The sequence below is a fragment of the Streptomyces sp. AC555_RSS877 genome, assembly GCF_019049245.1.
Classification (GTDB): domain Bacteria; phylum Actinomycetota; class Actinomycetes; order Streptomycetales; family Streptomycetaceae; genus Streptomyces.
The window spans coordinates 1-42,296 of the sequence record NZ_JAGMUK010000061.1 but is presented as its reverse complement, the minus strand read 5'-3'; the positions used below and the strand labels follow the sequence as shown (position 1 = coordinate 42,296).

Annotated in this window: 29 protein-coding genes, 1 tRNA gene and 1 pseudogene; 10 read left to right on the top strand and 21 right to left on the bottom strand. The window is 67.7% G+C overall.

What is annotated here, in order from left to right; translation table 11 throughout:
* Nucleotides 1–846: 846 nt before the first annotated feature.
* From KUM49_RS28380 to KUM49_RS28365, 4 genes are all read right to left on the bottom strand, one after another.
* Nucleotides 847–1,740, bottom strand: a complete 894-nt coding sequence (locus tag KUM49_RS28380; protein ID WP_217239807.1) for a glycosyltransferase family 2 protein — start codon at nt 1,738–1,740, stop codon at nt 847–849.
* 183 nt (nt 1,741–1,923) lie between these two features.
* Nucleotides 1,924–2,991: an HTTM domain-containing protein gene (locus KUM49_RS28375; RefSeq protein ID WP_217239806.1), complete on the bottom strand. Its 1,068-nt coding sequence runs from the start codon at nt 2,989–2,991 to the stop codon at nt 1,924–1,926.
* Complete coding sequence (locus tag KUM49_RS28370; protein WP_374200206.1) at nt 2,981–3,757, bottom strand: DUF5819 family protein; 777 nt, start codon at nt 3,755–3,757, stop codon at nt 2,981–2,983. Before KUM49_RS28370 ends, KUM49_RS28375 begins: the two co-directional genes overlap by 11 nt.
* A gap of 43 nt (nt 3,758–3,800) precedes the next feature.
* Nucleotides 3,801–5,015, bottom strand: a complete 1,215-nt coding sequence (locus KUM49_RS28365) for an ice-binding family protein (protein ID WP_254401912.1) — start codon at nt 5,013–5,015, stop codon at nt 3,801–3,803.
* Between the two features lie 445 nt (nt 5,016–5,460).
* On the opposite strand from KUM49_RS28365, the gene KUM49_RS28360 reads away from it, so the two are divergent.
* Nucleotides 5,461–7,455 (top strand): GDSL-type esterase/lipase family protein, encoded by a 1,995-nt coding sequence (locus KUM49_RS28360; RefSeq protein WP_217239804.1) that lies wholly within the window; start codon nt 5,461–5,463, stop codon nt 7,453–7,455.
* 134 nt (nt 7,456–7,589) lie between these two features.
* Here KUM49_RS28360 and KUM49_RS28355 read toward each other — a convergent pair whose 3' ends face one another.
* From KUM49_RS28355 to bldG, 13 genes are all read right to left on the bottom strand, one after another.
* Nucleotides 7,590–8,711, bottom strand: a complete 1,122-nt coding sequence (locus tag KUM49_RS28355; RefSeq protein WP_308406773.1) for a hypothetical protein — start codon at nt 8,709–8,711, stop codon at nt 7,590–7,592.
* Nucleotides 8,712–8,738: 27 nt separating this feature from the next.
* Nucleotides 8,739–8,812 (bottom strand) — tRNA-Thr (locus tag KUM49_RS28350).
* A 108-nt stretch (nt 8,813–8,920) separates the two neighbouring features.
* Nucleotides 8,921–10,552: an alpha/beta hydrolase gene (locus KUM49_RS28345; protein ID WP_217239803.1), complete on the bottom strand. Its 1,632-nt coding sequence runs from the start codon at nt 10,550–10,552 to the stop codon at nt 8,921–8,923.
* A gap of 168 nt (nt 10,553–10,720) precedes the next feature.
* On the bottom strand, nt 10,721–11,926 hold the full coding sequence (locus KUM49_RS28340; protein WP_217239802.1) for a DNA polymerase III subunit delta': 1,206 nt from the start codon (nt 11,924–11,926) through the stop codon (nt 10,721–10,723).
* A 220-nt stretch (nt 11,927–12,146) separates the two neighbouring features.
* A complete protein-coding gene (tmk, locus tag KUM49_RS28335; RefSeq protein ID WP_217239801.1) occupies nt 12,147–15,437 on the bottom strand; it encodes a dTMP kinase in 3,291 nt (1,096 codons plus the stop codon).
* A gap of 135 nt (nt 15,438–15,572) precedes the next feature.
* Nucleotides 15,573–18,395 (bottom strand): type I DNA topoisomerase, encoded by a 2,823-nt coding sequence (gene topA / locus KUM49_RS28330; protein ID WP_217239800.1) that lies wholly within the window; start codon nt 18,393–18,395, stop codon nt 15,573–15,575.
* Between the two features lie 248 nt (nt 18,396–18,643).
* Nucleotides 18,644–18,841, bottom strand: coding sequence for a hypothetical protein (locus KUM49_RS28325; RefSeq protein ID WP_217239799.1), 198 nt, complete (start codon nt 18,839–18,841; stop codon nt 18,644–18,646).
* 139 nt (nt 18,842–18,980) lie between these two features.
* Nucleotides 18,981–21,674 carry a serine/threonine-protein kinase gene (locus tag KUM49_RS28320; protein ID WP_217239798.1) on the bottom strand — a complete coding sequence of 898 codons (2,694 nt, stop codon included), beginning with the start codon at nt 21,672–21,674 and terminating at the stop codon, nt 18,981–18,983.
* 179 nt (nt 21,675–21,853) lie between these two features.
* A complete protein-coding gene (locus KUM49_RS28315) occupies nt 21,854–23,386 on the bottom strand; it encodes a class I SAM-dependent methyltransferase (RefSeq protein WP_217239797.1) in 1,533 nt (510 codons plus the stop codon).
* A gap of 58 nt (nt 23,387–23,444) precedes the next feature.
* Nucleotides 23,445–24,035 carry a small secreted protein gene (locus KUM49_RS28310; protein WP_217239796.1) on the bottom strand — a complete coding sequence of 197 codons (591 nt, stop codon included), beginning with the start codon at nt 24,033–24,035 and terminating at the stop codon, nt 23,445–23,447.
* A 195-nt stretch (nt 24,036–24,230) separates the two neighbouring features.
* Nucleotides 24,231–26,636: a sodium-translocating pyrophosphatase gene (locus KUM49_RS28305; protein WP_217239795.1), complete on the bottom strand. Its 2,406-nt coding sequence runs from the start codon at nt 26,634–26,636 to the stop codon at nt 24,231–24,233.
* Between the two features lie 257 nt (nt 26,637–26,893).
* Nucleotides 26,894–27,331: an ATP-binding protein gene (locus KUM49_RS28300; RefSeq protein ID WP_217239794.1), complete on the bottom strand. Its 438-nt coding sequence runs from the start codon at nt 27,329–27,331 to the stop codon at nt 26,894–26,896.
* A 116-nt stretch (nt 27,332–27,447) separates the two neighbouring features.
* On the bottom strand, nt 27,448–27,789 hold the full coding sequence (bldG, locus tag KUM49_RS28295) for an anti-sigma factor antagonist BldG (RefSeq protein ID WP_024885807.1): 342 nt from the start codon (nt 27,787–27,789) through the stop codon (nt 27,448–27,450).
* A gap of 82 nt (nt 27,790–27,871) precedes the next feature.
* Between bldG and KUM49_RS28290 the strand changes: the two genes are divergently transcribed.
* The gene (locus KUM49_RS28290; protein WP_254401911.1) at nt 27,872–30,463 is read left to right on the top strand and encodes a DEAD/DEAH box helicase; all 2,592 of its coding nucleotides are present in this window, start codon (nt 27,872–27,874) and stop codon (nt 30,461–30,463) included.
* A gap of 40 nt (nt 30,464–30,503) precedes the next feature.
* On the opposite strand, the pseudogene KUM49_RS48650 reads toward KUM49_RS28290, so the two are convergent.
* The 3 genes and pseudogenes from KUM49_RS48650 to KUM49_RS28275 all read right to left on the bottom strand — a co-directional run.
* Nucleotides 30,504–30,722, bottom strand: a pseudogene (locus KUM49_RS48650) (Rv3654c family TadE-like protein); the annotation flags it as partial.
* 188 nt (nt 30,723–30,910) lie between these two features.
* The gene (locus KUM49_RS28280; RefSeq protein WP_217239792.1) at nt 30,911–31,276 is read right to left on the bottom strand and encodes a TadE family type IV pilus minor pilin; all 366 of its coding nucleotides are present in this window, start codon (nt 31,274–31,276) and stop codon (nt 30,911–30,913) included.
* On the bottom strand, nt 31,263–31,409 hold the full coding sequence (locus KUM49_RS28275) for a DUF4244 domain-containing protein (RefSeq protein WP_217239791.1): 147 nt from the start codon (nt 31,407–31,409) through the stop codon (nt 31,263–31,265). Before KUM49_RS28275 ends, KUM49_RS28280 begins: the two co-directional genes overlap by 14 nt.
* Before the next feature lie 30 nt (nt 31,410–31,439).
* Between KUM49_RS28275 and KUM49_RS28270 the strand changes: the two genes are divergently transcribed.
* The 8 genes from KUM49_RS28270 (at nt 31,440) to KUM49_RS28235 (ending at nt 40,496) form a co-directional block, all read left to right on the top strand.
* Nucleotides 31,440–33,098, top strand: a complete 1,659-nt coding sequence (locus tag KUM49_RS28270) for a recombinase family protein (protein WP_217239790.1) — start codon at nt 31,440–31,442, stop codon at nt 33,096–33,098.
* A 276-nt stretch (nt 33,099–33,374) separates the two neighbouring features.
* Nucleotides 33,375–33,698 carry a hypothetical protein gene (locus KUM49_RS28265; RefSeq protein ID WP_217239789.1) on the top strand — a complete coding sequence of 108 codons (324 nt, stop codon included), beginning with the start codon at nt 33,375–33,377 and terminating at the stop codon, nt 33,696–33,698.
* A gap of 408 nt (nt 33,699–34,106) precedes the next feature.
* Nucleotides 34,107–35,003 (top strand): hypothetical protein, encoded by an 897-nt coding sequence (locus KUM49_RS28260; RefSeq protein ID WP_217239788.1) that lies wholly within the window; start codon nt 34,107–34,109, stop codon nt 35,001–35,003.
* An 82-nt stretch (nt 35,004–35,085) separates the two neighbouring features.
* On the top strand, nt 35,086–35,301 hold the full coding sequence (locus KUM49_RS28255; RefSeq protein ID WP_217239787.1) for a hypothetical protein: 216 nt from the start codon (nt 35,086–35,088) through the stop codon (nt 35,299–35,301).
* Nucleotides 35,302–35,808: 507 nt separating this feature from the next.
* A complete protein-coding gene (locus KUM49_RS28250; RefSeq protein WP_217239786.1) occupies nt 35,809–37,827 on the top strand; it encodes a type IV secretory system conjugative DNA transfer family protein in 2,019 nt (672 codons plus the stop codon).
* 118 nt (nt 37,828–37,945) lie between these two features.
* Nucleotides 37,946–38,758 carry a replication-relaxation family protein gene (locus KUM49_RS28245; RefSeq protein WP_217239785.1) on the top strand — a complete coding sequence of 271 codons (813 nt, stop codon included), beginning with the start codon at nt 37,946–37,948 and terminating at the stop codon, nt 38,756–38,758.
* A gap of 79 nt (nt 38,759–38,837) precedes the next feature.
* A complete protein-coding gene (locus KUM49_RS28240; RefSeq protein ID WP_217239784.1) occupies nt 38,838–39,059 on the top strand; it encodes a helix-turn-helix domain-containing protein in 222 nt (73 codons plus the stop codon).
* A complete protein-coding gene (locus KUM49_RS28235) occupies nt 39,060–40,496 on the top strand; it encodes a site-specific integrase (RefSeq protein ID WP_217239783.1) in 1,437 nt (478 codons plus the stop codon).
* Between the two features lie 5 nt (nt 40,497–40,501).
* On the opposite strand, the gene KUM49_RS28230 is transcribed toward KUM49_RS28235, so the two are convergent.
* On the bottom strand, nt 40,502–42,136 hold the full coding sequence (locus KUM49_RS28230) for a hypothetical protein (protein ID WP_217239782.1): 1,635 nt from the start codon (nt 42,134–42,136) through the stop codon (nt 40,502–40,504).
* Nucleotides 42,137–42,296: the final 160 nt, after the last annotated feature.

Below are 42,296 nucleotides of genomic sequence, written 5' to 3'. Positions count from 1 at the left end.
GTAGGGGCGGGGCCTGGCGGTAGGGGCGGGGCCTGGCGGTAGGGGCTCCGGCGGTAGGGGCGGGGCCTGGCGGTAGGGGCTCCGGCGGTCGCGGGTTTCGCTGGCCACGGGCCTTGCTATTGGTGATGACGGGCCCCGGCGACCGTGGGTCTCGGTGGGGGGCGGGCCTTGGTGGTGACGGGCCCCGGCGGTCGCCGGTCTCGGTGAACGCGGGACCCCGGCGGTGACGGGCCTGGACAGTGGCGGGGTTTCAGCGGTCGCGCTCGGCGATCGCGGGCTCAGGGCGGAGACGGGCCTGGACGGTGGCGATGCCTCAGCGGTCGCGGCGCTCGGCGAGCGCGGCGCTCGACAGCGGCGAGCTCAGGCGGAGACGGCCCTTGGCGGTCGCTGGTCTCGGTGGAGGCGGGCCCGGGCGGTGACAGGCCCCGGCGGTGACAGGCCCCGGCGGTGACGGGCCCTCGCGTTTTGCGGGTCTCGGTCGAGGCGGGCCAGAGGGCGACAGGCCTCGACGGCGACGGGCTCCGGCGAAGACGGGCCCCGCCGAAAACCGGCCCCGATGGTCGCGGCGCTCAGCGATCGCGGGCCCAGGCGGCGCCGGGCCTCGGCGGTGACGGGCCCAGGGCGGAGACGCGCCTAGATCGTGGCGGGGCCTCAGCGAGCTCGGCGCTCAACAGTCGCGGGCTCAGGCGGAGACGGGCCAGGCGGTCGCGGCGCTCGACGTTCGCGCGCCCAAGCGGTCGCGGCGCTCGGCGACCGCGGGGCCTGGGCGGTGACGGGCCGGGGCGGTAACGGGCCAGGGTCGGCGTCGGGTGTCGCACCTCGGACCGCAACGCCGTCCCGTCGGTGTCAGATGACCGGCGGCCGTCCCAGTCGGCTGAGCTTCCAGACCGTGCGCCAGCGCATGGGCCGTCGTTCGCCGGCGGGTTCCCGTACGCCTTCCACGAAGCCGCCGAACCAGGCGCGCAGTCCGGCCACGGACCGCACCCGCAGCAGCGTGAGCAGCGTCCACACGCCCAGGTGGACGGGGATCAGCGCGAGTGGCAGCCGGCGGCGGACCAGCCACACGCGGTTGCGGGCGTTCACCCGGTAGTAGATGGCGTGCCGGGCGGGCGAGGTCTTCGGGTGCTGGAGCAGCAACTCGGGGGCGTACAGGATCCGCCAGCCGCCGTCGGCGGCCCGCCAGGCCAGGTCCGTCTCCTCGTGGGCGAAGAAGAACTCGGCGGGCCAGTCGCCGATCTCCGCGAGCATCTCCATGCGGAAGGCGTGTCCGCCGCCGAGGAACCCGGTGACGTATCCGCCGCGCATCGGATCGGCGGAGCCGACGCGGGGGACGTGCCGCTGTTGGGTCTCCCCGTTCTCGTCGGCGATGCGGAAGCCGACGATGCCGAGGCGCGGGTCGGCGGCGAACAGTTCCGCCAAGCGGCGCAGCACGTCGGCGTCGACGAGGAGTCCGTCGTCGTCGAGTTCCACGACGACGTCGACGTCCGCGAACTCCCGCAGCCGCGCCAGCGCCACGTTCCGTCCGCCGGGGCAGCCGAGGTTCTCCTCGACGTCGATGGTGGTGACCTCGCCGGGCAGGGACAGCCGTGCGGCGAACTCGGGCAGCCGACAGCCGTTGCCGACGATCACGATGCGTGCCGGTGCGAGATCCTGCTTGGCCACGGACTCCAGCAGCGCGTCCACTTCGGCGGGCCGGTTGCCCATGGTCACCACGGCGACACCGATCCTCGGTTCCCGCACGCCCTCACCCCATCCCGCCACGCCCATCGCGATCGCGGTCGCGATGCTAGCCGTTCACTGTAGGGACCTTTTAAGTACGCGCGCGGCACCGGGTCCATTCACGACGACGACTCCGGCGCTGAGGCGCCGGAGTCGACCTTCCGGGCGGCTCTGTGGCGCGTCAACGTCCGGTGACGCGCCACGTCAACGCGGTGCGGGCGCGACCTGCGATGGCACGAGTGCCGGTCCTCCGCGGGTCGGACCGTTCACCTTCCCGACGTCCGCCCGCCCGATCGTGTGCCGCCACAGCCGTCCCAGCGACCGGTAGAAGCGGTCCGGCAGGAACACGGCGTCCGCGATGATCATCGCGCCGGAGAAGAGGGGCAGGCCCATGAGGACGGCGATTCCCACGTGCATACCCAACAGCGTGGTCAGGACCGGGTACTTGAGCCGGCCGAACAGGACGAACGGGAAGGCGACCTGCAACAGCACGGTCAGGTAGCAGGCGATGCTGATCAGTACGTCGTGCTCGTCCACCATGAGGGAGAGCTCGGGCCAGGGCCGGAACAGGTCGAGGTTCAGGACGTAGTGGAGCGCGGTCCCGTTGCCCCAGGAGCCGCCCTGCACCTTGTAGAGACCCGCGGCCCCGTAGAGGAAGCAGACCTGGGCCGCGATGACGAACATGGCGCAGTTGTGGAGTACCGCCGTCAACGTCCGGCGGGACCGGTCGAGTTCGTTCGCCCCCTGAACCGGCGGCGTGCATGACGGGGTGCCCGCGGAGGCTCGGAGGCGGGTTCTGCGCGCGTCCAGCGACCAGTGCCTGCCGCACGCGGTGAAGACGAGGTACAGGGCCATGAGGAGGATGAGGTTGTCTCCTCCGTCGGTCATGAAGATCGCCCTGGCGTGGAACGAGGCCACCACGACGGCGAAGAGCACGGACACCGCTCTGGTCCGCCAGCCCAGCATGAACAGCGCGGACGTGACGAGGGCCAGCACGTAACAGGCCTCGAAGTACACCCGGCTCTCGGACAGGGTCAGGATGCTGGCCCACCCCGTCTGGTCGAACAACTGCCGGGCCAGTTCGGGCGTCCACGGTGACCCGGGGCCCCAGATCTCGTCGCGGTGCGGGAACTCGCGCAACAGGAAGAGGAGGTAGAGAAGCCCGTATCCGATGCGCAGGACCGCCGCGGCGTAGAGGGAGACCGGCCGCTCCGTCAGGACGGTGAGAAGCTCACCGATCCGGTGTGATGCGCGCGTCTGCTCAGTTTCCATGGGAGGTCACCTTCCACCAGGGCAGATACCGCGTTTCGGCAGGCTTGGGCGCGGCGGCCGGGCCTGCCCCGCCGGGCGCGGCCGGCCCGGCAGGCGCGGCGATGGGCACCGTGATCACCCGCAGCTGGACGGACTCGAAGGTCCCTCCCCGGTGGGCGGCGATGCGATCTGTCGCGATGTTGGTCAGGTACTTCTGGATCATCAACGCCCGCTCCGAGCGAGGCCGGTCGTCGGCACCGTGGGTTTCGAGGTACGAACTCCACGCCCGCCGCAGCGTGTTCTGTGCCGTGTGGCTCGGGAAGGCATGGTGTTCCACCGCCGAGTTGTCGACGGCGCTCAGATCGAACCAGCCGCTCACCCGCACCCTGCCGTCCGGGGTGGTGTGCAAGGTCCTCGCCGACACCTGCCGGTTGACCGACTCGGGATCCGGCGCGAAGAGCCGCCAGTTCTGCTCGAAGAGGGGGAAGACCCACGCATTGACCTGCCGACTGTATTGCTGCGAAAGGGGATTGGGCGGCGCCACGTGCAGAAACACGAGGAGAACATGGACAAGGGTCATCGCCAGGCACAGGATCACGGCGGCACTCGTTCCGGCCTTCAGGAGAATGCCCGCCTTCAGGAGAAGGGGAGAAGGTTTTTCAGGCAGCCCTTGATACGCAGGGGTTTCCTCTCCCCGGCCTCTTTGTTCTGTCGGCTCAGCGCTGACCCTGGTTTCTCTCATCGCTTCTCCCGAGGTTTCACCAACGGCGCGCGACGGAATCGACATCAATCGATCCGCCGCGCGCCGCGTTCTGCTCACTCAAATGGAGCTAGGCAGACTTCCTGTAGTGCTCTTCCTCATCACTGCTGTAGCCCTCGGGCTTGCCCGGCTTCCCGTCGTGAGCGTCGGGCTTCCCACCCTGGTCGTGGCCGTCGGGCTTCCCACCATGATCGTGGCCGCCGGGCTTCCCACCATGATCGTGGCCGCCGGGCTTCCCACCATGATCGTGGCCGCCGGGCTTCCCGCCATGGCCATGGCCGCCGGGCTTTCCGTCGTGATCGTGGTCGTCGGGCTTTCCGCCGTGGTCCTTGCCACCGGTCGCACCGCCCGAGGTGGCGCCCGCGATCTGGCCGCCGATGACACCCTCCGTGGTTCCCCCCGTGGTGGCACCTGCGATCGCACCACCCAGGACGCCACCCGTCGGCACGCCGCCGATGACACCACCTGTGGTGCCCTCCGTGGCACCGGCGATGACACCACCCGTGGTGCCACCCGTGGTGCCCTCCGTGGTGGCACCGGCGATCACACCACCCGTGGTGCCACCCGTGGTGCCCTCCGTGGTGGCACCGGCGATCACACCACCCGTGATCACGCCACCGGTGGTGCCACCAGTGCCCCCGGCCGCACACGGTCCGAGGAAGATCCTGTTCGTGTCCAGCGTCACGGCGCCGTTACCGGTACCGCCCGCGTCGGCCAGCAGGCGGCCGTTGATGATCGCCCCCGTGGTGGCGCTGATCGAGGTGTTGGCCAGGATGGTGCCCACGAACGAGGTGTCGGTACCGAGCGTGGCCGAACTGCCCACCTGCCAGAACACATTGCACGGCGAGGCGCCGTTGACGAGACTCACCGTGCTGAAGTCGGCTGCCGTCGTCAGAGTCGAACCGATCTGGAACACCCAGACGGCATTGGGGTTGCCCTGGGCGTCCAGGGTGAGTGTGCCGGTGATCTGTGCGCTGCTGGTCGCCCTGTAGAGACCCGGCGTCAGCACCTGGCCGCCGAACTCGTGGGGAGCGTCGCCGTACACCACGGGGTCCAGAGACTGTCCGGCGGCCTGGTTGTACGCCGTGGTCAGCTCGATCTTGGCCTGGCCCGCGTGGGCATCGGCAGCGTGCAGAGTCCCGGGCGGGGTCACGATGCCGGGCGGGAACCCGGTGATGGCTGTACCGGGGCTCACACCGACGTTGAGACCTTCGACCACCGTGGGGCCGGTGTTGGTGACCGTCGCACCACCCAGTACTCCGTAAGTGGCCAGCGTCGTGCCCATGGGCACGGGGGTGGCAATGGCATTTGCGCGTGTCGGCGTCAGAACGAGGACAACGGCAGCGATCACCACAGCCGCTACCGCCGTGATCCACACCGACATGGTGCGCCGAATCGGCGCATCAGGAATGTTCAGCGTCATCGAGGGGCCAACTCCTGTGAGGGGATGGTGCCTATTGGGCGGTTCTCGGTCGCACGGAATCGCCTGTTTCTGCCGTCGACACATTACGCAAGCGTGAAATCAATTTACGGTTCATTCGAGTAATATCACTGAAATCGACGAACGAATCGAGAAAGGCATAGGAATGCCTAATGGACCGAATGGCGGCAGTCGCGACCCTCGGCCCTTCACGAAACGGAACCTGCGCGACATCTTGACGTGTACTTGGCAAAGTGCCTCAATGGGAGCGCTCCCACATCGATGCGAGAGGAACCCAGAAGGGATCCCCATGCAGACCTCCCCCCACCCGGTCGCACTTCGCACGGCCGGACGAGGACTGGCGGCCGCCCTCACAGCCGTGCTCGCCGCCTGCCTGCTGTCCCTGACCGGCGTCACCCGAGCCCACGCCGCGCCCGGCGACGGATCGGTGTCCGACCCCCACATCGCCTACGTCGGACGCTGGGACACCAGCTCAGGCACGACGGCCGTGGCCAACTGGACCGGCGCCTACGTGCAGACGTCCTTCACCGGCACCACCGTGAAGGTGAAGGCCAGAGACGCGGTCAACTTCTACGCGAGCATCGACGGCAAGCCCGACGTCTTCCACGCGGGCGTGCGCGGCACGGTGAACCTGACCCCCCAGCCCCTCCCCTCCGGGACCCACACCCTGCGGATCTCGTACCGCTCCGGAGACACCGCCTTCCAAGGTCTGGTCCTGGACCCCGGCGCCCGCACGGTCGCCCCGGCCGCGTCGGCCGGGCTGATCGAGTTCGTCGGCGACTCCATCACCGCCGGCGCCCTCACCGACCGGCTGGCGCTCGACTCGTACGCCTGGAAGACCGGCGAGCAACTGGGGATGCGGCACACGCAGGTCGCACGCTCCGGCTACTGCCTCGTCGCCCAGTCCGGGTGCACCGGTCTGAGCAGCCAGTTCTTCAGGCTGGCCAGCACGGGCGGAACGAACTGGGACTTCTCCCGCTACCAGGCGAGCGCGGTCGTCATCAACCTCGGCACCAACGACATCGGGCACGGCGTGACCGGCGCCGCGTTCCAGTCGGCGTACACAACGTTCCTGCGGGACATCCGCGCCAAGTACCCGAACGCGACCCTCTTCGCGGTGCAGACCCTCAAGAAGCGCTACGTCACCGAGACCAAGGCAGCCGTCAGCGCCCGCACCGCCGCCGGTGACACCAAGGTGCGCTACGTGGACACGACGGGCTGGCTCACCGACGGCACCGACTACGAGGACGGCAACGGGCACCCCAACGAGGCGGGCCACACCAAGTTCGCGGGCCGTCTGGCCCCCGTCATCAGCGCCGCCACGACCCTGTCCACCCGGGCGGCGGCTCCCGGCCAGCCCGGCGACCCGAACATCAAGTTCGTCGGACGCTGGGACACCACCAGCTCCACCACCGCCTACACGCCGTACTGGGCGGGCGCGTACTACCGCGTCGGCTTCACCGGCACGACCGTCAAGCTCAAGCAGCGCAACACGATCGATCTCTGGGCGCGGATCGACGACGGGCCCGTGAAGTTCTACGACGACGTCAAGGGCACGGTGAACCTGACCCCGGCGGCCCTGCCGGCCGGCCGGCACACGCTCCAGGTCAACTACCAGGTGGTCGCCGGGTCCTACCGCGGTGACGCCGTCTTCCAAGGGCTCGCCCTCGACAGCGGCGCGACGACCTTCGCGCCGCCCGCCCCGGGCAAGCTGGTCGAGTTCGTCGGCGACTCGATCACCGTGGGCACGACGACCTCGCAGAACGCCCGTACCGCCTACGGCTGGCTGATCGGGGAACGGCTGGGCACCGAGCACACCCAGATCGCCCAGGGCGGCGCCTGCCTCGTCGCCGCGGCGGACGGGTGCGTGGGCCTGGAGCAGCGGTTCACCAAGCTCAACCCGAACGCGTCGACACCCGACTGGAACTTCTCCCGCTACCGGGCCGACGCGGTCGTCATCAACCTCGGCACCAATGACGTCGGGCACTCAGTGAGCTCGACACAGTTCCAGGCCGCCTACAGCAGCTTGCTGCGCAAGGTCCGCGCCGCCTACCCGCAGGCCTGGATCTTCGCGTTGGAGACCTTCCGCGGACGGTACGTCCCGCAGACCGAGGCCGCCGTCGGCGCGGCGGTCCAGGGCGGCGACTCCCGGGTCTCCTTCGTCGACACCACGGGCTGGCTGGGCTCGGATCACCTCACGGACTCGGTGCACCCCAACGACCAGGGCCACCGGGTCATCGCCGACCGTCTCGCACCCGTCATCGCCGCCAGGATCGGCGCCTGACGGGGCTTTGCGGCGGCCCGACGGGCTTTGAGGCGACTGTGAAGCGGCCTGGTAGACGGCGGCGGTCCCTCTGCTCAACGCCTTGACGCCTTCGTGGGCCGGATGACTCCGCGGCCGCCGGAACGTCCCTTCGGTCAGCGTGCCGGGCTGCGCCAGATCACCTTCCCCTTGTCGTCCGCGTCGAGCGAGGCCATGCCGTCGGGCCCGGTCACGGCGACCCGGACGACAAGGGCGCCGGTGAGGTGGTCGACGGTGACCTGCCAGGACTGCGGGGAGCGGACACCAAGAGTGGTCCTGGCCTCCTCGACCAGGGCGGGGATGCGCTCGTACGGCACCGCGGCCAGGTCGAACCGGGGGACCGGGGTGCCGGTGGGGGCGAAGACCACCGACAGCAGGCTTTCCTGGACGACGACGGAGAGCACCGGGCGCGTGTCCTTGCCCTGGGTCAGGGCGTCGACGGACCGGCGCAGTTCACCTTTGTCGAGCAGCGACTGGCCCGGGCCGAGGGCGACCGTGGCCAGCCCGGCAGACGCCGTGACCGTGGTGGGCGACGTCGACGAGGTCGACGAGACGGAGGGCTTCGCGGTGTCGGGCGGCTGCGCGGCGGACCCCGAGCTGAACAGCTCCGCGCGGAACAGCAGGGTCACGGCGGCCGCGCCGAGCACGAGTCCGACGAGGACGACGGCGCCGAACGCGCGGCCCTCCGGCGGCGATTGGACCGAGGCCGACTCGGGCGCGGAGTCGAGGCGGGCCTCTGCCGCCCGGCGTTCCCATTGCGGTGCCGGCCGCTCGACGATCCGTACCTGCCACGGCCGGTCCGGCGGGTACTCGACCACCAGGATGCCGCGCGGCCGGTATGCGGGGACGTCGACCAGGTTGATGCCCTGGGTGATGTCGACGCGGTACACCGGCGCGCCGTCCGGTGCGACCGTGAGGTCGAACCGGATCGGTATGTCGGCCGACAGTTCGGCGTCGGTGGCGTGCAGGCTCTCGATCATCGCGAGAGCCGTGCGGGGCACGACGGCCGCCTCACGGGCCCGCCGCGGCACACCGGCCACGAAGAAGAGCACTCCGTAGACCACGGGCAGACCCAGGCCCGCGAGGAGCAGCGGCACGTTCTCCATGACGATGCCGGCCACCAATGCGGCCATGGACACCCCGCTCACGCCACCGGTCAGGAACCCGCGCGCGAGGGCGACCGGGCCGCCGTGGGTGGGCCGCGGGCTCTCGATCCAAAAGCAAAAGCCCCAGGTCACGGCGAGTGAGTCCTGAGGCTTCCACAGAGCCGCCTTCGGGATTCGAACCCGAGACCTACGCATTACGAGTGCGTTGCTCTGGCCATCTGAGCTAAGGCGGCACGCCGTCCGCACCATGGTGCGATCAGCAACGTGGGAAAGTCTACACAGTTTCCGAGGGTGCTCCGAACCGGCCCCGGAGCCAGGGTCCTCGGGGCCGGGCGCAAGGGTTACGAGCAGCGTTTCCCGTCCGTCGGAGGGGTTCCGCGGAGCAGGTACGCGTTGATCGTGGAGTCGATGCAGGTGCTGCCGCGGCCGTAGGCGGTGTGGCCGTCGCCCTCGTAGGTGAGGAGGCGGGCGGAGGAGAGCTGGGCGGACAGGGCTCGGGCCCAGCGGTAGGGCGTGGCCGGGTCGCGGGTGGTGCCGACCACGACGATCGGGGCCGCGCCCTTCGCCTCGATGCGGTGCGGCTCACCCGTGGCACCGACCGGCCAGTACGCGCAGTTCAGGGACGCCCACGCGAGGCCCTCGCCGAAGACAGGGGAGGCCTTCTCGAAGGCGGGGAGGTCGTTGCGCACCTCGTCCGGGGTGTCGAAGGCGGGCGGAAGGTCGAGGCAGTTCACGGCCGCGTTGGCGAACATCAGGTTCTCGTAGCGGCCGTCGGCGTCCCGCTCGTAGTAGCCGTCGGACAGGGCCAGCAGGGCCGCGCCGTCGTTCTCCCTCATCGCCGAGGTCAGGGCCTCCCGCAACTGCGCCCAGGCACCCTCGTCGTACATGGCCGCGATCACGCCGGTGGTGGCGAGGGATTCGACGAGCTCACGGCCGTCCTCGTCGCCGGTGGGGACCGGGCGGGCGTCCAGCTTCTCGAAGAAGGCCTTCAGGTTCCGGCTGACCTGGGCGGGCGTCGTGCCCTTGCCGCCCAGCGGGCAGTCCGGCTGCTGCACGCAGTCCTTCGCGAAGGACTGGAACGCCGTCTCGAAGCCCGCCGTCTGGTCGAGGTTCATCCGCCGCGCGGGCAGCGAGGGGTCCATCGCGCCGTCCAGGACGAGGCGGCCGGCCCGCTCCGGGAAGAGGCCCGCATACGTCGCCCCGAGGAACGTCCCGTACGACGCCCCCACGTAGTTCAGCTTCGGGTCGCCCAGCGCCGCCCGCAAGATGTCCATGTCCCGGGCCGCCTCGACCGTGGACACGTGGCGCAGCAGACGGGGGGAGCGGGCGCCGCAGCCCTCCGCGAACTCCTTGTACGCGTCGACGAGTTCGGTGGTCTCCCGGTCGTCGTCGGGCGTCGCGTCCGTCTGCGTGTACGCGTCCATGTCGCGCCCGCTGAGGCATTCGACGGGTTCGCTGCGGGCGACGCCGCGCGGGTCGACCGCCACCATGTCGTATCGGGCGCGGACCTCTGCCGGGTAGCCGATCCCGGCGTACGCCTGCAGGTAGCCGATCGCCGAGCCGCCCGGCCCGCCCGGGTTGACCAGCAGCGACCCGAGTCGCTTGCCCGGCCCCGTGGCCTTCTTGCGGGCGACGGCGAGCCGGACATCACCGTCGTCCGGCTTCGCGTAGTCGAGCGGCGCCTTCAGCGTGGCGCACTCGAAGCCGGGGACTGCGCAGGCCCGCCAGCTCACCTTCTGTCCGTAGTACGGCGCGAGGGCCGGCGGCGTGGCCTGCGGCAGCGCGGCGAGCGCCGCATGTGCCGCCGCGCTGCCGGACCCCGTCGCGCCGCCGGAGGAGCAGGCGGAGACGAACAGCGCGGCGGCGGCGAGGAGCACGCCGCCAGTACGGACTCTGCGCGCCGGGGAGTGCCGAACGGGCGGATCGGTCGGGCCTGCCGGGGTGAGGGGGCGGAAGCTGCGCCTGATGTACATCAGCCGAGCGTAACTCTGCGCAGCCATCCGAACGCCCTCCGTGCATGCCATGGCTCGTACGAGTGACATGGTCAACTTCCTGCGGTGAAGCCTGTCAGGCGTGGGCGGTGGAAGCTTGTCGGGGAGGCAGAGGCACCAGGCACCGGGATGCCCGGCCGCCCCGTCGTCTCAGCCCGCTCTCAGCGCCATCGTCATCGCCTCCACCGCGAGCAGCGGAGCCACGTTGCGGTCGAGGGCGTCGCGGCACGCGGCGATCGCCTCGATGCGGCGGAGCGTGGACTCCGGGGAGCCGGCACGCGCGAGCCGCTCCAGGGCGTCCTCCGCGTCGGCGTTGGAGATCGCCACGCGGGAGCCGAGCTGAAGGGCGAGGACATCGCGGTAGAAGCCGGTGAGGTCGGTCAGGGCGAGATCGAGGCTGTCGCGCTGCGTACGCGTCCGGCGTCGCTTCTGCCGGTCCTCCAGGTCCTTCATCACGCCCGCGGTGCCACGCGGCATCCGCCCTCCCTGGCCGCCTCCCATGGCGTTCCTGAGCTCCTCGGTCTCCTTGCCGTCCATCTCCTCGGCGAGCTGCTTGGCGTCGTCCGAGGCCGCGTCGACGAGTTCCTGGGCGGCCTTGAGGCAGCCACCGACGTCCTCGACCCGCAGCGGAAGCTTCAGCACCGCGGCCCGGCGCGCGCGGGCGGCCGGGTCGGTGGCGAGGCGGCGGGCATGATCGACGTGCCCCTGCGTGGCACGCGCGGCGGCCATGGCGGCGGCCGGTTCGACGCCTTCCCTGCGTACGAGCATGTCGGCGACGGCGTCGACCGACGGCGTCGACAGGTTCAGGTGACGGCAGCGGGAGCGGATGGTGGGCAGGACGTCCTCGATGGAGGGGGCGCAGAGCAACCAGACCGTGCGCGGTGCCGGCTCCTCCACCGCCTTCAGGACGGCGTTGGCCGACTTCTCGTTCAGCCGCTCGGCGTCTTCCACGAGGATGACCTGCCAACGGCCGTTCGCCGGCGAGGTGAACGACTTGCGGACGGTGTCCCGCATGTCGTCGACGAGGATCTGCGCCCCGACGGCGGCGATGGTGGAGACGTCGGCGTGGGTGCCGATCAGAGCCGTATGGCAGCCGTCGCAGAAGCCGCAGCCGGGAATTCCACCGAGAGCCCGGTCCGGGCTGACGCACTGCAGGGCGGCGGCGAAGGCCCTCGCCGCCTGGTTCCGCCCCGCGCCGGGCGGCCCCGTGAAGAGCCAGGCGTGCGTCATCTTCGACGCCTCGGGCGGCGGCACGTCGGCGGCGGCAGCGGTGACCAGGGCGTCGGCATCCCGGGCAGCGGCACCAAGCTGCTCGCTCACCCTCTCCTGGCCGACCAGGTCGTCCCAGACGCTCATCCCTCACCCCGCCCCTTCGTCACGTTTCTCGTTACGGGTCCCATTGTGAGGGGCGGCACTGACAACGGGCGGCCGACAGCCGACGAAGCACCCATGCACCCACAGCCACGCCTGCACGCCCCCGGCCGGCCGCCGGAACAGCCAGACGACCGGGCAGCCGGACAGCCGGACAGCCGGGCGACGACCTGGCAACCAACCAACCGGTCTCGCCCAACCGGCCTCAGCCGCGTCGACCGCGCCCGCGCCGCCCCCGACCCTCGTCGGACTCCTCGTCCCCGCGCGGCCCCAGCAGCTCGTCCGCCAAGGTCGGCAGATCGTCCAGGGGCGTCTCCTCGGCCCAGTCCGACCGCGCCCGTCGCCGCGGCGCCCCGGACTCGTCGACCTGTGGCATCTCACGCGTCCGGTCCTCGGTCCCGTCCGGCTGCGCCCCGGACCTTGCCGAAGGCCCAGGCCCCCGTCCGGTCCCGCTCCCGGCCTGGTCCTCCCGGAAGTACCCCGGCGGAATCCGATCCCCAGGATTCTCGTCCCGCACGGGAGGCAGTACGGCCGTCTCGTCCGCCGCGCCGGCCGGCGGCACCGGCGGCAGCACCGCCGTCTCGTCCGCCGCCCCCGGCGGAACCGGCGGAACCGGCGGCTGCGGCAGCTCGGCGGTCACCTCGGCATCGGACCCGCTGGAGGCCTCCCCGGAAGTCCGCCCCTCGGCCTGCTCGTCCCGTACGGGACGCAGCACCGTGGTCTCGTCGTCCGCGGCCCTCGGCGGCACCGCCGGCAGTACGGCCGTCTCGTCCACCGGCCCGCCCGACGCGTTCGTCGGCGTCACCATGGGCGTCGCGACGGTCGCCGCGTCCGACGCGGGTCCGGGGGCCGCCGGCCGGGTCCCCGTCGGCTTGGGCGCCGCCTCCGCCGCGGCAGCCGCCTGCTCGGCCAGCCGACGGGCCTCCTCGGCCCGCAGCAACGCCTCCTCGGCCTTCCGCTGCTTCTCCAGGCGCCGCGCCTCGGCCTCGGCACGCAGTCGCGCCTCCTCCTCGGCCTGCCTGCGACGCCGGTCCTCTTCGGCCTTCCGACGGGCCTCTGCCTCGGCCCGCACCTTCTCCTCGGCGAGCAGGCGCGCCCGCTCCTCCTCGGCACGTCGGTGCGCTTCCTCGGCCCGCACCCGGGCCTCCTCCGCCTGCCGTTCGGCCTCGCGCCGCTGCGCCTCCTCCAGCTCGCGCCGCTTGCGCTCTTCCTCCTCGGCCCGGAGTCGTTCGAGCTGCTCCTGGCGCTCGCGCTCCAGGCGCTCCTCCTCGGCCTTGCGGGCGGCCTCTTCCTCCGCCTTGCGCCGGGCCTCCTCCTCCGCCTTCCGGCGGGCCTCTTCCTGGGCCTGGATCTCGGCCTCGGACAGCGGCATCATCTGGTCGAGCCGGTGCCGTACGACGGTCGTGACGGCCTCGGGCTCCTGGCCCGCGTCGACGACCAGGTAGCGCCCCGGGTCGGCCGCGGCCAGCGTCAGGAAACCGGACCGCACGCGCGCGTGAAACTCGGCCGGCTCCGACTCCAGTCGGTCCGGCGCCTCGGTGAACCGCTCGCGTGCGATCTCCGGCGGGACGTCCAGCAGCACCGTCAGATGAGGTACGAGCCCGTCCGTCGCCCAGCGGTTGATACGGGCGATCTCGGTCGGGGACAGGTCACGACCGGCCCCCTGGTAGGCCACCGAGGAGTCGATGTACCGGTCGGAGACGACCACCGCGCCGCGCTCCAGCGCGGGCCGCACCACCGTGTCGACGTGCTCCGCGCGGTCCGCCGCGTACAGCAGCGCCTCCGCCCGGTGCGACAGTCCGGCGCTGGACACGTCCAGGAGGATCGACCGCAGCCGCTTGCCCACGGGAGTGGCCCCCGGCTCGCGCGTCACCACGACCTCGTGGCCCTTGGCCCTGATCCACTCGGCGAGCGCCTCGGCCTGGGTGGACTTCCCGGCCCCGTCGCCGCCCTCCAGCGCGATGAAGAAGCCGGTGCCGGCGGATGCCGTAACGGGGTCGTCGCCGCCGAGCAGCGCGTCCCGCAGGTCGTGCCGCAGCGGTACACCGGAGCGGTCGTCGACCTTGGCCAGCACGAGCGCGGCCACCGGCAGCAGCAGCGCTCCGATCAGCATCAGGGTGAAGGCCGCGCCGCCGTGTGCGAACACGAACTTGCCGTTCTCCAGGCGGTGCGGGCCGATCGCCGCCGCCACCAGGGGCGCCACCAGCGCGCCCAGGGCCACGGAAACCCGTACGACCGCGTGCAGGTGCTCGGTCATGCGCACCCGCCGGTACTCCTCGGCCTCCTGGTCGAGGAGCGTGTGCCCGGTGTTGGCGGCCACACCCGCGCCTGCGCCGGCCAGCACGAGGATCAGCACCACGCTGGTGACGTCCGGGACGAGCCCGGCGGCCAGCAGGGCGACACCGGTGAAGGCGAGCGCCAGCGCCAGCAGGCGGCGCCGCGACAGCGTCGGCAGCAGGGAAGGCGCCGTACGAATGCCGACGACCACGCCGCCGGTCAGCGCGCCCACCAGCAGCCCGTACATCACCGGGCCGCCGCCCAGGTCCTTGGCGTGCAGCACGGACACGGCGACCGCCCCGGCCACCGCCCCGGCGATCGCCGCGCAGGCGAGAACCAGCAGGGGGATCGCTCCGGTGCGGCCCTTGTCGACGCCGGTGCCCGTCTTGGGCCGGCGCAGCCCTTCCAGCGGCGAACGCGCGCGCGGGGTGCGGGTGTCCGGCAGCTCCAGGAAGGTCAGCACGGACAGGGACGCGGCGAACAGTCCGGCCGCGACGTACGAGGCGAGGGCCGCCTGGTGCTGGGCGAACCAGGCGATGCCCGAGCCGAGCAGGTTGTTGAGCAGGCTCGCGACGACGAGGACGACGGCCGCGAGCGGGATCGCCACGAAGGTCGTCCGCAGCGAGAGGCGGCGCAGGGCGTCCATGTGGTCCGGCAGCGGTCGTACCGTCGCGCCCTCCGGGGGCGGGGCGGGCAGCAGCGCGGGCGCTGCGCTCTCGCGGCACACCGTCCAGAAGCGCTCGGCGACACCGGTCACGAAGGCGGTGACCAGGAGGACGGCCAGCGCGTTGTCGGGCGTCCAGTCGATCCACAGGGGCGCCACGATGAGCACCGCGGCCCGCAGCCCGTCCGCGCCGACCATGGTCCAGCGGCGGTCGAGCGGGCCGTCGTGAGAGGTGAGCGAGGTCAGCGGGCCGAGGAGAACCGCTCCGAAGAGCAGGGTCGCGAGAATGCGCACCCCGAAAACGGTCGCCACTGCGAACGCCACGCCCCGGTAGCCGCCGCCGAAGGCGCCCTCGGCGATCGCCGCCTGGAGCGCGAGGACGACCAGCACCAACAGCGCGAGGGTGTCGCCGACACCGCCCACGAGGTGTGCGCTCCACAGCCGTTTCAGCTGCGGTCGACGCAGCAGGGCGCGGACGGCGCGCTCGCGGGAGTCCGCGACCAGGGCGTCGTCGGGGGCCGGGTGAGGGGCCGTTGGCTGCTCGGCTGGGGTCATGCTTTCAGCCTATCGGGGCCCACCGACAGGCCGGGGCGCGCGTCCGAACGTGCGACCACCCCGACACCAAAGTGATGCCGGGGCGTTCGTTTTGCGAAGCCGCCGTGGGGAAACGGCGTGGAGAGCGGGCCCGGCTCAGTCCTCGGACGCCGTCTTCGAAGCCGTCGCCTTCTTCGCGGTGGTCTTCTTGGCCGTTGTCTTCTTCGCAGCCGTGGTCGTCTTCTTGGCGGCGGTCTTCTTCGCCGCCGTCGCCTTCTTGGCCGGAGCCTTCTTGGCGGGCGCCTTCTTCGCCGTCTTCTTGGCGGGCGCCTTGGCCCGCTTCTCGGCGAGCAGCTCGAAGCCGCGCTCCGGGGTGATCTCCTCGACGCTGTCGCCGGAGCGCAGCGTCGCGTTGGTCTCCCCGTCGGTGACGTACGGCCCGAAGCGACCGTCCTTGACGACGACCGGCTGCCCGCTGACCGGGTCAGCGCCCAGTTCCTTCAGCGGCGGCTTGGCGGCGGCCCGGCCACGCTGCTTGGGCTGGGAGTAGATCTCCAGCGCCTCTTCGAGGGTGATCGTGAAGAGCTGGTCCTCGGTCTGCAGCGAGCGCGAGTCCGTGCCCTTCTTCAGGTACGGCCCGTAGCGGCCGTTCTGCGCGGTGATCTCCACGCCTTCGGCGTCCTTGCCGACGACGCGCGGCAGCGACATCAGCTTGAGGGCGTCCTGAAGCGTCACCGTGTCGAGGGACATCGACTTGAACAGCGAGGCCGTTCGCGGCTTGACGGCGTTCTTGCCGGTCTTCGGAGTGCCTTCGGGAAGCACCTCGGTGACGTACGGGCCGTAGCGGCCGTCCCTGGCGATGATCTGGTGGCCCGTCGCCGGGTCGGCACCGAGCTCGAAGTCGCCGCTCGGCTTGGCCAGCAGTTCCTCCGCGAGCTCGACGGACAGCTCGTCCGGAGCCAGATCCTCGGGCACGTCCGCCCGCTGGTGGTTCTCGGAGTCCTTCTCGCCGCGCTCGACGTACGGGCCGTAGCGCCCGACACGCAGCACGATGTCGTTGCCCACCGGGAACGACGACACCTCGCGCGCGTCGATCGCGCCCAGGTCGGTCACCAGCTCCTTGAGGCCGCCGAGGTGGTCCCCGTCGCCGTTGCCGGCGTCCGCGGCACCGCCCCCGCCGCTGCCCTCGCCGAAGTAGAAGCGCCTGAGCCACGGCACGGCCTGTGCCTCACCGCGGGCGATGCGGTCGAGGTCGTCTTCCATCCGGGCGGTGAAGTCGTAGTCGACGAGCCGGCCGAAGTGCTTCTCCAGGAGGTTGACCACGGCGAAGGACAGGAAGGACGGCACCAGGGCCGTGCCCTTCTTGAAGACATAGCCGCGGTCGAGGATCGTGCCGATGATCGACGCGTACGTCGACGGGCGGCCGATCTCGCGCTCTTCGAGCTCCTTGACCAGGCTGGCCTCGGTGTAGCGGGCCGGGGGCTTGGTGGCGTGCCCGTCGACCGTGATCTCCTCGGCCCGGAGCGCGTCGCCCTCGCTGACCTGGGGCAGCCGGCGCTCGCGGTCGTCCAGCTCGGCGTTCGGGTCGTCGGCACCCTCGACGTACGCCTTCAGGAAGCCGTGGAAGGTGATCGTCTTGCCGGACGCGCTGAACTCGACGTCGCGGCCGTCGGCGGCGGTGCCACCGATCTTCACCGTGACGGAGTTGCCGGTCGCGTCCTTCATCTGGGAGGCGACGGTCCGCTTCCAGATCAGCTCGTAGAGCTTGAACTGGTCGCCGGTCAGGCCGGTCTCGGCAGGCGTGCGGAAACGATCGCCGGAGGGGCGGATCGCCTCGTGCGCCTCCTGCGCGTTCTTGACCTTCCCGGCGTACGTCCGGGGCTGCGCCGGCAGGTAGTCGGCGCCATACAGCTGCGTGACCTGGGCGCGGGCGGCGGTGACCGCCGTTTCCGAGAGGGTCGTGGAGTCCGTACGCATGTAGGTGATGAAGCCGTTCTCGTACAGCTTCTGAGCCACCTGCATGGTCGCCTTCGCACCGAAGCCGAGCTTGCGCGAGGCCTCCTGCTGGAGCGTGGTCGTACGGAACGGGGCGTACGGCGAGCGGCGGTACGGCTTCGACTCGACCGACCGCACCGCGAACTGGGTGTTCTCCACGGCGACGGCCAGCGCGCGGGCGTTCGCCTCGTCGAGGTGGAGGGTGTTCGCGCTCTTGATCTGTCCCAGGGAGTCGAAGTCGCGGCCCTGGGCGACCCGCCTGCCGTCGACGCTCTGGAGGCGGGCGACCAGCGACGAGGGGTCCGACGCGTCCCCGGCGCGGCCGGTACCGAAGGTGCCCGTCAGGTCCCAGTACTCGGCGGAACGGAAAGCGATGCGCTCACGTTCCCGCTCCACCACGAGCCGGGTGGCGACGGACTGGACACGGCCGGCCGACAGGCGCGGCATGACCTTCTTCCACAGGACCGGCGAGACCTCGTAGCCGTAGAGACGGTCGAGGATGCGGCGGGTCTCCTGGGCGTCGACCAGCTTCTGGTTCAGCTCGCGCGGGTTGGCGACGGCAGCCTGGATCGCGGCCTTGGTGATCTCGTGGAAGACCATCCGCTTGACCGGGACCTTGGGCTTCAGCACCTCCTGGAGGTGCCAGGCGATCGCCTCGCCCTCGCGGTCCTCATCGGTGGCGAGGAAGAGCTCGTCGGAGTCCTTCAGCAGGTCCTTGAGCTTCCTGACCTGGGCCCTCTTGTCGGCGTTGACCACATAGATGGGCTGGAAGTCGTTCTCGACGTCCACGCCGAGCCGGCGGACCTCACCGGTGTACTGCTCCGGCACCTCCGCGGCGCCGTTGGGGAGGTCGCGGATGTGCCCGACGCTCGCCTCGACGACGTATCCGGGGCCGAGATAGCCCTTGATCGTCTTCGCCTTGGCAGGCGACTCGACGATGACGAGTCGGCGGCCGCCCTGTGCGGTCTCGCTGGTCGGGGACAACTTCGCTCTTCTCTCCGGTCGGCGCTGGGGTCTCTCCCCCGGCCTTGATTCCCGGGGTCGGGTCATGCTGACGCTGCGGAGTGTGACGGTACATCCCGCCCCCGTGTCAAACGGGAAAAGCTCGCAACGGCCACTCGAACGGTAACCCGACTACCGCCATTCCTGCCGCCCGGAGTCCCCACCGGCCTTTTCGAGCTCATCCGGAGGGCGATCTCCCAGTTACCTGAACCGCAGCTCTCGCGCGGTAGTCACACCCGCGTGAGGCACCAGGTTCCGAGGGCCAGCGCGATCAGTGCGACGAGGCTCGCGACGGTCGCCGATGCGACAGGGCTCACACCGTGGGCGACCGGTTCCTGGTGCCGCACCCGGGCCGCGGTCCACACCAGCAGCCCGCTTCCGAACAGGGCGAACACCACTCCCGCGAAGATCGCCGGTCCGTTTTCCATGGCTCCCCTGCCCCTTTTCTCCCGTCCCCCGTGCTCAGCCCGTGGAGACTGGCACGCGGGGACGGCGTACAGGCGAACCCCGGGTGAACGGCGAACCGACGCGGCTGTGGACTTGCCGGTCCACGTCTCCCGGCCTGCCTCAGACCGCGCCGGGCGCGGGTATCTTTCCGGTCGTCTTCTTGTTGTCCGCGCTGCTCACCGTGCACACGATCTTGTTGAAGCCCTCGTCCCAGTCGTCCTGGTCGGCGACCCAGCCGTACACGGTCCGCTCCGGTCCCGGTGCCCAGGCCGACTCGAACTTGTTGCCGCACAGCTTGGACGCGTTGTCGGTGCCCTTCTTGTAGGTCATTCCGGCCGGAGCCTTGACGGTGCCTATGACCTGGTCGGTGTGCGGCTTGGCGCAGTCGGTGAGCGGGGCGTTGTAGCTGTCCTCCTGTTCCTCGTAGGCCCAGCAGTCGCCGACGCTCATCTGACCGACCCACAGGTCCGTGCCCGCGTCGCGGAAACGGCCGACCTCACCGCCTATCGCGGCATGGCGGCCTAGTACGAGACATGCCGTACCGCCACCCGCCGCGGTGAAGCCCTCCGCCGTCGGTACGACGGCGTAGCCGGCCGCGTCAGGGAGCGCGGCGACGAGCATCCGGGTCTGGTTCTCGCAGCGTTTCGCGCCCTGCGCGCGGGCGTCGGCGTGGTCGGCTGCGGTGTCGATCGCCACGACCTGCCCGTCCGGCCAGTCCTCGGCGCAGTCCACCAGCCCCAGGTTCGGCTCCGACGTGAACGGCGTCCCCGACCACACCGCCTGCACACAGTCTCCCGGCTCCAGAGGCTCCCCGAGGCCGACCACATCGCCGTACGGCAGCACGGGCCCCGTCGGCGAGGCCGATCCCTGCGACCCGCTCTCGCGCACACTCGCGCTCGGCGAGGCCGACCCCTTCGTCGCGGCCCCCTTCTTGTCCCCGTCGTCCCCAGTCAGCAGGACGATTCCCCAGGCGCCACCGGCGATGACGAGGACGGCGGCCACGACGAGGGCGAGAAGAGCCAGTCGTTTCTTCCCGGGGGACGGCGGCGGAGGCGGCCCACCGGGAGCGGTCGGCACACCCGGGCCGCCGTAGCCGCCGTACCCGGGCTGCGAGGGGGCACCACCGGGGTACGGCGATCGAGCGCCGCCTCCGTGCGGTGCCTGAGAACTGCCGCTGCCGTACGACGGCTGCACGCCACCGCTGCCGTACGACGGCTGCACGCCACCGCTGCCGTACGACGGCTGCACGCCACCGCTGCCGTACGACGGCTGCTCACCGGCGTACGGCGACCGGCCGCCACCGCTCGCATGGGAGGACGGACCGCTCCCGCTCTGGTACGGCGAACCGGGCGCCCGCGCATAGGGGTTGCCGGCATCCGGCGCCTGGGCGGCGGGCTGTCGCCACGGGTCGTACGGCGACGGACCGGGTGTCCCGCCGACTGTCGCGGGACCACCGGAGCGCTGACCTCCGCCTTCACCGCCCTGGCCGCCGGATCCCGGGGTGGCCGGGCCCTGGGCGCGATGGTCGCCCGCCGGGGTGTGGGGGGTGTCCGGGGACGGCGGCGCACCCGGGGTCGGCCGAACGCCCTCCCAGCCGCCGGGCCGGCCCGCGACGTACCCCGGCGGCGGGCCGGCGACATACCCGGGTGGCGGGCCGGCGACATACCCGGGTGGCGGGCCGGCGACATACCCGGGTGGCGGGCCGTCAGTCGCCACGCCGCCCGGCGAAGCACCTTCGCCTCCCGACGCCCCGCCATGACCCCGCGGCGTCGCGTCATGACTGCTGCCCGGGGCGGCCCCCGGGCCCTCGGGCGACCGCCCCGCCCCCGCGGGTTCCGCGCCGAACCCCTCGGGAGGCGGCCCGAAGCCGCCCTGCGGCGAGGCGAACGCCACCTGCCCCGCGACCGGCGCCGCACCCCAACCGGGCGGCGTCACCGGTCCCGCGCCCCCTCGCACCACCCGCTCCAGTCCCCGTGCGACCGCCTCCGGCGAGAACCTGCGCACCGGATCCTTGACGAGCAACCCCATCAGCACCGGGGTCAGTTCGCCCGCCCGCAACGGCGGGGCCGGGTCCTCGCCGAGCAGGGCGGTGAGGGTCGCGTAGTCGCCGTGGCGGTCGAAGGGGCCGCGGCCCTCCACGGCGGCGTACAGCGTGGCGCCCAGGGAGAACATGTCGGCGGCCGGGGTGGGCGGCTCACCGCGGGCCCGCTCGGGGGCCAGATAGCCGGGCGTCCCGAGGATGCCGGCCGTGGCGGTGAGCCGGGGTTCCAGGGACTCGGGCTGGAGGGCGATGCCGTAGTCGGTGAGCAGCACGCGCGCGTACGGATCGCCCGAAGAGTCCGGGGCCAGAAGGATGTTGGCCGGTTTCACATCCCGGTGCAGGATGCCGATGCGATGCCCCGCGGTGAGCGCGTCGAGGACGGCGAGTCCGACGCGGGCCGCCTGTGCCGGCGCGAGCGGTCCCGCACGTCGGACGACCGCCTGGAGGTCGATCGCGTCCGGCACGTACTCCATGACGATCCACGGCAGCCCTTCATGCACCACCACGTCGTGCACCGTGGCCACGTGCGGATGGCCGCGCAGTCGTGCCGCGTGCCGGGCCTCGCTGCGGGCCCGCGCGATGCGGTGCAAGGGCTCGGCCGCGTCCGTCGGCACGTCCGGAAGCGCGATCTCCTTCATCGCGACTTCGCAGGCCAACTCCTCGTCGTGCGCGAGCCACACCCGGCCCATGCCGCCCGCGCCGAGCGTCCGCAGCAGCCGGTACCGCCCGTTGATGACCCGGCCTTCGCCCTGATCCGGCGTCTCCCCCGCCATCACGCCTCCCCCGAGACAGCGCGCCTCCCCCGAGAACGCGCGAAGTTCGTCCCTAGAAGGTAGCTTCGCACGCCCCACTGACAGGAGCCCTTTTCCGGATCAATCCTGCCAGATCGGACACATGCGGCTCAGGGCCGTGCGCACGCCTCACCCGTGACGCGAAGGAGGCCGCCGGGCCGTCACTCGGCCGGGTCGAGGAACCCCTGCTCCACCAGCAGCCGGATCTGCGCGGGCGTACGGTCCCGCAGCAACACCGGATCATCACCGACCAGTTGGGCGATCGCGTCCAGGATGCGGCCCGCGCTCAGCGAGCCGTCGCACACGCCCGCGAAGCCCGCGCCGACCGTGTCCACCTTGGTCGCCCGGCGCATCCCGCGGTGCTGACGCAGCACCACATGCTCCGGATCCTCGGCACCGGGCAGCCCGACCTGCTCCTGCACGATCTCGGCGGCGAGCTTGAAATGGTGTTCGAGCAGGGCCGCGTCGTCGTGCGCCCGCAGGTAGTCGACGCGGTCGAAGTGCGCCCGGATCGTGTCACCGAGCGGTTGTTCGACCGGGTGCGGCCACTCCTCCACGGTCACCGAGGGTTCCGCGGCGTCCGTCCTGCGCAGCGTGATCCAGCCGAAGCCCACGGCCCTGACCTTGCGCGCCTCGAACTCGTCCAGCCACGCGTCGTACCGCGCCTGGTACTCGGCCACGTCATCACGATGGTCACCTGCGTCCCTGAGCCACAGCTCGGCGTACTGCGTGACGTCCTGCACCTCACGCTGCACGATCCACGCGTCGCACCCGCCCGGCACCCACGACCTGAGCCTGTCCTGCCAGTCCTCCCCTTCCACGTGCTGCCAGTTGGCGAGGAACTGCGCGAATCCGCCCTCGGTCAGCCGCTCCCCCGCCTGCTGAACGAGCGTGCGGCACAGATCGTCCCCGCCCATCCCGCCGTCGCGGTACGTCAGCCGCGGACCCGGCGAGATCACGAAGGGCGGATTCGACACGATCAGGTCGTACGCCTCGTCGTCCCGGACCGGCTCGAACAGCGAGCCCTCACGCAGGTCGGCGGCGGGCGCTCCGGACAACGCCAGCGTCAGCGCGGTGATGTGCAGTGCGCGCGGGTTCAGGTCGGTGGCCGTCACGCGCGTGGCGTGCTGCGCTGCGTGCAGCGCCTGGATCCCAGAGCCGGTGCCGAGGTCGAGGGCGGCGGAGACCGGCCTGCGGACGGTGATGCCGGCCAGGGTCGTGGAGGCACCCCCGACGCCCAGGACGACGGCGGCGTCCGCCTCCCGGCCCCGGCTGCCGATGCCGCCCGCCCCGCCGACCGCGCATCCCAGGTCGGACACGATGAACCAGTCCTCGCCACCGGGCCCGCCGTACGGCCGTACGTCCACGGTCGCGGCCACCTCGCCCCCGTCGGCGAGAACCAGCCACCCTCCGTCCAGGCAGGCGTCAACGGGCAGAACGCCCTCCACGCGCGCGTGCGGCACGGGCTGCTGCAGCAGAAACAGCCGTACGAGCGTCTCCAACGGCGTGTCTCCGCGTGTCGCCCGGAGTGCGGGCACGATCTCGCTCCGGGCGAGCGCCGCATACGCGGGCGCACTGAGCAGCTCGAGCAGCCCGTCGGCCGTGAAGGAGGCCGCGAGCAGGGCGTCCCGGAGCCGGGCGGCGACGTCGGGGCGGTCGGAAGCGGGCAGGGCGGGCAGGCTGGAGGTACTCACGCCCCCATTGTGACCCGCGAACCGTCGCGGAAACGCGACCCGTGGGCCGCCGCGAACGTCAGCTCTTCGCCGCCGGCGCCGTGGCGGCCGCGCTCTTGCAGCTCTCCTGCTCGGCCATGGCCTTGCCGACGTCGCCCTCCTCGAGGGTCTTCAGGGCGTCGTTCCCGCTCGTGCTCAGCTTGTCCAGGGCGGTCGCGATGTCCTTGAGGCCGTCCGCGAACTTCCCCTGGTTCTTCGTGTCGAGTTCGTCGACCTGCTTCTTCAGGGAGGCGTACGACGTGGAGATGCCGTCGAGCTCCTTGACGGCGTCCTGCTGCTTCTTCTCGCCCTTGTCCACGTCCGGCGCCCCGGCCTTGGTCACCGCGGCACCGATCGCCTTGTAGGCGTCCGACATGTCCTGGAAGGCCTGCGCGTCCGTCTTCTGGACCTCTTGCGGGGTGCTGTTGTCCGAGGTCTCCTTCTGGATCGCGGCATTGGCGGCCTCGATCTTCTTGGCCTGCGGCTTGACGGCGTCGCAGACCTCCTTGGCCCAGGAGTTCAGCTTTTCGCTGCTGTCGTCACTGCTGCATCCCGACAGCGCCAGTACCAGTACCGCACCGCCGGACAGTGCGGCCGCGAGCTTCTTGTTCACCGGATTGGTCCCTTCCATGGCTCTCGGCCCCGGAACTTACACGCCATGAGGGAACCAGATGTATAACAGGTGACCATTTTGTAGTGCTTTACTGCCTTATATACCAAGCGAGAGAAGGCTCACGATGACGGTGTGAACGCAGCAGGGCGGGCGGCGGGCACGCCTTCGCGCGCCTCCCGCCCGCCCCTGTGAGCTGGGCCCCGGTGGAACCGGCTACGAAACGACCGCCGGATCAGCCGACTTGGGCTTCTTTTCGGCGTTGTCTTCGTCACCCACGGCGATCCCGCGCCGTTTGGAGACGTAGACCGCGCCCGCGATCACCAGGAACGCCAGGACCGCGATCACGATCCGCACGCCCAGGTTCTCGTCGTCGCCGTAACTGAACTGGATGACCGCGGGCGCGATGAGCAGCGCCACCAGGTTCATCACCTTCAGCAGAGGGTTGATCGCCGGACCGGCGGTGTCCTTGAAGGGGTCGCCGACCGTGTCGCCGATCACCGTCGCGGCATGGGCCTCACTGCCCTTGCCGCCGTGGTGACCGTCCTCGACGAGTTTCTTGGCGTTGTCCCAGGCGCCTCCGGAGTTGGCGAGGAACACCGCCATCAGCGTGCCCGTCCCGATCGCGCCCGCCAGGAACGAGCCGAGAGCGCCGACACCGAGCGTGAACCCGATGAAAACGGGCGCCAGCACGGCGAGCAGTCCGGGCGTGGCGAGCTCGCGCAGGGCATCCCTGGTGCAGATGTCGACGACCTTGCCGTACTCCGGTTTCTCGCTGTAGTCCATGATCCCGGGATGCTCGCGGAACTGCCGCCGCACCTCGTACACCACGGAACCCGCCGATCGCGACACGGCGTTGATCGCGAGCCCCGAGAAGAGGAAGACGACCGCCGCGCCCGCGATGAGACCGACGAGGTTGTTGGGCTGCGAGATGTCCATCATCAGCGTCATCGGCGCGCCCTCGCCGGACAGCTTCTCGCCGACGTCCTCCGCGCCCGTGATGATCGCGTCACGGTACGACCCGAAGAGCGCCGACGCCGCCAGGACCGCGGTGGCGATGGCGATGCCCTTGGTGATGGCCTTGGTGGTGTTGCCGACCGCGTCCAGGTTGGTGAGCACCTGCGCGCCCGCGCCCTCGACGTCGCCGGACATCTCCGCGATGCCCTGCGCGTTGTCGGAGACGGGTCCGAAGGTGTCCATCGCGACGATCACACCGACCGTGGTGAGCAGGCCGGTACCGGCCAGCGCCACCGCGAACAGCGCCAGCATGATGGACGTACCGCCCAGCAGGAACGCCCCATACACGCCGAGGCCGATCAACAGGGCGGTGTAGACGGCCGATTCGAGCCCGACCGAGATACCGGCGAGGACGACGGTGGCCGGGCCGGTCAGCGAGCTCTTGCCGATGTCCTTGACCGGCCGGCGGTTGGTCTCGGTGAAGTAGCCGGTCAGTTGCTGGATGACGGCGGCGAGCAGGATGCCGATCGCCACCGCGACAAGGGCGAGGACCCGCGGGTCGCCGCCCTTGCCCTGGATCGCCGCGTCGGTGACGCCGTCGAGGTCGGCGTACTTTCCCGGGAGATAGACGAAGACGGCGATCGCCACCAGCACGAGCGAGATCACCGCGGAGATGAAGAAGCCGCGGTTGATCGCGGACATGCCGCTGCGGTCGGAGCGTCGCGGGGCCACGGCGAAGATGCCGATCATCGCGGTGAGCACGCCGATCGCGGGGACGAGCAGCGGGAAGGCGAGTCCGGCGTCGCCGAAGGCCGCCTTGCCGAGGATGAGCGCGGCCACCAGGGTCACGGCGTACGACTCGAAGAGGTCGGCCGCCATGCCCGCGCAGTCGCCGACGTTGTCGCCCACGTTGTCGGCGATCGTCGCGGCATTGCGCGGATCGTCCTCCGGGATGCCCTTCTCGACCTTGCCGACCAGGTCGGCGCCGACGTCGGCGGCCTTGGTGAAGATGCCGCCGCCGACTCGCATGAACATCGCGATGAGCGCCGCGCCGAGACCGAAGCCCTCCAAAACCTTCGGCGCGTCGGCCGCGTACACCAGCACCACGCAGGAGGCGCCCAGCAGACCGAGCCCCACCGTGAACATGCCGACTACGCCGCCCGTACGAAAAGCGATCTTCATGGCTTTGTGCGATACGGCGGTGAGATCTTTTTCCGGTTCACCCTCCGCCGGTGTCGCCTCGCGCGCGGCGGCGGCGACACGCACATTGCTCCGTACGGCGAGCCACATGCCGATATAGCCGGTGCCTGCCGAGAACGCCGCACCGATCAAGAAGAACACCGATCGGCCTGCGCGCTGATTCCAGTCGTCCGCGGGCAGCAGCATGAGCAGGAAGAACACGACGACGGCGAATACGCCGAGCGTGCGCAGCTGCCGGGCCAGATAGGCGTTCGCGCCCTCCTGGATCGCTGTCGCGATCTTCTTCATGCTGTCGGTGCCCTCGCCCGCCGCGAGTACCTGGCGCACCAGGACACCTGCCACCACGAGGGCGGCCAGGGCCACGACGCCTATGACCGACACCAGAACTCGGTTTCCGTCGGTCAGTACCGCTGCCGCGAGGGCTGTGGAGTGATCAATCTGGTCTGGGGAAGAAAGCCCCGCCATTCGTCCTCCTTGACGCTTGGGCTGAGCTCAAGATGTGGACGGATTCTAGAGATCTGTTCCTGATCAAAACAGTACGCGGGAAACGGAATCTGCCAAAGCCCGGTAACGGCCCGAAAGCATTTTCATCCGAACCAATGATCGGAAATTGATCGTGAATTACTTCACGAATTCAAATATTCTTGAAAACACAACGAGGGCCCTGCTCGGCAGGGCCCTCGGAGTGAAGCGTTACGGATGCGTCAGTGACGCCTGTGGCGTCAGGGAAGCACCACGACCGACGGTGTGGTCGGCCAGGTCATTCGGATCGATCCGCCGTGCTCCCCGGCGGTGACCTCCACGTCGTCGACGAGGCCGCTGATGACCGCGAGGCCCATCTCGTCCTCCTCGATCTCGGCGTCCATCTCCTCGCCGGCGGCACCGGGTGGCCGGTCGCCGGGAGCGTGGCGTGGCGCCTCGTCGCCGACCTCGATGGAGAACTGTTTCTCCTCCTCGATCAGCACCACCATCACGGGCGCGGTGATGCCACTGTTCTGGTGCAGTCCGACGGCACGGGTGCAGGCCTCGCCGACAGCGAGTCTGACCTCGTCGAGAACGGCCTCGTCCACTCCGGCCCTGCGCGCCACCGCTGCCGCCACCAGTCGGGCGGTCCGGACGTGCTCGGGCAGCGCGCTGAAGCGGAGCTCAACGGTGGCCATGCATCCCCCTCGGAACTACGGGCGTGCTGTGGGGGACCGGGCTGCCGAACGACCGGACCCCCTTGTCAACTTCTGCCGTCCCGGGTACGGACCTGGGCCCGCACCCGGATCGGTGGTCAGTCGGTTGCCGCCACCGCTTCCTCGACCGAGGTGTGAATCGGGAACACCTTGGTGAGGCCGGTGATACGGAAGATCTTCAGAATGCGCTCCTGGTTGCAGACCAGGCGCAGCGAGCCCTCATGGGCACGCACCCGCTTCAGTCCGCCGACCAGTACGCCGAGCCCGGTGGAGTCGAGGAAGTCCACGCCCTCCATGTCGACGACAAGGTGGAAACTGCCGTCATTCACCAGCTCGACCAGCTGCTCGCGCAGCTTGGGCGCGGTATATACGTCGATTTCGCCACCGACCCTGACGATCGTGCGATCGCCGATGGTCTCGGTCGACAGAGACAGGTCCACGGATCCTCCAGCACCTTGCTATCGAGCGGTCGCCCCTCGGGACACCTCGGCTTGAAGCTCCCAGGACGGTTCGCCAGCCGCGATGGCATTCAATCACTTACCGGCAGGCGTGCACGACGCCTTGGTCCCATTGTCCGTCACGCCAGTGACACACTCGGTGCCGATGGCCAAGAATCACCGATCCGATCGACCCTCGGCACAGCCCGTCTCCCGGCTCTCGCCGAGCACGGTCCTGGACCGGCTCGCCGCGGGGCCGAGCCGGGCTTCGCGCATCACTCATACGGAGCACTTGCCCCCACGTGAGGGCCGTCATGCCGTCTGGCCGGACCGGATCCGTCCGGAGATCATCGCCGCGGTGCAGGCCTGCGGCATCGAACACCCCTGGGCGCACCAGGCTCGCGCGGCCGAGCACGCCCTGGACGGCGAATCCGTGGTGGTCGCCACCGGCACGGCCTCCGGGAAGTCCCTGGCATACCTCGTCCCGGTCCTGTCGGCCCTTCTGGGAGGCTCCGAGGCCCCGAACGGCCGTGGGGCCACCTCCCTCTACCTGGCGCCCACAAAGGCCCTTGCAGCGGATCAGTGCCGTTCCGTGAAGGAACTTTCACAACCGCTCGGCCATTCCGTGCGTCCCGCGGTCTACGACGGCGACACGCCGGTGGAGGAACGCGAATGGGTCCGCCAGTACGCCAACTACGTCCTGACCAACCCCGACATGCTCCACCGGGGCATACTGCCGTCCCACGCTCGCTGGTCCTCCTTCCTGAAGTCGCTGAAGTACGTCGTCATCGACGAGTGCCACACCTACCGCGGCGTCTTCGGCTCCCACGTCGCCCAGGTGCTGCGCCGCCTGCGCCGCCTGTGCGCCCGCTACGGCGCCTCGCCCGTGTTCCTGCTGGCCTCCGCGACCGCCGCCCAGCCCTCGGTGGCCGCCGGCCGTCTCACCGGCCTCCCGGTGGTCGAGGTCGCCGACGACGCCTCCCCGCGCGGCGAACTGGTGTTCGCCCTCTGGGAGCCCCCGCTCACCGAGATGCAGGGCGAGAAGGGCGCGCCCGTCCGCCGTACCGCCACCGCCGAGACCGCCGAGCTGCTGACCGACCTCGCCGTCCAAGGCGTGCGCACGGTCGCCTTCGTACGCTCCCGGCGCGGCGCCGAGCTCATCTCGGTGATCGCCCAGGAACGCCTCGCCGAAATCGACCGCTCCCTGGCCCGGCGTGTCGCGGCGTACCGCGGCGGCTACCTCCCCGAGGAACGCCGTGCCCTCGAACAGGCCCTCCACTCCGGCGAACTCCTCGGCCTCGCCGCGACGACCGCTCTCGAACTGGGCATCGACGTCTCCGGCCTCGACGCCGTCCTCATCGCCGGCTACCCGGGCACACGCGCCTCCCTGTGGCAGCAGGCGGGCCGCGCCGGGCGCGCCGGGCAGGGGGCGCTGGCCGTGCTGGTCGCCCGGGACGACCCGCTGGACACCTACCTCGTCCACCACCCCGAAGCCCTGTTCGACCAGCCCGTCGAGTCCACCGTCCTCGACCCCGACAACCCGTACGTGCTCGCCCCCCACCTGTGCGCTGCCGCCGCGGAACTGCCGCTGACGGACGACGACCTGGAGCTGTTCGGTCCGGCGTGCAAAGAACTGCTCCCGCAGCTGGAGGCCGCGAAACTGCTGCGCCGCCGTACGAAGGCCTGGCACTGGACGCGCCGGGAGCGGGCCGCCGACCTGACCGACATCCGCGGGGAGGGCGGCCCACCGATCCAGGTCGTGGAAGCCGGCACCGGCCGCCTCCTGGGCACGGTCGACGAAGGCGCCGCTCACTCGACCATGCACGAGGGCGCGGTCCACCTGCACCAGGGCCGTACCTACCTCGTGCGCTCACTCGACCTGGAGGACTCCGTCGCCCTGGTCGAGCAGGCGAGCCCCTCGTATTCGACGGTCGCCCGCGACACCACCTCCATCTCCGTCCTGGAGACGGACGTCGAGATCCCGTGGGGCGAGGGACGCCTGTGCTACGGCTCCGTCGAAGTCACCAACCAAGTGGTCTCCTTCCTGCGCCGACGACTCATGACCGGTGAAGTCCTGGGCGAGACGAAACTTGACCTCCCTCCTCGTACGCTGCGCACGCGTGCCGTGTGGTGGACGGTCACCGAGGACCAGCTGGACGCCGCTCGCATCAACCCGGAGATCCTCGGCGGCGCCCTGCACGCCGCCGAGCACGCGTCGATCGGCATGCTGCCCCTCTTCGCCACCTGCGACCGCTGGGACATCGGCGGCGTGTCCATCCCCCTGCACCCCGACACGCTCCTCCCGACCGTGTTCGTCTACGACGGCCATCCCGGCGGCGCGGGCTTCGCTGAGCGCGCCTTCCACACCGCCCGCGAGTGGCTCACCGCCACCCGCGAGGCCATCGCCTCCTGCGAGTGCGACTCCGGCTGCCCGTCCTGCATCCAGTCCCCCAAGTGCGGCAACGGCAACGACCCACTGCACAAGAGGGGTGCTGTGCGGTTGCTCACGGTGCTGTTGCGGGGGGCGCCTGGGGAAGCGGGGGAAGCTGCGGACGCTGCTCCAGAGGGACCTGGGAAAACTGGAGAGGCTGCTGCGGTCGGTGCTGCTCCGGAGGCGCCTGGGGAGCCGGGGGCACCTGCGGAACCGGCGGCCCCGCAGGTCCCGCCCGCGCTCTGACCTCCGCCGAGAACAGCCCTCGTCCCGACGCCGCCGTCACGTCCGAGGTCTCGCCCACGATCACGCAGCGCACCAGCCGCGTGCCCTGGGCTCGCGCCACCCGGTCCGCCCGGGCGCAGGCCGCCGTGCCGCCGTCCCACCAGTGGTCCGCCGCCGCGAGCGCCGCGAGATCCGCACCGCCGGCCGCGCGATGCCGGATCACGACGACCTGCCCCATGGCCAGGACCACCCCGAACACCACGCACAGCACGGCGATCATCCCGACGCTCCAAACGGTGGCGGATCCGCGATCGGACCGCCAGGCACCACGATCGAACCGCCAGGCCCTGGAACCCGGCCCTTGTTGCTGCCCCTGCCTCTGCTCCTGCTTCCGTCCCCGGCCCTGCTTCTGTTCCTGGCCCCGCTTCCGTCTCTTCCGCCTCTGCCTCTGCTCCTGAGAACGGCCGCTCATCTCCCCTCCACCACCGTCTCCTCCACCAACGCCACGGCCTCCTCCCGCACTTCGAAGGGCAGTCCGTGCAGCGCCGGCGGCTTCGCCACGACCGCCACACGCACCTGGTCCCCCTCCCGGCTGACGGTGACCGTCGCGCCGCGCGGCGCGGTCTCCCGAGCGATCTCGACGACCGCGTCGGCCGGGTCCTGTCGGGCCGCCGCCCGGGCGCCGGTCCGCGCCGCGTCCACGCACTGGATCTGCGCGGCGACCACGAGCAGCCCCCACACCAGCGCCATGGCGAAGATCACCAACACCGGCAACACCATGGCCGACTCGGCCGTGACGAACCCCCGGTCCGTCTCCCGCTCACATCTGCGCATCGAGGGCCTGCTTCACGATGTTCTGCAGTTCCGCACTGACCTGGCCGCTCGTCACCACCTTGTAGAGCACCACCGCGAACGCCACCGCCGCGACGATGCCCATCGCGTACTCGTCAAATTCCTGTGCATCCATTAAAATGGATCATGTAGGGGAATCGAACGAATGTACGACCAATTGAAAGGGCAACTTGCCTTCGCCTATCTGCGCATCAGCGACGATAAAGAAGGCAAGGAACTAGGCGTCGAGCGTCAGCGCGAAGACATCGAGAAGCTAGCTGCACAGCTGGGCTTGATTCTTGTTCGCGTCTACTGTGACAACGACATCTCCGCCAGCACCAACAGCACCGAGTACCGGCCGGAGTACGAGGACATGATGGCCCAGCTCGAAGCTGGCCCCGTTCAGATCGTGCTTGCCTACACAAAGGCTCGGCTCACCCGTAAGCCCGAAGAAAACGAGCGTCAGATCAAACTCGCTCGCGGCTACGGCGTTCAGTATCACTACGTTCGCGGTCAAGCGCTCGACCTCACGGTGTCGGCGAACCGGAAGATGGACCGCATTCAGAACGCCATGGATGCAGGTACAGCCGAAGACCTCCAAGAACTCATCATCCGCCAGAAGGAACAAAGCGCGCGCAAGGGCGAATGGAGCGGCGGCGTACGCACCTTCGGGTATGGCGCGGTCATCGGGTACGACCCGGTGAAGGAAAAAGACATCATCGACCCGTACCAGGTACGGAAAGAAGAAGTCGCGGCCCTGCACGACGGTAAACGCAAGACGCTCGCCGGAGACAGTCAGTTCAACTGTGTCCAGCACTGGAACGACCAAGGCATCCAGACGACGCGCGCAGGCCAGAAAACCAAAAGCAAGAAGACCGGAAAAGTCACCATCTGCGACGGCCGTTGGGATGTCGGCAAGTTCCGACGCACGCTGCTCAAAGAGTGCTACGTCCAGTTCGACCCGACCGGCCACCCAATCGACTGCCCGTGTCTCAAGAACCCGGAAACTGGCGGCACTCGCGTTCACAAGAATGAGCGCCACCGCGCCAAGTGGCCGTATGTCTTCACCCGCGCCGAACACGACGCCATGGAAGCCATGTTCAACGGTCGCGAAAAATATTGGGTGAACAAGAGCAAGGTGCGGGGACGTACTTATCTCTTGAGCGGCTTCGTCGAGTGCGGCGGCACGTGGCGTGACACCAAGAAAAAGGGCCAGTACTGCGGCGGAGTCATGTACGGCCAAGGTAAGACGTACCCGCTCGCAGACGGAAGCGTTAAGTACCAACGGCGCTACGCCTGCAAGAAGTGGGACAAGACTGGCGAGCGCATCGGTTGCTGCTCAGTCTTCCGCATCGCTGATGCTGTCGAAGCATTCGTCACGCAGCAGGTGCTGTACCGCTTCGACTCCCCTGACATCCTCCGCGCACTGGTTCCAGCAGACAACGAACTGCGTATGGCGCAGGTGGTGCAAGAACTCAGCGAGCTACAGACGCGCCGTGAACTGCTGGCCGCCGAGTATGCAGCCGGTGAGCACGAAAAAGAGGACTACCAAGTCATGAAGAAAACCGTCATCGACAAGATGGCGGCGCTCGACACCGAGAAAAAACAGCTCATGAGCGCCAAAGCCAAAAGCTTGGCGGTGCCGACTGATGGCACTCTCCGTGAACTCTGGGAGACGGCAAGCATCGAGTGGCGAGCCAGTGTTATTCGGCTTGTGGTTGAGAAGGTCGTGATTCACCCCGGCCTTCCTGGTGGAGGGTTTTGGCCGGATAAGAACGGCTGGCGATTCGACCCCGATCTGATTGAGATTGTCTGGCTGCACTGACCAACACTCGAAGCTTGGCGATCACGGCGGGGTGCTCCACTTTCAGGGGCACCCCGCTTTTTGCTGTCGACTTACGTAGTCGTTCTAAATCTTCTGCCGTCATGCATCGTTCTCCGCTTACTACTATTTATTATACGCGCACTCCCGTCTGTTCCGTTCGTTTCGGTGTTGTAGTCCTCGCTCATGCTCTAAAACGCGGCCACCACTCCTGTCATAGATAGATATAGGCGGAGGGACAAACCCGACGCCACGTACTACCATAAGGAGCGTGAACGAATGGCCATCGTCTCTCGTAAGGTTTCCGACCTTAGCGGCGAAGAAGCCAGCGACAAGGAATTCGCTACGGTCATCGTCCGACAGTATCCCGGGCTGGACCAGCCCAAGGCGTTGGACGTACTGACGGCGGAGGTCGACGGCTTCAAGGAGATCGGCGACCTGGTAATGCTGGAAGTCCAGCCGTCCACAGGTGACAAGTACGACGTTGCCATGCGGAAGGCCGACTTCGACAAGCTGGCACCGAACATGCAACAGGTACTCAAGGACGCCCGTGGCACTCGTGGTCGTGTGCCGGGAACCAAGGTGAATGGCAACGGCTCGTAGCAGCCGACGTTCATCTACTCTGCCCCGTTTCAGTAATCCACAGGATGCACTGGAACGGGGCTATTTCACTATTGCTTAAAGTTCACCACAGCCTCATAATCCTTCCTGAACACTTCGCATGTCGAGTTTAGCTCCAGGCGAAGGTATCGCTCCGCCTCCCACTCTTGTGGTTGCTCTCCAGTGGGATGTGCGGAACCCCGCCCCTGCGACTTCGGATAGGTCGTATGGGGCGGGGCCTTTTCATTTCCAACAACACCCCGTTGTTTATTCCACCATATGCAGGAGTGTTGTAATTACGTATAAGTGATAGAGGCTTCGGGAAGTTCTCGAACTAGCGCTACGGAAACGCAGCGTTGAGAAGAATCGCATTGGAGAGCAACCATGCGAGCTTCGCGCACCATCGCCACGATGGTCGCAACAGCTGTGATTTCGGCCTCCGCCCTCGTGGCGATGCCGAACATCGCAGCCGCCGACACCGGCGACACGGTTTCCGCCTCGGAGATCGCGTCAGCCCTCGGCAACACGGACCGCAAGAACGGTTCGTTGGTGGAGGAGCCGGTTCCGTCGAAGACGGATGCCGACTCTGCTGCTGTCGTTTCGCAGAACGGCACGTCCATCGAGGTCCCCAAGGACCCCGAGAACGGTGTCAGCCTGCAAGGCGACGGCGCACCGGAGATCTCCATCTCCCTGCCCGAGGCTGACGCGTCGAAGGATGCGGTCAAGCTTGCGGACGGGACGGTGGCCTATCCGGGAACCAACTCCGCGCAGGCGGTCATCCCGGCGAAGGACGGTGTGCAGATGCTCACCACCATCACCAACGCCGACGCTCCGACGCGCTATGGCTACAAGGTCAGCGTGCCAGGCGGCGGACGGGTGGTTGTTTCACCCAACAATGCCGGTGCTGTCGTTCTCGACGGAGCCGGAAAACCCGCCGCTGTCGTCCCCGCCCCTTGGGCGAAGGACACGAGGGGCACCGCCGTTCCGACCCACTTCGAAACGGATGGAACCACGCTGACACAGGTGGTTCAGCACGCCAGCGGGAGCTACGGCTACCCGGTGGTGGCCGATCCGAAGTACTACTCCTCCAAGCACGGCTTGCTCGTGCAGTTCTCGAAGAAGACCACGCGGGACGTACTCGATGTTGGCGGAGCGGTAGTTACCGGCGCACTCGGACTCTCCGGGTGGATCGGTGCAGCCGTCGGAGCCACTGTCTGGGCAGTTGCCCGGACGAATCGCGGTAAGTGCCTCTGGCTGTATCGCGACTGGGGTTCCATGTACTGGTACGTGTGGGCGGAACGCTGCTAGAAGCCCTTAGGGGCACCTAGTGGGGGTGTCGGATGTAGTACATCCGACACCCCCACAACACAAACTTCAACAGGAAACATACATGATTATTTTCGACATTCTAACTTTCTCATTCATGATAGCGGGCGTTGCCTTGATGTACTTCAAGAAGGAAATGGCTGGCCGCCTCGTCTTTTCACTCGCCCCATTAACACAGAGCATACTCTTCTTTAGCGAAAGCAGATGGGTCGTCGGAGCGGTCGCCACAGTCGCATTTCTACTTATTGCCGCGTACGCGTTCGTCAACAACAAAGGATAGAACGCAACACAACTGCCCTTCTCAACTTCCTCTCAGTCACTTGCATAAATATAGTAAAGGGTATTTTCTCGCAGCCCTTCACCTCCTTGTAGATGCGTTCGAATCGGTGATGTAGTAGCTACCTACCCTCTGACTTCATCCTTTCTACTCGTCCATAGTGGAAGGTAAGAGCAAGACCGCTCCAGCCTGTCGGCTAGATCGGTCGGGTGCTCGCAGCCTCCGAGGACGCATAAGCACGTCACCCCTCGACCCAGTGTCGAGAGGATCTTTAAGCGCGCCGCTTCCCGGATGAGCAGACGTAACTTACAAAGGAGGTGGCATATAGAGCAGAACAACAAGAATAAGAGTGGACTCGATTGGTTCGAGGTGCATTTCCCACCCGAGTTGAGTCATGCGCAGATAACCAGGGCACTTCAACCACTGGCGTACCGCCCAAAGGTCGGTTGGCTCCAGCGGACGCCAGCCGTCGTCTTTGAACTCCGCGCATCACGGGGTCTCGTTCGTTGGTTGGTTGGCATCGACAACCGCGTCAGCGGAGAGCTGTCGGCACAGTTCGTCGCCCAGCTGCCCGGCCTGACGCTCGTGCCCGTCGAGCGTCCGCAGCGAACGGCCCCCCGGCTGGCGGCCGAAGTCCGTACAACCAACAACACGCACCCGCTCCGAGTGGACATGGCGACCGGCGTTGCTGCTGGCCTCGCCGAAATCGTAAAGGCCCTGAACCTCGGTGAGTCTGCCGTCGTGCAGTGGGTCATCGGGCCACCGCAGCGACGTGACCAGTTGCCGCAGCCGTTCAGCATCGTGCGTGCCCTCGGGTTGGTGGCCATCCACCAAGCAACCGCCGAGGAGCGACGAGCATGGAAGCAAAAAACGTCCGAACCGCTGGTCGCAGTACGCGGCCATATAGGAGCGCACGCGGCATCCACTGAACTGACCGTCCCCATCGTGCGGATGCTCGGCGAAGCACTGCGGCTCGTCGGTACGGCCCGCGCAGAACTGAGAGTCGCCCAACCAACCGCGAGCAGCGTGCGACGGCTCGACATCGTGAAGACGACCGACACCACGTCCGGCACCGTTCTCAGCTTGAGCGAGTTGAGCAGCCTGCTTGGCTGGCCGCTGGATGACGTCGACTTCTTCGCCACCCACCACGGCCGTCAGTACCCGGCACCTTCCGTGTTGCTGCGTCCTGTGGAACCCAACCGCCTACCGGCTGGCCGCGTCATCGGGGCCGGCGTCCATCCAAGTCAGCGCGACCAACTCGTCACGCTGCCCGTCGAGAGCGCCCTGCACCATACGCACATCGTTGGCCCGACTGGTTCAGGTAAATCCACGCTCCTGGAACGGCTCGTTCTCGCGGACGTCCGTGCAGGGCGAAGCGTCTTTGTTCTCGAACCGCGCGGCGACCTCGTTGAAGCCATCCTGGCCAGCGTCCCCGCGGAGCGTCGGAAGGACGTTGTGGTCATCGAGCCGGGGATGGGGAGCAAGGTGGTTGGCTTCAACCCCTTGAGCGGCCCCCGCGAGGAGGCGGAGCTCAGGGCTGACCGCATCCTGCACCTGTTCACTGAGCTTTACGGCACGAGCATCGGGCCGCGGAGTGGTGACGTTCTTCTGCATGCGCTCGTCGCACTGGCTCGTGCTGACCAAGGAACATTGGCTGATCTACCCGTTCTCCTCACCAACGGTGCGTTCCGTCGCCGTGTCCTCAGCACGGTCAACGACGCCCTCGTCCTCGCACCCTTCTTCTCTTGGTACGACGGCCTTTCAGAGGCCGAACGTCAACAGGTTGCCAGCCCGGTTCTCAACAAGAGCCGGGCATTTTTAAGCCGCACGCCCATCCGCCGCCTGATCGGGCAGGCTCAACCGGCCTTTCGGTTGGACGAGCTGTTCACTGCGCGGCGCATCGTGCTGGTGAACCTGAACGCTGGCGTCACGGGAGCGCAAACGGCACAGATGCTCGGCGCACTCCTGGTGACACAGCTCTGGCAGGAGATGCAGCGCCGGGCGTCGGTTCCGGCGAACCAGCGACACCCCGTCCTCACCGTGATCGACGAGGTACAGCAGTACCTCCGCATCCCTGTTGACCTCAGTGACATGTTCGCCCAGGCGCGCGGGCTTGGGGTCGGCCTGACAGTTGCCCACCAACACCTCGGACAGCTGACCCCGAAGATGAGAGCCGCGTTCTTCGCCAACGCACGCTCACGGATAATTTTCCGCCCAAGCATCGAAGACAGTGCGCCGTTGGCGGCAACGCTCGGCGACGGCGTGAGTGCGGACGATCTCGCGCGGCTCCAAGCGTACGAGGCGTACGCGAAGGTCCTCGTGGGCCGCAGCCCGAGCCGGCCTTTCCTGATTCGAACGCTTCCACCAGACGAGAGCGGCCGTCTGGATACGGACGACCTACGCCGCGAAAGCGCGGGGCGGTACGGAGTCGACGGCCTCGGCCTGGACGAGTCGCTTCGACTGCGGTGGCGCGGTGAGGATCACCCCGGAAGTGGGCCGGTCGGCAGTTTGCCGAGGAGGCGCGTATAGCCGCACGGTTCAACGGTTCGCTTCGCTCTTCGCATCACGTCGGACGAAGCAGCCGGTTCCCCTCTGGTGGAACGAACCAAGTGGAAGTGAATGTCTCCCCTCAACGAGGAGCGTTCGTATGAGACCTCCTCGCTTCACGGCCGCCCGCCTGGAGGGTGAACGCCGCCGACTCAGCGAACGTGACCACACCGTCTTGGCGTCACTCGACAAGGTGCGCATCCTGACCCTGCGCCAACTACAGCGGCTCCATGTTGCGGATGGATCGCCAGCCGCACGGACACGACGCGCGCAACTGCTTCTCACTCGGCTGCACAAGCGCGGGTTGGTGGTGAGGTTCGCGCGAACCATCGGGGGTGTGCGGGCAGGCTCGTCCGGCTACGTCTACGGGCTGACGGGGTTGGGACAAGCGGTCATCGAGACTGACGGGCCGCATCGTCGTCGGCACATCTGGGAGGCGAAGCCCTACTTCCAAGACCACCTGCTTGCCGTGGCTGAACTCTACGTTCACACCGTCGAGGAGCACGGCCGTGGTGCTGCTGAACTCATCGGCTTCGACGCCGAGCCTGTCTGCTGGCGTCACTTCACCGGGCCGGGTGGCGAGTTGGTCGTTCTTAAGCCTGACGCGTACGTGCGGCTTGGCGTGGGCGACTTCGAGCACAGTCGGTTCATCGAGGTCGACATGGGCACCGAAGGGATGCCGACCATCCAGAAAAAATCTCAGCGGTACATCGACTACTGGCGCAGTGGCATGGAGCAACAGTTCCGGGGTGTCTTCCCCAAGGTCGTCTGGCTCGTGAAGGACACCGCCAGGGGTGAGCGCATCTCCCAAGTGATTCGGAAGCTTTCAGCCGATGCCCAAGGGCTCTTTGAAGTCGGTCTTCTCTCGCAGGCAACGAATCACCTCAAGGGAACACGAGGAGCCGCCGCCTGATGAGGATTTCACAATGCCGAGGCCCGCCTTTTGGGCTACCCACCGAACGGAAAAAGAGTTTAACTAAGGAGGACTATGTATGGATGGAAAGAACCAAACAACCAACCAGCAAGGCGAGGTGGTACGGCTCCTCACTGTGATCGAGACGTACACCTTACTGCGAATATCCAAATGGAAGCTGTACGACCTGATGCGTAAGAAGCTCATCGAGTCGGTAAACATTGGGAAGCGGAGGTTCATACCCCTCGACGCTTACGCGTCGTACGTTGAGCGACTTCGCCAGCGGGAGACATTTGCCTAGATGGCCCGCCGTAATGCAAACGGCGAGGGCACGATCTACCAACGCAAAGACGGACGTTGGGAGGCGTCCGTCTACGTGCTGACGACGAGTGGGCTAAAGAAGCGAGCTCGCGTGTACGGTGCAACCCGCGTCGAGGCACACACCAAGTTAACCGAACTCAAGGCAAAGGATGCTCAGGGCATCCTAACGGCGGACAAGAACTGGAAGCTTGGCGAATATCTAGACTATTGGCTCAAGGAGGTGGTAAGGCCGAACCGCCGTGCTACAACATACGAACTCTACGAGATCAACGTTCGCCGGTATCTAAAGCCCGCCCTCGGGCATCTACCACTAACGCGGCTCACAGTTCCTGTCGTCCAACACTTCCTGAACGAGCAACTTGCAGCGGGTTACTCCGTTCGTAAGGTTCAGATGCTACGCGAGACGCTAAGCCCCGCCTTGAGTCGAGCGATCCACGAAGAACTACTAACCCGGAATGTAGCCAGGCTTGTCGAACTCCCTGGCCGTCAGGCGGGCGACGTCAAGCCCTGGTCACCCAAGGAAGTAGCCGATTTTCTAGTAGCAGCCCGGAACCACAAGTGGTACCCGGCCTTTCTGCTTGTCACCCACTACGGACTACGACGCGGAGAAGTTATCGGGTTACGGTGGTCGGACATCGACTTTTCAGGCCGAGTGATTCATGTCCGCCAGCAGGTCTTTCGGGCCAACGGCGAGGTACAGCAGGGGCCCGTGAAGACACGCGCAGGGCACCGCGACTTGCCACTACTTTCCGGAATCGCCGAGGAGTTAGCCGAATACCGTCTACGACGAACGAAGACGGCGGATGATGATCTCGTTTTCACGTCATCAACGGGCAACCCGATCGAACCCTACAATTTCACGCGAGCCTTCCAACTACTCTGCACCAGCAACGGGATTCGGAAGATCAAGCTCCATCACGTCCGCCACACCGCAGCGACGATCCTCAAAGACCTAGGTGTGCCTGCCCGGGATGCACAGCTCATCCTCGGCCACAGCAATATCGCCATCACTCAGCAGATTTACCAGCACGACACGATGGATTCACGCCGAGACGCGCTCAACCGAATGGAACACGTACTCAACACAAACTACCCGGACGCCGAAGACCGTCCGGGTAGCCGTCAAATTAGCCGTCAAAAAGAAATTGAAAGCTCCCTGTCAACGCAGTTTGTTTCTAGCAAAGAAAAAGCACCGAGGTTAATCAGTGCTTTTTCATGGCTGGGGTGGAGGGATTCGAACCCCCGAATGCTGGGACCAGAACTAGATGCAGCCGCCCCTCCGCGCACATGGACAAGCCGATTGACGGAGGTAGATGCACATTTGCACGACCTACGAAGACAGTGGTTGTTGGGTGCGGTTGCCGTCAACTTAGCCGTCAATGTAAGCAAGCAAACCGACTTTGAGCTGGCGGATTAGAACCCCTACTCATCCGACGGCGCAGAGGTGTGTTCCTCCAATTTTCCGAGGAACACGGTCGCATCTCGAAGAATGTCGGCAAAACCACGAGACAGGCCCTTGGTGCCGAGGTCGAAGAAGCGAACAGCCTTTTGGTAATCGCTACTGTTCTTCATGTTCTTGACGTGCGCTGCCCCGCTACGCAAGCTTTGAAGGTTCCGAAGAAGCTTGATGAACGCCTCCGCCTCAGCGAATGCGATGGAATCCAAATACCTGCCAAACTTCGTGATGCCGCCCTTTTCATTGGGTTCGAGAGTTGCGAGCTTGCCTACCTCCGCCTCATTGATTCGGTCGACCAGAAGCTTCGTCAACGACATGATTTGCTCATCGAACTCTTTCTGGTTGCCGTCCGACGGAACATGCAATGACGTCCAGTGATGCGCGTCCGCAGGCTTGAGCTTTTTAAATAGCTCCCACCCTTGCTGTGATTCCCAGCGTTCTCCGAAGATTTCGTACGTCCTCTTGAAGACCAGGGCCGGCTCTTCAGCATCAGCCCACTGACCGAGCATAGAGCGGCGGAAGTAGACGTCACTCATCTTGCCATCGGGCGTGACGTTGTAGCGCTTCCAATGAAGCTGCTCTTTATGTGGCAGCCTCCCAAGATCGCCGAGAAAGACGATGACATACTTCTCGTGGTTGTTGTCCAGCGGGATTCCCCAGTATCCAGCGCACCGGAGATAGCCGTCATCAACACTGAACTTTCCGGGGTCGTTGTAGTACTTCGCCATGACTTCTTTACGGAAGAACACGGACGTAAGGAAATGCGGCGCTCCAGGGTTCTTCCCAAAGTAGTTGGAAAGCTCATTCTCATCGCAGGTGTGATGAACTTGCTCACCATCGTCGTCTACGCCGATGATGAACTCCTCATACTTGCGGTCATGACGCCCCCATGAGCGCTGGGGGTCGTAGTTAGCAAGACCCCTTATTACCTTCTTGCCACGGAGACGCGCGCAGGTTTCCTTTTCCGGCCCTAGGCCAGGAAAGACGTCGACGAATCGCGAGTAGCGGTAATCACTGCCACTCTGCTGTTCGTCCTGTCGCGTCATCCCAAGCTCATCGAGGCTTTTCTCGCTCCACCGGTCAATGACGTAGAGCAGTAGCAACGCCATTCCCCGCGCCGCAAGAAACTCCTTGAGATACTTGACCTTGATTTCCGCCCTGTCATCAGACACACGGACGACTTCAATCTCATCGCCGCTATCGTCAAAAGCAATGAGAGTGCGCGTCGCGCGATCTTCGTAGAGGTTATGGAAGTGCCTGAACTCTTCTGACACCTCCACATACGAAGGCTTCAGCCCATGAAAGGAACGGCAGATGACCACTGGCTCGACGCCCTCATCGTTGCCGAATCGGAGGTATTCATTTCTCTTGTCGGCATAGTGGAAGACGAACCCCGGCATCCCGTCGCCCAAGTCCAGATCCCAATCTACTTCACTCAGGCGAGTGTCGATGTTTTCAACCGGCACGAGGGCGCTGTAATAGCCACCATCTTCCTTGTCGCGCTCGTCCCGTGCGTAGACAGTAACCCAGTCGCCTGTGCTCCTTTGCCCCGTGGCGTAGTCGATCAGGTCCTCAAACTCAAGAAATGGCACTTCGCTCATGTATATATTTTACCGTCAACTTTACGGTTTGAAAAGAATATTTCACCGCGTCGGCCCGCGCTGTTGCACTTGACCGATATGCCATAATGGAAGTATGGGATGCGTTCATTACGCAACGCAGCGTTGGGGTTTCGGAGATAGCACCTAGGAGTTACCCCCC

What these genes read in the sequence shown, in the direction of transcription:
- KUM49_RS28375 (WP_217239806.1), bottom strand. Translation starts at nt 2,991, where the DNA reads ATGGAAACTGAGCAGACGCGCGCATCACACCGGATCGGTGAGCTTCTC.
- KUM49_RS28370 (WP_374200206.1), bottom strand. Translation starts at nt 3,757, where the DNA reads ATGTCGATTCCGTCGCGCGCCGTTGGTGAAACCTCGGGAGAAGCGATG.
- KUM49_RS28365 (WP_254401912.1), bottom strand. Translation starts at nt 5,015, where the DNA reads ATGGGCACGACGCTGGCCACTTACGGAGTACTGGGTGGTGCGACGGTC.
- KUM49_RS28360 (WP_217239804.1), top strand. Translation starts at nt 5,461, where the DNA reads ATGCAGACCTCCCCCCACCCGGTCGCACTTCGCACGGCCGGACGAGGA.
- KUM49_RS28345 (WP_217239803.1), bottom strand. Translation starts at nt 10,552, where the DNA reads ATGTACATCAGGCGCAGCTTCCGCCCCCTCACCCCGGCAGGCCCGACC.
- KUM49_RS28340 (WP_217239802.1), bottom strand. Translation starts at nt 11,926, where the DNA reads ATGAGCGTCTGGGACGACCTGGTCGGCCAGGAGAGGGTGAGCGAGCAG.
- tmk (WP_217239801.1), bottom strand. Translation starts at nt 15,437, where the DNA reads ATGACCCCAGCCGAGCAGCCAACGGCCCCTCACCCGGCCCCCGACGAC.
- KUM49_RS28325 (WP_217239799.1), bottom strand. Translation starts at nt 18,841, where the DNA reads ATGGAAAACGGACCGGCGATCTTCGCGGGAGTGGTGTTCGCCCTGTTC.
- KUM49_RS28320 (WP_217239798.1), bottom strand. Translation starts at nt 21,674, where the DNA reads ATGGCGGGGGAGACGCCGGATCAGGGCGAAGGCCGGGTCATCAACGGG.
- KUM49_RS28310 (WP_217239796.1), bottom strand. Translation starts at nt 24,035, where the DNA reads ATGGAAGGGACCAATCCGGTGAACAAGAAGCTCGCGGCCGCACTGTCC.
- KUM49_RS28305 (WP_217239795.1), bottom strand. Translation starts at nt 26,636, where the DNA reads ATGGCGGGGCTTTCTTCCCCAGACCAGATTGATCACTCCACAGCCCTC.
- KUM49_RS28300 (WP_217239794.1), bottom strand. Translation starts at nt 27,331, where the DNA reads ATGGCCACCGTTGAGCTCCGCTTCAGCGCGCTGCCCGAGCACGTCCGG.
- KUM49_RS28290 (WP_254401911.1), top strand. Translation starts at nt 27,872, where the DNA reads ATGGCATTCAATCACTTACCGGCAGGCGTGCACGACGCCTTGGTCCCA.
- KUM49_RS28280 (WP_217239792.1), bottom strand. Translation starts at nt 31,276, where the DNA reads ATGCGCAGATGTGAGCGGGAGACGGACCGGGGGTTCGTCACGGCCGAG.
- KUM49_RS28275 (WP_217239791.1), bottom strand. Translation starts at nt 31,409, where the DNA reads ATGGATGCACAGGAATTTGACGAGTACGCGATGGGCATCGTCGCGGCG.
- KUM49_RS28270 (WP_217239790.1), top strand. Translation starts at nt 31,440, where the DNA reads ATGTACGACCAATTGAAAGGGCAACTTGCCTTCGCCTATCTGCGCATC.
- KUM49_RS28265 (WP_217239789.1), top strand. Translation starts at nt 33,375, where the DNA reads ATGGCCATCGTCTCTCGTAAGGTTTCCGACCTTAGCGGCGAAGAAGCC.
- KUM49_RS28260 (WP_217239788.1), top strand. Translation starts at nt 34,107, where the DNA reads ATGGTCGCAACAGCTGTGATTTCGGCCTCCGCCCTCGTGGCGATGCCG.
- KUM49_RS28255 (WP_217239787.1), top strand. Translation starts at nt 35,086, where the DNA reads ATGATTATTTTCGACATTCTAACTTTCTCATTCATGATAGCGGGCGTT.
- KUM49_RS28245 (WP_217239785.1), top strand. Translation starts at nt 37,946, where the DNA reads ATGAGACCTCCTCGCTTCACGGCCGCCCGCCTGGAGGGTGAACGCCGC.
- KUM49_RS28240 (WP_217239784.1), top strand. Translation starts at nt 38,838, where the DNA reads ATGGATGGAAAGAACCAAACAACCAACCAGCAAGGCGAGGTGGTACGG.
- KUM49_RS28235 (WP_217239783.1), top strand. Translation starts at nt 39,060, where the DNA reads ATGGCCCGCCGTAATGCAAACGGCGAGGGCACGATCTACCAACGCAAA.
- KUM49_RS28230 (WP_217239782.1), bottom strand. Translation starts at nt 42,136, where the DNA reads ATGAGCGAAGTGCCATTTCTTGAGTTTGAGGACCTGATCGACTACGCC.